Source organism: Paraburkholderia sediminicola (genome assembly GCF_902859805.1).
In the GTDB taxonomy this organism is placed as follows: domain Bacteria; phylum Pseudomonadota; class Gammaproteobacteria; order Burkholderiales; family Burkholderiaceae; genus Paraburkholderia; species Paraburkholderia sediminicola.
This window is the reverse complement of record NZ_CADIKC010000002.1, coordinates 574106-631776: the sequence shown is the minus strand read 5'-3', so window position 1 is coordinate 631776 and position 57671 is coordinate 574106. Positions and strand designations below refer to the sequence as shown.

Annotated in this window: 49 protein-coding genes (2 of these 49 running past the window's edge); 28 read left to right on the top strand and 21 right to left on the bottom strand. The window is 60.4% G+C overall.

Annotated elements, in window-relative coordinates:
- Both R8871_RS11375 and R8871_RS11370 read left to right on the top strand, forming a co-directional pair.
- Positions 1-1402: the 3' portion of a beta-galactosidase gene (locus R8871_RS11375; protein ID WP_175050528.1), read on the top strand. The gene continues 563 nt to the left of window position 1, outside the view; the window shows 1402 of its 1965 coding nt (coding positions 564-1965); the start codon falls outside the window, past its left edge; the stop codon is at positions 1400-1402.
- A gap of 123 nt (positions 1403-1525) precedes the next feature.
- A complete protein-coding gene (locus R8871_RS11370; protein WP_175050527.1) occupies positions 1526-2686 on the top strand; it encodes a glycoside hydrolase family 53 protein in 1161 nt (386 codons plus the stop codon).
- 34 nt (positions 2687-2720) lie between these two features.
- Here R8871_RS11370 and R8871_RS11365 read toward each other — a convergent pair whose 3' ends face one another.
- From R8871_RS11365 to R8871_RS11340, 6 genes are all read right to left on the bottom strand, one after another.
- Positions 2721-3050 (bottom strand): hypothetical protein, encoded by a 330-nt coding sequence (locus tag R8871_RS11365; RefSeq protein ID WP_175050526.1) that lies wholly within the window; start codon positions 3048-3050, stop codon positions 2721-2723.
- Positions 3051-3186: 136 nt separating this feature from the next.
- Complete coding sequence (locus R8871_RS11360) at positions 3187-4545, bottom strand: MFS transporter (RefSeq protein ID WP_175050525.1); 1359 nt, start codon at positions 4543-4545, stop codon at positions 3187-3189.
- 94 nt (positions 4546-4639) lie between these two features.
- Positions 4640-4783: a hypothetical protein gene (locus R8871_RS11355; protein WP_175050524.1), complete on the bottom strand. Its 144-nt coding sequence runs from the start codon at positions 4781-4783 to the stop codon at positions 4640-4642.
- Positions 4784-5072: 289 nt separating this feature from the next.
- Complete coding sequence (locus tag R8871_RS11350; protein ID WP_175050523.1) at positions 5073-5417, bottom strand: cupin domain-containing protein; 345 nt, start codon at positions 5415-5417, stop codon at positions 5073-5075.
- 34 nt (positions 5418-5451) lie between these two features.
- A complete protein-coding gene (locus tag R8871_RS11345; RefSeq protein WP_175050522.1) occupies positions 5452-6435 on the bottom strand; it encodes a M14 family metallopeptidase in 984 nt (327 codons plus the stop codon).
- A 45-nt stretch (positions 6436-6480) separates the two neighbouring features.
- Positions 6481-7563: a tartrate dehydrogenase gene (locus tag R8871_RS11340; protein WP_175050521.1), complete on the bottom strand. Its 1083-nt coding sequence runs from the start codon at positions 7561-7563 to the stop codon at positions 6481-6483.
- Between the two features lie 135 nt (positions 7564-7698).
- Here R8871_RS11340 and R8871_RS11335 point away from each other — a divergent pair, with 135 nt between their 5' ends.
- Positions 7699-8640, top strand: a complete 942-nt coding sequence (locus R8871_RS11335) for a LysR substrate-binding domain-containing protein (RefSeq protein ID WP_175050520.1) — start codon at positions 7699-7701, stop codon at positions 8638-8640.
- A gap of 18 nt (positions 8641-8658) precedes the next feature.
- On the opposite strand, the gene R8871_RS11330 is transcribed toward R8871_RS11335, so the two are convergent.
- Complete coding sequence (locus R8871_RS11330) at positions 8659-9366, bottom strand: response regulator (protein ID WP_175050519.1); 708 nt, start codon at positions 9364-9366, stop codon at positions 8659-8661.
- A complete protein-coding gene (locus R8871_RS11325; RefSeq protein WP_246287529.1) occupies positions 9363-11003 on the bottom strand; it encodes an ATP-binding protein in 1641 nt (546 codons plus the stop codon). The genes R8871_RS11330 and R8871_RS11325 overlap by 4 nt, the downstream gene beginning before the upstream one ends.
- A gap of 278 nt (positions 11004-11281) precedes the next feature.
- Between R8871_RS11325 and R8871_RS38435 the strand changes: the two genes are divergently transcribed.
- Both R8871_RS38435 and R8871_RS11315 read left to right on the top strand, forming a co-directional pair.
- Entirely contained in the window at positions 11282-11644 is a 363-nt protein-coding gene (locus tag R8871_RS38435; protein WP_246287528.1) for a DUF2866 domain-containing protein, read from the top strand.
- Between the two features lie 108 nt (positions 11645-11752).
- Positions 11753-12106, top strand: a complete 354-nt coding sequence (locus tag R8871_RS11315) for a hypothetical protein (RefSeq protein WP_175050517.1) — start codon at positions 11753-11755, stop codon at positions 12104-12106.
- Between the two features lie 107 nt (positions 12107-12213).
- On the opposite strand, the gene R8871_RS11310 is transcribed toward R8871_RS11315, so the two are convergent.
- Both R8871_RS11310 and bamA read right to left on the bottom strand, forming a co-directional pair.
- Positions 12214-12912 carry a winged helix-turn-helix domain-containing protein gene (locus R8871_RS11310; protein ID WP_175050516.1) on the bottom strand — a complete coding sequence of 233 codons (699 nt, stop codon included), beginning with the start codon at positions 12910-12912 and terminating at the stop codon, positions 12214-12216.
- A 359-nt stretch (positions 12913-13271) separates the two neighbouring features.
- Positions 13272-15581, bottom strand: a complete 2310-nt coding sequence (bamA, locus tag R8871_RS11305; RefSeq protein ID WP_175050515.1) for an outer membrane protein assembly factor BamA — start codon at positions 15579-15581, stop codon at positions 13272-13274.
- A gap of 335 nt (positions 15582-15916) precedes the next feature.
- Between bamA and R8871_RS11300 the strand changes: the two genes are divergently transcribed.
- From R8871_RS11300 to R8871_RS11290, 3 genes are all read left to right on the top strand, one after another.
- The gene (locus R8871_RS11300; protein ID WP_175050043.1) at positions 15917-16096 is read left to right on the top strand and encodes a hypothetical protein; all 180 of its coding nucleotides are present in this window, start codon (positions 15917-15919) and stop codon (positions 16094-16096) included.
- Positions 16089-16490: a hypothetical protein gene (locus tag R8871_RS11295; RefSeq protein ID WP_175050514.1), complete on the top strand. Its 402-nt coding sequence runs from the start codon at positions 16089-16091 to the stop codon at positions 16488-16490. The genes R8871_RS11300 and R8871_RS11295 overlap by 8 nt, the downstream gene beginning before the upstream one ends.
- Positions 16491-16636: 146 nt before the next feature.
- A complete protein-coding gene (locus R8871_RS11290) occupies positions 16637-18922 on the top strand; it encodes an LPS-assembly protein LptD (protein WP_175050513.1) in 2286 nt (761 codons plus the stop codon).
- Positions 18923-18934: 12 nt separating this feature from the next.
- On the opposite strand, the gene R8871_RS11285 is transcribed toward R8871_RS11290, so the two are convergent.
- The 4 genes from R8871_RS11285 to R8871_RS11270 form a co-directional block, all read right to left on the bottom strand.
- Positions 18935-19432 carry an Lrp/AsnC family transcriptional regulator gene (locus R8871_RS11285; RefSeq protein ID WP_054039304.1) on the bottom strand — a complete coding sequence of 166 codons (498 nt, stop codon included), beginning with the start codon at positions 19430-19432 and terminating at the stop codon, positions 18935-18937.
- Between the two features lie 53 nt (positions 19433-19485).
- Positions 19486-20883: an aspartate aminotransferase family protein gene (locus tag R8871_RS11280; protein WP_175050512.1), complete on the bottom strand. Its 1398-nt coding sequence runs from the start codon at positions 20881-20883 to the stop codon at positions 19486-19488.
- A 205-nt stretch (positions 20884-21088) separates the two neighbouring features.
- On the bottom strand, positions 21089-22015 hold the full coding sequence (locus R8871_RS11275; protein WP_175050511.1) for a 2-hydroxyacid dehydrogenase: 927 nt from the start codon (positions 22013-22015) through the stop codon (positions 21089-21091).
- Between the two features lie 6 nt (positions 22016-22021).
- Complete coding sequence (locus tag R8871_RS11270; protein WP_175050510.1) at positions 22022-22894, bottom strand: GNAT family N-acetyltransferase; 873 nt, start codon at positions 22892-22894, stop codon at positions 22022-22024.
- Between the two features lie 278 nt (positions 22895-23172).
- Between R8871_RS11270 and R8871_RS11265 the strand changes: the two genes are divergently transcribed.
- From R8871_RS11265 to R8871_RS11215, 11 genes are all read left to right on the top strand, one after another.
- Positions 23173-24675 carry an aldehyde dehydrogenase family protein gene (locus R8871_RS11265; RefSeq protein WP_175050509.1) on the top strand — a complete coding sequence of 501 codons (1503 nt, stop codon included), beginning with the start codon at positions 23173-23175 and terminating at the stop codon, positions 24673-24675.
- Positions 24676-24974: 299 nt separating this feature from the next.
- A complete protein-coding gene (locus R8871_RS11260) occupies positions 24975-25643 on the top strand; it encodes a haloacid dehalogenase type II (RefSeq protein ID WP_175050508.1) in 669 nt (222 codons plus the stop codon).
- A 54-nt stretch (positions 25644-25697) separates the two neighbouring features.
- Positions 25698-26972: an NAD(P)/FAD-dependent oxidoreductase gene (locus tag R8871_RS11255; RefSeq protein ID WP_175050507.1), complete on the top strand. Its 1275-nt coding sequence runs from the start codon at positions 25698-25700 to the stop codon at positions 26970-26972.
- Between the two features lie 67 nt (positions 26973-27039).
- Positions 27040-28656, top strand: coding sequence for an ABC transporter substrate-binding protein (locus R8871_RS11250; RefSeq protein WP_175050506.1), 1617 nt, complete (start codon positions 27040-27042; stop codon positions 28654-28656).
- Positions 28657-28738: 82 nt separating this feature from the next.
- Positions 28739-29692, top strand: a complete 954-nt coding sequence (locus R8871_RS11245) for an ABC transporter permease (RefSeq protein WP_093641177.1) — start codon at positions 28739-28741, stop codon at positions 29690-29692.
- Positions 29689-30645, top strand: coding sequence for an ABC transporter permease (locus tag R8871_RS11240; RefSeq protein ID WP_175050505.1), 957 nt, complete (start codon positions 29689-29691; stop codon positions 30643-30645). Before R8871_RS11245 ends, R8871_RS11240 begins: the two co-directional genes overlap by 4 nt.
- Positions 30645-32489: an ABC transporter ATP-binding protein gene (locus R8871_RS11235; protein ID WP_175050720.1), complete on the top strand. Its 1845-nt coding sequence runs from the start codon at positions 30645-30647 to the stop codon at positions 32487-32489. Before R8871_RS11240 ends, R8871_RS11235 begins: the two co-directional genes overlap by 1 nt.
- Positions 32486-32800 carry a (2Fe-2S)-binding protein gene (locus tag R8871_RS11230; protein WP_175050504.1) on the top strand — a complete coding sequence of 105 codons (315 nt, stop codon included), beginning with the start codon at positions 32486-32488 and terminating at the stop codon, positions 32798-32800. Before R8871_RS11235 ends, R8871_RS11230 begins: the two co-directional genes overlap by 4 nt.
- Positions 32785-34155 (top strand): FAD/NAD(P)-dependent oxidoreductase, encoded by a 1371-nt coding sequence (locus R8871_RS11225; protein WP_175050503.1) that lies wholly within the window; start codon positions 32785-32787, stop codon positions 34153-34155. Before R8871_RS11230 ends, R8871_RS11225 begins: the two co-directional genes overlap by 16 nt.
- Complete coding sequence (locus R8871_RS11220) at positions 34152-35321, top strand: NAD(P)/FAD-dependent oxidoreductase (RefSeq protein ID WP_175050502.1); 1170 nt, start codon at positions 34152-34154, stop codon at positions 35319-35321. The genes R8871_RS11225 and R8871_RS11220 overlap by 4 nt, the downstream gene beginning before the upstream one ends.
- On the top strand, positions 35318-35728 hold the full coding sequence (locus R8871_RS11215) for a helix-turn-helix domain-containing protein (protein ID WP_175050501.1): 411 nt from the start codon (positions 35318-35320) through the stop codon (positions 35726-35728). The genes R8871_RS11220 and R8871_RS11215 overlap by 4 nt, the downstream gene beginning before the upstream one ends.
- Here the strand turns inward: R8871_RS11215 and prpR are convergent.
- On the bottom strand, positions 35685-37661 hold the full coding sequence (gene prpR / locus R8871_RS11210) for a propionate catabolism operon regulatory protein PrpR (protein WP_175050500.1): 1977 nt from the start codon (positions 37659-37661) through the stop codon (positions 35685-35687). The two genes, R8871_RS11215 and prpR, sit on opposite strands and share 44 nt — an antisense overlap.
- A gap of 286 nt (positions 37662-37947) precedes the next feature.
- On the opposite strand from prpR, the gene prpC reads away from it, so the two are divergent.
- The 3 genes from prpC (at position 37948) to prpF (ending at position 43263) form a co-directional block, all read left to right on the top strand.
- Positions 37948-39117 carry a bifunctional 2-methylcitrate synthase/citrate synthase gene (gene prpC, locus R8871_RS11205; RefSeq protein WP_175050499.1) on the top strand — a complete coding sequence of 390 codons (1170 nt, stop codon included), beginning with the start codon at positions 37948-37950 and terminating at the stop codon, positions 39115-39117.
- A gap of 328 nt (positions 39118-39445) precedes the next feature.
- On the top strand, positions 39446-42043 hold the full coding sequence (gene acnD / locus R8871_RS11200; RefSeq protein WP_175050498.1) for a Fe/S-dependent 2-methylisocitrate dehydratase AcnD: 2598 nt from the start codon (positions 39446-39448) through the stop codon (positions 42041-42043).
- A gap of 35 nt (positions 42044-42078) precedes the next feature.
- The gene (prpF, locus tag R8871_RS11195; protein WP_175050497.1) at positions 42079-43263 is read left to right on the top strand and encodes a 2-methylaconitate cis-trans isomerase PrpF; all 1185 of its coding nucleotides are present in this window, start codon (positions 42079-42081) and stop codon (positions 43261-43263) included.
- A gap of 91 nt (positions 43264-43354) precedes the next feature.
- Here the strand turns inward: prpF and R8871_RS11190 are convergent, their stop codons facing one another.
- Positions 43355-43750, bottom strand: a complete 396-nt coding sequence (locus tag R8871_RS11190) for an SDR family oxidoreductase (protein ID WP_175050496.1) — start codon at positions 43748-43750, stop codon at positions 43355-43357.
- On the opposite strand from R8871_RS11190, the gene R8871_RS11185 reads away from it, so the two are divergent.
- From R8871_RS11185 to R8871_RS11165, 5 genes are all read left to right on the top strand, one after another.
- Positions 43703-46204 (top strand): type VI secretion system Vgr family protein, encoded by a 2502-nt coding sequence (locus R8871_RS11185; protein WP_246287527.1) that lies wholly within the window; start codon positions 43703-43705, stop codon positions 46202-46204. The two genes, R8871_RS11190 and R8871_RS11185, sit on opposite strands and share 48 nt — an antisense overlap.
- Before the next feature lie 56 nt (positions 46205-46260).
- A complete protein-coding gene (locus R8871_RS11180; RefSeq protein WP_175050494.1) occupies positions 46261-49056 on the top strand; it encodes a lytic transglycosylase domain-containing protein in 2796 nt (931 codons plus the stop codon).
- Positions 49053-49964 (top strand): hypothetical protein, encoded by a 912-nt coding sequence (locus R8871_RS11175; RefSeq protein WP_175050493.1) that lies wholly within the window; start codon positions 49053-49055, stop codon positions 49962-49964. The genes R8871_RS11180 and R8871_RS11175 overlap by 4 nt, the downstream gene beginning before the upstream one ends.
- Before the next feature lie 83 nt (positions 49965-50047).
- The gene (locus R8871_RS11170; RefSeq protein ID WP_175050492.1) at positions 50048-50626 is read left to right on the top strand and encodes a lysozyme inhibitor LprI family protein; all 579 of its coding nucleotides are present in this window, start codon (positions 50048-50050) and stop codon (positions 50624-50626) included.
- Positions 50627-50803: 177 nt separating this feature from the next.
- Complete coding sequence (locus R8871_RS11165; protein WP_175050491.1) at positions 50804-51094, top strand: PAAR domain-containing protein; 291 nt, start codon at positions 50804-50806, stop codon at positions 51092-51094.
- A gap of 80 nt (positions 51095-51174) precedes the next feature.
- Here R8871_RS11165 and murI read toward each other — a convergent pair whose 3' ends face one another.
- The 3 genes from murI to R8871_RS11150 all read right to left on the bottom strand — a co-directional run bounded on the left by murI (position 51175) and on the right by R8871_RS11150 (position 54195).
- Positions 51175-51993 (bottom strand): glutamate racemase, encoded by an 819-nt coding sequence (gene murI / locus R8871_RS11160; RefSeq protein ID WP_175050490.1) that lies wholly within the window; start codon positions 51991-51993, stop codon positions 51175-51177.
- Between the two features lie 272 nt (positions 51994-52265).
- Positions 52266-53069, bottom strand: coding sequence for a lipid II flippase Amj family protein (locus R8871_RS11155; RefSeq protein WP_175050489.1), 804 nt, complete (start codon positions 53067-53069; stop codon positions 52266-52268).
- 241 nt (positions 53070-53310) lie between these two features.
- Entirely contained in the window at positions 53311-54195 is an 885-nt protein-coding gene (locus tag R8871_RS11150; protein WP_175050488.1) for a LysR family transcriptional regulator, read from the bottom strand.
- Between the two features lie 129 nt (positions 54196-54324).
- Here R8871_RS11150 and argC point away from each other — a divergent pair, with 129 nt between their 5' ends.
- A complete protein-coding gene (argC, locus tag R8871_RS11145) occupies positions 54325-55254 on the top strand; it encodes an N-acetyl-gamma-glutamyl-phosphate reductase (RefSeq protein ID WP_175050487.1) in 930 nt (309 codons plus the stop codon).
- A gap of 77 nt (positions 55255-55331) precedes the next feature.
- Here argC and R8871_RS11140 read toward each other — a convergent pair whose 3' ends face one another.
- Together R8871_RS11140 and R8871_RS11135 are read right to left on the bottom strand one after the other, a co-directional pair.
- Positions 55332-57185: a DUF3857 domain-containing protein gene (locus R8871_RS11140; RefSeq protein ID WP_175050486.1), complete on the bottom strand. Its 1854-nt coding sequence runs from the start codon at positions 57183-57185 to the stop codon at positions 55332-55334.
- Between the two features lie 95 nt (positions 57186-57280).
- On the bottom strand, positions 57281-57671 hold the 3' portion of the coding sequence (locus R8871_RS11135) for a GNAT family N-acetyltransferase (RefSeq protein ID WP_175050485.1). The gene runs 116 nt beyond the window's last position; only the last 391 of its 507 coding nucleotides appear in the window; its start codon lies off the right edge, out of view; the stop codon is at positions 57281-57283.

Sequence of the window (57671 nt, the reverse complement as noted above, 5' to 3'; positions counted from 1 at the left end):
GTCGTTCGATACGATCGGTCTGCCGAACCGCACGCCTACGGACGCCAATCCGATTCATCTGCTCGACTTCCGCCGCTTCATGTCGGATGAGGTGGCGAGCTTTCATCGCGAGCAGATCGACGTGCTGCGTCAGCATGCGCCCAAGGCGGATCTGCTGCACAACTTCATGGGCTTCTTCACGACCTTCGACCATTACCGTTTCGCCGAAGACAATGCGCTCGACGTGGCGGCGTGGGACAGCTATCCGATCGCGCGCACGGAATCGATCGCTCTGCCGGAGGAACAGAAAGCACGTTACGCACGTACCGCGCATCCCGACGTCTCCGCGTTCGATCACGACCGCTACCGCGCGATAGGCGCCGGCCGTTTCTGGGTGATGGAGCAACAGGCCGGGCCGGTGAACTGGGCGCCGTGGAACCCGGTACCCGCGAAGGGCATGGTCCGGCTGTGGGCTTATGAAGCGTTCGCACATGGCGCGGAACTGGTGTCGTATTTTCGCTGGCGTCAGTGTCCGTATGCGCAGGAACAGATGCATTCGGGTCTCAACTTGCCGAACAACGAACTGTCGCCTGGCGGCCTCGAAGTGCAGCAGGCGGCGCGTGAAATTGCTTCGTCCGCAGCGCTAGCCGGACTCGGCGCGCCGGCGCGCGCGGCCACCGCAGTCGTGTTCGACTACGAGACGCAGTGGATGTTCGAGATTCAGCGTCATGGCAAAACCTTCGACTATCAGACGCTGGCGTTCGACTACTACGAGGCGCTGCGTGAACTCGGTCTCGACGTCGATATCGTGTCGAGCAAGGCCGATCTTTCGCCGTACCGGTTAGTGGTGGTGCCGAGCATTGCCGTGATCGACGAGACGCTCGTCGATCAGATCGAGCGGAGTTCGGCGCAATGGGTTTTCGGCCCGAGGAGCGGCTCGAAGACTACGGCCTTTGCCATTCCTTCGAGCTTGCCACCGGGCGCATTGCAGCGCGTTCTGCCGATGCAGGTGCTCGAAGTCGAAACGCTGCGTCCGACGCTTACGCCAGCGCTTTCGATCGGAGACACGCAGGGCGTTGCGCTGCATTGGCGCGAGCACGTTCGCGCCAATGGCGAGACGACCGTCGACGCGCAATTCGACGACACGTGGCCCGCGATTCTCACGCACGGAAGGGTTCGCTATGTGGCGGGTTGGTTGTCGCATGCATTGCATCGCGAGGTCTTGCAGCGGGCTGCGAAAGATGCCGGTGTCGAGACTCAATTGCTGGCTGACGGCTTGCGCATTCGCCGACGCGGCGATCTGACCTTCGCGTTCAACTTCGGCCCGGAACCAGTGCAAGCGCCGGCGCCAGTCAATGCGACGTTCGTGCTGGGACATTCGGAATTGAAAACCGGTGACGTCTGCGTGTGGAGAAACGCGTAGGCCGTCGCGTCAATGAGTTTGGCAAGTCATAAGAAGGCGTGACTGGAGGCAAAAATTTAAGCGCTTCAACCCGGAACAGGCGGCCTCTAAAAGAACCGCCATTCAATCGATGGAGGATGACAGATGAACAGAAGAGAAATGCTCGGATGGCTCGCATCTGCTGGGGCTGCCGCTGGAGTTGGCGCAACGGTCGGCGTGCCTGCCGTTGCGGGCGAGCCTGGCTTGTTCGGTCATGGCCGCGGGTTTGCGAAAGGGGCGGACGTGTCGACGCTGCTGGAACTCGAGGCCAATGGCGCAAAGTTTTACGAGCACGGTGTACCGCTCGACTGTCTCTTCATTCTGAAGAGTCACGGGGTTGACTCGATCCGCATCAAAGTGTGGAACGACCCTGGCAATCCGAACTTTTTCCCGGCCGATCAAAGTCCAGCCGCCGGTTACAACAATGCCGAACATGTACGCGTTCTGGCTCGCCGCGCTGCAGCGCTCGGCATGCGCATACTGATCGATTTCCACTACAGCGACTGGTGGGCCGATCCGGGCAAGCAGTATCCGCCTCACGACTGGGCCGGCAAGGATATCGGGCAAACCTGTGCGTTGCTGTCCGACTATACGTCGAAGGTGCTCACGATGCTCAAGCGCGACGGTGTGCATCCCGAGTGGGTTCAGGTGGGCAACGAAATTACGGGCGGCATGCTCTGGCCGCTCGGCAAATACGACCAGTGGGACAACCTCGCGCAGCTGCTGAAGGCCGGGCACGATGCGGTCAAATCGGTCGATGAACGGATCAAGGTCATGCTGCACCTCGATAGCGGCGGCAATAACGCAACGAGCCGTTGGTGGTTCGACAGCGCGGTACAGCGCGGCGTCACGTTCGATGTGATCGGCTTGTCGTACTACCCGCAGTGGCAAGGCTCGCTAAGCGACTTGCAGAACAATGCGAACGATATGGCGACGCGCTACGGCAAGGACGTGATGGTGGTCGAGACCGCATATCCGTGGACCACCAGCGACGGCGATTCGGAACCCAACTCGATGACCAATACCGGCTCCACGACCTTCCCGCAGACACCGGCCGGCCAGGCGCAATTTATCGGCGCGGTGACGGATATCGTGAAGGCGATACCCGGTGGCCACGGCAAGGGTGTGTTCTGGTGGGAGCCGGAATGGATCCCGACGCCGAATGTCGGATGGAAAGTCGGCGCGGGCGATCAGTGGGACAACAACACGCTGTTCGATTTTCACGGCAACGCGTTGACGTCGCTGGATGCGTTTCGCAAGCGGTAGCCCTGGCGTTAACCGTTATTGCGGATAGCAGGCACTACTGCGCGGGTGCCTGCGATTTCTGCTGGTTTGCGCAGTCCGAGGTGAACGCCATGCTGGCCTGATCGGGTGTCATGTGAGGGGCGTTCGGGCTGTAGATCTTTTCGACGATGGCGGAGACTGCTTGCCGGTCGGATTCACCTCGGTAGTACTTGGCCGCCTGGGCAAGCGCCTGCGCTTTCGTTTTCTTGTGGGCACGCCACGAGGCCACCTGGCCGGCAATATCGCCGATGGCAAAACATTGATCGCTGACTGTTTGTGCAACGGCTTCAACGGCCGGCTGCGCGAGGCACAGTGCCAGCACGGCCGATACAACTACGCGTTTCATTGACTGAATCCTGTCGTTAGATGGGCGACGGTGCAAAGGCAGTGGTATTGACCATTGCCGTGCCCGCCCGAATCAATAACGGCGTAGTTTATCGGGAAGTGACCGACGGTGCTTTTTACTCGCACCTCCGGCCTTTTCAATGCCCAAACGACTCCGCTTTCGCGCCAGTCTCTGCCGCCACATGCGGCCGTGCCGCCTGCTTGATCAGCAACGCCACGCACGAAATCAGACCCGCCACCGCAACCATCGCGAAGATGCCGCCAAAGGTGAAGTGGCGGCGCGTCAGCTCTGCCACGAGGAACGAGCCCGCGATCCCGCCGAAGCGGCCGATCCCCAGCATCCACGCCACGCCCGTGCCGCGACCCTGCGTCGGGTAGAACGCGGCGGCAAGCGCCGGCATCGACGATTGCGCGGTATTCATCAGCACGCCCGCGACGAACACGATAAACACCAGCGCGCCGACATTGCCGACCGCCTGGCCGATGAAATACACGCTCACCGCAGTCAACGCATAGCAGGCCGCAATGATGCGGTTCGCGTTGAAGCGGTCCATCAGCACGCCGCACAGCACGGCGCCCACGCCGCCGAGCGGGAACAGCGCGGAAATCAGCGTCGCGCGTTGCGGCGTGAGTCCGGCGTCCTTCAGCAGAATCGGCATCCAGTTGATCGACGCGTAGAAGATCACGAGGCCCATGAAGTAGGCAATCCAAAGCATCACCGAGCCGACGATGTACGAACGCGACAGCACGACGCCCATGCCCTTGCCGCCGGTTTGCGGCGCGGTTTCGGTCATGACGAAGCTGTCGGCCTGAGCGGCGTCGCTCGAAATGCGCGCCAGCGCTGCGCGAATCCGTTCGACCGGCTTGCTGTTGGCCACCATATAGCGGACCGATTCCGGCATCTTCAGCACCAGCACGATCAGCAGCAACAGCGGCGTGACACCGCCAAGCACCAGCACGCTGCGCCAGCCGAAGTGCGGAATCATCCACGCAGCGAGAAAGCCGCCGAAGGCCGCGCCGAGCGGAAAGCCGCAGAACATCAGATTGATCACGGTCGCGCGGCGGCGATCGGGGCAGTACTCGCCCATCATCGTCACGGCGTTCGGCATGGCCGCGCCAAGGCCGACGCCGGTGACAAAGCGCAATATCGTCAAGTGTTCGATGCTGTTGGAGAAGGCCGAAGCAAAGCAGGTCACGCCGAATAGCAGCACCGAGCCGAGCAGCATCGAGCGTCGCCCGAGCCGGTCGGACAGCGGACCTGAGACGAGCGCGCCGCAGGCGAGACCGAACAGCGCCGCGCTGAGCACGGGTGCGAGCGCGGGCCGGGTGATGCCCCATTCGGAAATCAGCGACGGTGCAATGAAGCCGATCGCGGCCGTGTCAAAACCGTCCAGCAGGACGATGATGAAACACATGAAAAAGATGAGCCACTGGAACGGCGAGAAGGGGTGGTCGTTGATAAACGTTTGAACGTTCACAGCGTTGCTGCGGCTCATGCTGGTCTCCTGACTGCACAATACGTAAAGGCTCGCCGTAACGAGCCTTCCTTTCTTTTACGATCGTACGCCGGTTGGACGCGGCGCACGATGCCTATGCCGGCGACGGCGCACTTTGCAAACCGTTGCCGATAATCGCGCCGGCCGTGATGATGAAGCCCGAACCTGCCGTGCCGGACGCATTGCCGTTGCTGCGCTGGAACGCCTGTAGCGCATACAGATCGATGCGCTTCGACAATGCATAGTACTCGGACAGGTTTAGCTGCCTTACCCTGTCTTGACCTGCGAGAACATACAGGCGATCCGGGCGCCGATAATCCCGGCTGATTTGTTCGTATAAAGAACGCTGATTCTCTATATGAACAGGCCGAACTGTAAGTAGTTTGACAACGAGGGGCAACGCGGGATTACCCGACTATGGCGTCAGGGCAGTGGGAGTGACGAGGGATGCCGCGGCGCAGGGTGCGCGGGGAACAAGGCGTGCAGGTGGGGAGGCGAGCGCCGGGGACGGCGCCCGGGGGGCGTGCTCAGAAGATCACATAGATCTTTCGCATGGTTTCCTCGACTTCCCAAAGACCTTCTGTATTGGCTTCGAAAAAGAGCGTGTCGCCGCTTTCGAAATGGATGGTCTCTTCGTTATCGGGCGTGAAGCGGCCGCGCCCCGCGATGAAGTGCATCACCTCGGCCTGCTTGACCGAGCGGTGGTACGTGCCCGCCGTGCATTCAAAAATACCGGTGTCGATGGCTTCGCTGCCCTTGATCACGCGCTGCACGCCGGACACCTGAATCGGCGTCGTGCCCGGCAGCCCCGCTGTGCCCCAGTCTTCGAGATTCTGCAGATTCACGCTTTGCTTGATGCTTTGAACCTTCATTTTCACGTTACCTTTTGAATGTGCATGGGCCGATTCATCGGCCGTTCGTGTTCGTCACGGTTTGTTCGATCTTGCCCAGCCGCACCACGGTGACGCCGGGACGCAACTGACGCAGCGACGGCATCACGAGCATGCAGTTGTCATAAGGCGTGACCACCGCTTCGCCGTTCGACCAGCCGATGACGGTGCCGGCATCGGGAAAGATCTCCAGGCCGGTGTAAGGCGCCGCGAAACGAAAATCCATACTGGTCGCCACCACCGGCTGCGTGACGCGCACGATGTGCTGGGTGGACGGCAACGGCGCCAGCCAGCCGTCCGGCAAATCGGCTTCATCGATCACGCCTGCCAGCAGCAGGAAGCGCGCGGTCGTGTCGCGGGCCACGGCGACCGCGCTTCGTTCCCAGTGTTGTCCGCATTCGATCAGCAGCGCGTGTTTCGCGCTATCCGCTGTGCCGAAGCCTTCGTAATCGCGCATGCGGCGGCCTTCGGGATGGCCCTCGTCGCAGATCACCGTGGCGGGCGTGCCGAGACGCACGGCAAGGTCGATGCCTTTCTGCAGCGGTCCCGCCACGATCAGCGGCTTGCATTTCTCGTGCATCGAATGCAGATCGAGCAGTGCGTCGACCGTGTCGATCACCGGGCGCATCTCGCGTGCGCGCGTCAATTCGCTTGACGTGCGCGACGTATCGTCGAGCACCGCTGCGGTCCATACGCGGTTGAAGTCCTGATCGACGAAGCGGGCGGCGTCGGGCTTTGCCGGGTCAAAACGCCCATATGCAGCGACGTTCGCAAAGGCAAGCGTGAGGCGTCCACGACGCGGCCTCAACGCGCGCCGCAGCAGTTCGTCGACGACGATAGCCCCGCACACTTCGTTGCCGTGCGTGAGCGCGTTGATCATCACGTGCGGTCCCGGCGCGCCGGAGTCGAACGTATGAACGTAGGCGATGCCGGACGGCGATTGCTCGTGAACCGAAATATCGGGGAATTCGACTTCGATGGGGTAGGCTTCCATGCTCATTCGAACGTGTCCTCGCAGAAGGTTGGGATCGACAGATCGTTAGACTCAGGCGAGTTTAGCCGCGATTGCCTGGCCGACTTCGGTGGTGTTCGCCTTGCCGCCGAGGTCGCCCGTATGCGGACCTTCGATCAGCGTTGCCTCGATCGCCGCGAGAATCGCGTCATGCGCCTCGCGTTCCTTGCCCTCGTGATTGCCGAGGAAGTCGAGCATCATCGCGGCGGACCAGATCATCGCAATCGGATTGGCGATGTTCTTGCCGGCGATGTCAGGCGCCGAGCCATGTACCGGTTCGAACAGCGACGGAAACTTGCGGTCCGGGTTCAGATTGCCCGACGGTGCGAGGCCGATCGTGCCAGTGCAGGCAGGACCGAGATCGGAGAGGATGTCGCCGAACAGATTGGTGGCGACCACCACGTCGAAGCGATCCGGGTTCAACACGAAGCGTGCGCAGAGGATGTCGATGTGTTGCTTGTCCCACGTCACGTCCGGGTACTGCGCGGCGATACCGGCCGCGCATTTGTCCCACCACGGCATGCTGATCGCGATGCCGTTGCTCTTCGTCGCCACGGTGATCTTCTTGCGCTCGCGTCGTTGCGCGAGGTCGAACGCGAACTTCAGCACGCGCTCGCTGCCGTGCCGCGTGAACACGGATTCCTGCAGCACGAACTCACGCTCGGTGCCTTCGAACATCACGCCGCCCACCGACGAATATTCGCCCTCGGTGTTCTCGCGCACGATCCAGAAATCGATGTCGCCGGCCTTGCGGCCCGCGAGCGGCGAAGGCACACCGGCGAAGAGCCGGGCAGGGCGCAGGTTGATGTACTGATCGAATTCGCGCCGGAACTTCAGCAGCGACCCCCACAGCGAGATATGGTCGGGCACCGTGTCGGGCCAGCCGACCGCACCGAACAGAATCGCGTCGGCGGATTGCAGTTGGGCTTTCCAGTCGTCCGGCATCATCTTGCCGTGCCTGGCGTAGTAATCGCAGCTCGCCCATTCGATGTGCTGATACTCCAGTTCGATGCCGAAGCGCTTTTTCACCGTCTCCAGCACGCGAATGGCTTCCGGCATCACTTCGACGCCGATGCCGTCGCCGGGTATGACCGCAATCCGATAGGTCTTCGACATGTTCCTGCTCCTCCGTTGGGAATTTCGATGGTTCGATAGCGCTTATTTTATTCCTGCTGTTTGAGCTTAAAATAGTCGCTTTAGTTAAGCCACTGTGCACGAATCGTGTACAAACAATCTGCCACCGAGCGACCTATGAACGCCGTCCCATCACCCGATCTAGGCGATTTGCGCGTGTTTTGCGAAGTGGCGCGCAAATCGAGTTTCAGCGCGGCGGCGGAGGCGCTGTCGGTGTCCGCGGCGTACGTCAGCAAACGCATCAATGTGCTCGAGACTACGCTCGGTACGCGCTTATTGCACCGTTCCACGCGGCGCGTCGCGATTACGGAAGCCGGTGAACGGGTCTACACCTGGGCCGAAAAGATTCTCGACGACGTCGACCAACTGGTGGAAGACGTCTCCACCACGCGCCGCATCCCCGGCGGCAAGTTGCGCATCTCCAGCAGCTTCGGCTTTGGCCGCCGTTTCGTCGCGCCCGCGCTGGCCCGGTTTTCCGACCGGTATCCGCAACTGAGCGTGCGGCTCGATCTGTTCGACCGCCTCGTCGACGTGGGCGGCGAAGGCTTCGACCTCGATATCCGCATCGGCGACGAAATCGCGCCCCATCTGATTGCCAAACGGCTCGCGTCGAATCATCGGGTACTGTGCGCGTCGCCGGAATACCTCGCGCGGCACGGCGCTCCGCGGCAACTCGCGGACCTGTCGACGCACGCGTGTCTGGCGATCAAGGAGCGCGACCATCCATTCGGTCTGTGGCGTTTGACAGTGCGCGGCGAGGCGGCCTCGATCAAGGTCACGGGGCCGCTGTCGACCAATCACGGTGAGGTGGCCGTGCAATGGGCGTTGGCCGGACGCGGAATCGTGCTGCGCTCGATGTGGGATGTGCGGCCCTTGCTCGACGGCGGCCAGTTGCAGCAGGTGCTGCCGGATGTCACGCAACCCGCGAACCTGTGGGCGGTGTATCCGGCGCGGCTCGCCCAGTCGGCGAAAGTGCGGGTATGCGTCGACTTTCTGAGTGAGGAGTTCGCGCAATGGAGTCCGCCGCCTGACACAACGGCGGTGGAAAAGGCGAGCTGAATTCGAAAACGGCGAGCGTCAGATTTCCAGCCGGTAACCCACGCCGTACACGGAGGCGATAGGCTCGCTGTCCGGCCGTGCGCCCTGCAGCTTGCGGCGCAGGTTCTTGATATGGCTGTCGATGGTGCGGTCGGTGACGACGCGGTGATCGTCGTAGAGATGACTCAGCAGGTAGTCGCGGGAAAAAATGCGTCCCGGCGATTTCATCAGCAGCGCGAGAAGCCGCAATTCAAGCGGGGTGAGCTTGAGTTCCTTACCGTCGAGTAAGGCGTGATGAAACTGCTCGTCGACCTGGAGACCCTGTGAACCCTGCTGCCCCTGCGGCAATCCGTCCGCCGCCGCCGCGGCAGGCGTTGCACGGCGCAGGATCGCCTTGACGCGCGCCACCACTTCGCGCGGACTGAACGGTTTGCAGACGTAGTCGTCGGCACCGATCTCGAGACCCAGCAGACGGTCGATTTCGTCGATGCGCGCGGTCAGGATAATCACGGGCAATGCCGAAAATTGCCGTAGCTCGCGGCAGATGTCCATGCCGCTGCGCCCGGGCAGCATGAGGTCGAGCAGCATCAGCGCCGGTGGCGTTGAACGAATGAAGGGCATCACCTGATGGCCGTCGTCGAGGATCGTGGTAACGAAGCCCTCGAGTTGCAAATACGCTTCGAGCACGGCGGCGAGCTTGGGTTCATCCTCGACGATCAGGATGTGCAAAGGGCGCCCTTCGGTCATGTTGTCACGTCTCCTTCCGATGGAAAGCGGGCAGTGATCCAGACGCCGCCGAGCGGCGAAGCCTTGGCGCCAATCGTGCCGCCATGCGCCGTCACAATAGCGTGGCACAGCGAGAGGCCCAACCCCGCACCGCCGTTCTGACGGCTACGCGATTCGTCCACGCGATAGAAACGGTCGAACAGATGGGCTAGCGCGGCTTCAGGCACACCGGGCAGGGAGTCCTGCACGTCGAGTTGCCAACCGCTGGTACTTTGCGAAAGCGACACGCGCACGTGACCGTCCGGGTCGGTATAGCGCAACGAATTCTGCAACAGGTTTTTCAGCAGTTGTACGAAGCGCGCGGGATCGACCGCGAAAGCTGTGTCGGCCATGTCCGGCATGCAGGTCAGGTCGAGCTCGATCCGTTTCGCCTTGAACGACTCCCGCATGGCCTCGATCGAGGCCCGCGCCAGTTGCCCGACATGGGTCGGCGTCTTGCGATAGCTGAGTGCGCCGACATCGCTCAGAGAAAGCTCGTAGAGATCTTCGATGAGCTTGTTGAGCATGTTCACTTCGGTTTGCAGCGAAGTAAGCGAATCGCGGTTGAACACATGTACACCGTCTTCGATGGCTTCCAGCTCGCCGCGGAGCACGGCGAGCGGCGTGCGCAGCTCGTGCGAAATGTCCGCAATGAAATCGCGCCGGGAGCGCTCGGTTTTTTGCAGCGAATCGGCCAATACGTTGAAGTCGCCCGCAAGCCGGCCGAGCTCGTCGCGTCTGCCGGCCGGCACCCGGGCCGTGTAGTCCCCGCCGGCCAGACGGTGGGTCGCATTCATCAAGCGCTTGACCGGCGCGAGCACGATGCGCGCAAGGACCAGCGCGACCAGCGCCGCCAGCACAATAGCCACGCCCGCGATCTCCCAGGTCGCGCGCTTCTGCTGTGCCTGGAAGGCGATGTCGGCAGCGTCCGAAAGGGTGTCGGGCCCGTTCACGGCAAGCCAGCCCACCACCTTGCCGGCGTAGACGACGGGTCGCATCGTGCTGCCGGGTGGAGGCGGCTGGCCGGTGCTCGCCACGAGTTCATGGCGGGCGTCGTAGAGTGTGACGGGCGGCCCCTCGGGCGGCGTGTCACGGGTCACGCTGTCATGCGACGGGGGCGAGACGGGAGACGCCGCCAAAGGGGCCGAAGGAGGCGGCCGGTCATAGCGACTGTCGCCGCCCACGACGCCGCTTGCCGACACACGGTCACGCTCCATCGCGATGTCCGGACCAGACGGTGGCGCGGGTGGCAGGCGCATGCCCCAGTGCGGCCCTTCAGACGGGCCGGAGAGCGGCCCGAGCAGCTGCTGCACGCTGCCGCTCCCGGGAAAGGTTCTCCAGCCCGGCAGCTTGCCCGTCTGCGCTGTGGCGAGTTCCTCGCGCAGGGCATCGTGCGCGGCGCCGTCCAGCAGCGCGAGCCATGCTTCGGGATGCTCCCGCAAGAAATTCCAGTTGCCGTGAGCGGCGTATTCGCTCGTCACCTTCGCCATGACGGCTTTAATGCGCCCGGCGTTGCGCTCCCGGACATAGTGCAGGAAGCCGTTTTCGAAGCTCACGCGCAAGGCGTAGCCCATCGTCAGGGAAATCGCCAGACAGGCGATTAAAACGGCGAGAAACATTTTCCAGGTAATGCCAAAGCGCATCTTCGTTCGCTGCTGCCGCGCGCGGGAGAGAAAGGTCCCTAAAGGGCGGTCTGGACGAATTCGGATAGTTTCACTTTGCATGGCTGAATTCTAGATGAATGCTACGTCAACACACACTTGGCGACGAATCTCCACAACTTCTCCATCCTTTCTTCGTTGTCTCTGCGTGTTGTCTGGATATGATGGTATGGCACTTTTACGGTGGTCTCAAAGAGGCCATGTCCGGTGATCAGATCCGTCAGTGGAGCCATCTCATGCAAGTCTCCTCACCTGTAAACCGTGGCGAGTCGCGCGGTTTCCGGCCCGGTCGAAAGACAGCAACTGCTGCGGCTACGCGTGGCAAGGCTGCAAACGGCGCTAGCGCACCACTCGCCACCGATGTCATGAAGATACGCGGCTGCCGCGTCTCCGCACCGCTCATGCAGCCGTGGGGCGAGTGCTGCCGGATCGTCGAATGGATCAACCGCAATGGTGAGTACTCTTGCGTTGCCGTGCCAGGCGCGGCAACCGTGGCCGAGATTCGGGAGCGCGTGCGGATGCATCGCAACGGTCAGCGCCACACGCTGGCGGACGACCCCTCTACGCCTGCGGGCCGCGGGCGTCTGCGGCGCGGTTGAGCGCTGCGGAACCTCGTTGCTGCATGTCATTCAAGCCAGCAGAAAGGGATTGTAATTGAGCCAAAAAAACTTCGTTATCCTATGGCTGTCTGACTTTCAAGATCAACTTTGAACACGTCCATTATGCGCATCCTTACTGTCGTCCTGGTCGTGGCATCGATTTGCTGCGCTCCGATTCGCCATGGTTTGCGCGAGGAGAGCATCGATGCTTTCGCACCAGGGGATCACAGCGTTTCTGCCGGCGTTGTCGATGATCTGAATAGCTGCGTGTCGCAGACACACTATGCCTCAGGGTTCAGGCCCATCGTTCCGGCTGATTTCCACTACGGATTCGGTGGCCTGCTGGCAGCGACCAGTGACCTGTATTCCGGCTATGTCGGTTATGTCGACATCATTGATGTGATCGACGCCGCGATGACGGGGCCTATCATGCAGCTAGCCCTGGAAGAGGGCCAAAAGTAACGCAGTATGATGGCAAGCACGCAACGTGTCGTGCGATGCCTTTGGCTTTCACCCGCCTCAGGCGAGGCTCGCTATCCGATCTATCCGAACTATTCAAACTACTCGATCTACTCGAGCGACGGCACGAACATATAGCCTCGTCCGCGCAAGGTTTGAATAAACCTGGGATTGGCCGGGTCGGTCTCAATCACGCCGCGCAAGCGGCAGACTGCAACATCCAGACTGGCCTTCTGGCTCTCCGCTCTTCCTAGCTGGCTGTTGACCATCGAACGCGTCAGGATTCGCATCGGATTGCTTGCGAACAGCTTGAGCAACGCAAACTGGCCGGAGCGCAGCGAGATTTCGCAACCGTCCTTGAGCAGGCGCCGCGTAGCGAAGTCTATCTGGTAACTGCCGAACAACACCTTCTCACGAATTTCCGGCGCGTCGCAAAGCGATCGGTTGCAGCGTTGCACGGCGCGCTTGATTCTGGCGGTCAATTCGTATGGATCGATCGGGTCGACGATATAGTCGTCCGCACCCAATTCGAAGGCGACGATTTTGTCGACGATCTCGTCAGAGGTGCTTTGTACGAAGATGGGCATGTCGTAGCCGGCCAGCCGCAGTTGCCGGAGTGCCTCTCGCGCCTCGCTCATCGGCGACTCGGCGCGCAATAGAATCGCAGACGGACACTCCAGTTCCACACGGCTGACGAGCTGAGCCGCGCTATACAGCACGGAGAGTGCGATCTGGTTCTTGTGAAGATGAAAGCGCAACTGATCCCGAATGGATTGATCGGGTTCGACTACAAGAAGGCTGATCGTCATAAATCTGCGTTACCTCCCAACCGGAATCGACGGTTGCAGCCCGTGCGATATTCACGTTCAGCCAATTCAACCATCTGCTGCTCTGGAGCGACCTATCGAACTCGGAAAGCGGACCGGACACGGTCGCGCTGATGATGAGCGAATGATAGATAGCAACGTTGGAGCAACGATGGTGAAATTAAGGAGACTTTGTGAACTTGGCGCAGGAGGACGCATATGGGGTGCCGTGAGCAGGCCCGAACCGGTTCATACCGGTTGGGCGCGTGGGCGCGGCCGAAAGAAAGCGAGAGGCAATGATGCGGGTAACGCCCGCGGTCTTCAAAGCATGACCGCTGACGTTGCAGAGCAGAACGACGTGATCAGAACGATGTGCCGATCTGAAACTGGAATACCTGGTACTTGTCGGTGGCGTGTCTGATCAGTGGGAAACCCAGCGAGAGCTTGAGTGGGCCGATCGGTGAAATCCACTCGAGACCCGCGCCGTAGCTGTACCGCAGGCCGTTGGCGCCATTGCTGTTGCCTTCGGTGCCCCAGACATTGCCTGCATCCATGAAGGTGAAGACGCGCAGCGTGCGGTCCCAGCCGGTGCCCGGCAGCGGGAAGGTCATCTCGACGTTGGCCACGACCATGCGCGAGCCGCCGATCGGGTCGCCGGTCGTCTTGTCGGTTGGGCCTAGTGAGCCCGATTCGTAGCCGCGTACCGAGCCGATACCACCTGCGTAGTAATTCTTGAAGATCGGATAGGCTTTTCCGGCGAAGCCGTTGCCGTAGCCACCTTGAAAATTCAAGCCGAGAATGAAACCGCGTGAGAACGAGTAGTAATACTGCGCCTGCACGTCGGTCTTGTAGTACTCGGTGTTGCCAAGCGGGGTGCCCACTTCACCATTGGCCTGAAAGAAATAGCCTCTGCTCGGCACCAGCGCACTGTCGCGATTGTCCCGAGCCCAGGCCGCCGTGAGCGGCACGTTGTTCACCACGCTGCCGAATTCGGATACGTAGTCCTTGTAGCTCTGTGGTGTCGACGAATCAATGGACAGCCGGTTCTGTTCGAGGCCGGCGCCGAAGTACACGGTATCGGCTTCCGAGAACGGAATACCGAACTTCAGGTCCGCGCCCACGGTGATAATCCGGAAACTCGTGTCGGTGTAGTAGTAGAGGGGATAGGAGGTTCGGTAGTAGACGTCGGTGATCCGCTTGATGCCGTCCACCGTGAAGTACGGGTCGACCTGCGTCAGGGTCAGCGTGCGGTAGGTCTTTGCAGTGTTCACGTTCAGGGCGAGGCTGGTGCCGGAACCGAATACGTTGTCCTGTGAAATCCCGGCCGACAACACCACTTTGTCGGTGGACGAAAAACCCGCGCCCAGGGTAATCGCGCCGGTCGGTTTTTCGCTTACCTTAACGTCCACGTCGACCTGGTCCGGCGAGCCTTCCACCGGCACCGTGGTGACGTCGACATCGGTGAAGTAGCCGAGTCGATTGACACGGTCTTTCGATAGCGCGAGGCGGTTCGAATCGAACCACGAGCTTTCAAGCTGACGCATTTCGCGGCGCACCACTTCATCACGCGTACGGGTGTTGCCGACTACGTTGATGTGACGCACGTACACGCGGCGGCTCGGATCCACTTGCAGCGTCAGATCGACCTTGTGGTGTTCCTGATCGATCTGCGGCAGCGCGTTGACCGTGGCAAACGCGTAACCGTATTCGCCGAGTTTGTCGACGATCGCCTTGGTGGTGGCCTGCAGCTTTTCAGCAGAGAAACGCTCGCCGGGTTTGATATTGACCAGCTTCTTCACCTCGGCTTCGCGATCGAGCAGATTGCCCGCGAGCTTGATCGACGAAACCGTGTACGGCTCGCCTTCATGCAGTGTGACCGTGAGGTACATCTCCTTCTTGTCCGGCGAAAGCGATACCTGGGTCGACTCGAAGTTGAACTCCAGATAGCCACGATTCAGGTAGTACGTGCGGATGCGCTCCAGGTCTCCGGTCAGCTTGTCTTTCGCATACAGGTCGTTCTTCGTGTACCACGAGAACCAGTTCGGCGTGGACATCTGCATTTCATCGCGTAACGTGTCCGTGCTGAAGACGTTGTTGCCGATGAAGTTGATCTGGCGGATCTTCGCGCTCGGGCCTTCTGCGACGGAGAACAGTATTGCGACCCGGTTGCGGTCGATCGGCGTGATCGTGGTGGTGACTTCGGCGGCATAGTAGCCGCGCGTCAGGTACTGCCGTTTCAGCTCCTGCTCGGCTTTATCGACTAGCGCCTTGTCGTAGTAGCGGCCTTGCGAAAGCCCGACCGCACTGAGTGCCTTGGTCAGGTTTTCCTTGTCGAACTCGTGAATGCCGGCGAAGTCGATCGTACCGACCGCGGGGCGCTCCTGAACGTGAACGATGACGACATTGCCTTCGGTCGAGATCCTGACGTCATTGAAGAAACCCGTGGCGTACAGCGCGCGAATCGATTCCGAAGCCTTATCGTCGTCAAACGTGGCGCCCTGCTTAATGGGCAGATAGGCAAACACAGTACCGGGTTCGACGCGCTTCAATCCCTCGATCCGGATGTCCTGCACCACGAACGGCTGCGCTGCGTGGGCTGCCCCGCTTGTCAGCGCGACGCCGACGAGCGAGAGTGCGCCGGCGATACGGCTCGTTAAAACTTGAAGATTCATCTTGGGTTTTCAGTCCTGATGCAGCGCGCGGAGCGCAGACGGGAGCGCTCGAAGGCAAGCGACGCGTTCGAAACGACGTTCCATGACACTGGAAAGCGCGAAGTATAGGGACGCGTTTTCTGCCGATCGTTACTGAAAACTTTCCGACCATTCCGGCCGCCAAGGTGCATAGCGTGCACCCGCGCAGGCTGACGCCGATTGAGGCGCGCGCTTCGAAATAATGCGTTACAGACGCAAAAGAAGCGTAGTCCGCGCGTAACCTGGCGGCGATTTCGCACTGCTATTGTCAAATTGTCGATTCCGCTACCTGCGTAACGCGATCTGGAGAAGTGGTCATGATTGAATTTTTTTCACCGGCAGTTTTTGCGGCTGTCTTGCGCGTCAGTTCCTCACCGATCTTTTCAGTCCATCTGGCGATGGCGTCGATGCGCACGCTTCGCGCCGTGCCCGGCGATACGGTGAGTGGGGCGGCAGGCCGCTCCGACGTTGTGCAGGAGGGCACACGTCATGTCTGATCCGTCCACTTTCGTGCTGAATTCGATTACCGATATGCAGTTGACGGCAGACGGTCAATATCTGCTGATTCACGGCAATCAACCCACGGCGGCACTGCACCGTTCGGTGCTCAACGATCTGCTGGTGGCGCTGCCGAACGCAATCGAGCACGCCGACCGCGTGATTCATAACAATCAGGAAATGGGCTTCGCGCTGCACTGCCAGGGATGGGAAGTCGGCCGGCTGAACGGGATGGAAATGGTCGTGATCCGGTTCCGTCTATCCGGCAGCGCGGGGCTGTCGTTCTCGTTGCCGTCCGAGCAGATTCCCTATCTGCTTCAGGCGCTGGGCGGCGCTGCGAGCGGGGCAGGCACGCCGGCGGACCCCCGTTCCAGGGACGTCACACTTCAATAGCGCCGTATGCGTTCGCTGCTGTTCATCCTGACGCAAGTCAGGGCTTCCGTTCGCCTTGGTGCGTCTGCCATCCTTTCCGATCCTTATCTGTTTTGATACTACGCGGTGTATTTCGACGCCTACGCTTAAGGCCTCTCATTTCTTTCATGCTGGGTACGGCTGGATGCGTGCCCCTTGCCGGATATGCACAATTAGTCGGTGCGTCTGCAATACCAGAACCGCTCGACGGCGTCTGGGGCCTTCGGCTCGATCCGCAACTGACCGAGCAACCCCTGCGGCCTGGCGACAAGCCCGTTACTTCGGCGATCGCCGATTCGGTGACCACCACCGCCGACACGGACGTTTCGCTAAAAGGTCACGCGCAACTGCGGCGTTACGCATCGATCGTTAAAGGCGATGCGCTGCACTACGACGTCGATACCGACAAGGTCGACGCGTACGGACAAGTGCGCCTGGTCGACAACGGCAATGTGTTCGATGGCCCGGACGCGCATTTCTACGTCGAAGCGAATGAAGGCTATATGAGCGTGCCGAAGTACCGGTTTCATCTGACAGGCGGGTGGGGTAGTGCTCAACGCGTGGATATGGTCGATAGCGAGCGCACGGTCGTTCATCACGGCACGTACAGCACGTGCCAATGCGAGTCGGATCCCGCGTGGTATCTGAAGGCCTCCGAATTCGACATCGACAGCGGCAGCGATGAGGGAATCGCACACAACGGTGTGCTTTTTTTCCAGGGCGTGCCGCTGCTGGCGAGCCCATGGCTATCGTTTCCCTTGTCCGGCGCACGGCGCAGCGGCTTCCTGCCGCCGACGTTCTCGATCAGTTCGACCAACGGTGTCGACGTCGCGTTGCCGTACTACTTCAATCTCGCGCCGAACTACGATTTAACCCTGACGCCTCGCATCATGTCGAAACGAGGTGAGATGTTGACGGCGGACTACCGCTATCTGCAGCCGAACGATTCGGGGACGATCTCGTTGGCGTGGCTGCCGCACGATGCGATCACCAACACCGATCGTTACTCGATCGCGCTGAAGCAGAACTGGGACTTCGGCTCGGGCTTTGGCGCCTACGTCAATTACAACCGGGTGTCGGACTCGACGGTGGTGACCGATCTTGCGTCGGGTGTCGCGTTTCCGACGGGTTCCACCACGCTGTATCAGCAGGAAGCGGGGTTGACCTACTCGAACGGGCCGTGGAGCGTGCTGGCTCGCGAGCAACGGTGGCAGGCTTTTACGAGCGACTCGACCTATAACCGCGAACCGCAGGTCAATGTCAAGTACGCGCGTTACAACGTGGGGGGCTTCGACTTCGGCGCCGAAGCGGATGCGACGCGTTTCACAATTTCATCGGCCGATGCGACGCAAGGCAGCCGCTTCGTTTTCAACCCTTACGTCAGCTATCCGATCGAGCGTCCAGGCTGGTTCATCACGCCGAAGCTCGCATGGCACTTCGCTGCGTATGACCTGACGACGATCGGATCGGATGCGCCTGCCGGGCAGCCCAAAACGTTCGACGTCAACGTGCCGACCTTCACCCTCGATTCGGGCATGCGTTTCGAGCGAAGCGTGCGACTCTTCGGGCAGTCGTATATCCAGACGCTCGAGCCGCGGCTGTTCTATGTGTACACGCCCTACCGAAACCAGGCATTCGCGCCGCTGTTCGATACGGCGACGGCCGATTTCGGGCTGGCTGAACTGTTCATGCCCAACAGCTTCGTTGGCAATGACCGGGTGTCCGATGCCAACCGCGTCACGGCAGCACTGACAACGCGTTTCATCGATGCATCGAACGGCGATGAGCGGTCCCGTTTCGTTCTTGCAGAGCAGTACGACTTTCGCACGCCACGCGTAACGCTCAACACGGACGATGCAATTGGCACCGTGGCGCGCACGAGTGTGATCGCCGGCGCGTCGTACAAGCTGGGGGCGGGTTTTTCAGCGGAACAGGCCGTGGAGTACAGCCAGGCCAACCACTATCTGACAAATGCGGAGGCCGGCTTTGGCTGGTCGCCGGCTTCACGGGAGGTGTTGAATGTCGCGTATCGCTACACGCGCGCCAACACCACGCTCGACTATCAACCGGTTAATCAGTTTATCGTCTCGGAGCAATGGCCGTTAATGCACAACGTTGTGAGCGTGGCACGCGTCAATTACGACATGAGCGCCCATCGGCTGATCGCGGGCCTGCTGGGACTTCAATACGACGCGGATTGCTGGTCGCTCGGCGTGGCGTTCGAGAAATACACCAACGCCACCAGTTCGACCACGTCGCCCAGCACCGGCACGCGTGTGTTGATGCAACTTCAGCTCAAAGGCTTTTCGCAGGTCGATAACGGTTTGCTCAATCAGTTTCGCGCGAATGTGCCGGGTTATACACCGGCGACAACGGAAACCGAACCGGCATCCCGGTTTAGCGACTATCCGTAATGGGCTGCTGGACTAGTTGTGGTTCTGCGAGAACAGCGTTTCGAGCGGATAGTGGCTCTTCACGAACGGCGACTTGATGATCACGTAGCTGAAGTACTTCTCGATGCCGATATCGCGTTCCAGCAGACCCTCGATGATGCTCTGATAGTGGCTCACGCTGCGCGTGACAAACTTCAGCAGGTAATCGTAGCCGCCGCTCGCCAGATGGCACTCCACGATTTCGTCGACGTCTTTGATCGCATTCACGAACTTGATGAAGTCTTCCCGCCGATGATCGGCGAGCGTGACTTCGGTAAATACGATCTGCACGTCGCCGAGCTTTTCCAACTGGATCTGCGCGCCGTACCCGATGATGTAGCCGGCCTTCTCCAGACGCTTGACCCGGATCAGGCAAGGACTGGGGGAAAGGCCGACCGCGTCGGCAAGCTCGACGTTGGTTATGCGGCCTTTCTTCTGCAACTGGGAAAGTATGCGCAGGTCAATCCGGTCCAGCTTGCTGTCGCTGCTCATCGTAACGTTATCGCTCCGGCGATGGGTGAAAGGGTCTCGAAGGGCCCTCTACTCTAGCACGCAGTGGCATGAATTTTGACCTTCAGCGCGGCCCGGACATCGGCCTGCGCGAGAACGTCGTCGAGGGTTTTTTCAAGGCGCTCGAACAGCAGATCGAACTCGGCCTCGATGTACGACAACGCCGGCGCAAAACCGAGAATATTGTCGCCGAACGCGCGGAAAATCAGGCGATTTTCATACGCCGCCGCGGCGATCCGATCGGACAGTTTCAGCGCCGGATCGAAGCCTGCCTTGCTGTCCTTGTCCGATACCAGTTCGAGTGCACCGAGCAGGCCACGATGGCGCGAGTCGCCCACCAGCGGATGCGCGAGCAGCGCGTCGAGGCCGCGGGCGAAACGCGGACCACGTGCCACGCCATTCGCGAGCAGGCCGCCTTCGTGATAGAGGCGCAGCACTTCGAGGCCAATCGCCGCGCTGACCGGGTGCGCCGAATACGTATGGCCGTGGCCGACAATCGCTTCGGCGTCGCCATCGGCGATACCTTGATAGATTTCGTCAGACATCAGCACGGCGCCCATCGGCGCATAGCCGGAGGTCAAACCCTTGGCCACCGTCATCAGATCCGGTTCGACGTTTTCGCCCTGGCACGCGAACAGCGGACCCGTGCGGCCAAAACCGGTGATGACTTCGTCGGCGACGAACAGAATGCCGAGCTTACGGCAGCTTTCGCGCATCGCTTTCAACCAGCCGACCGGCGGCACGATCACGCCGCCCGAACCCTGAATCGGTTCGCAGAAGAAGGCGGCGACGTTGTCCGCGCCGAGTTCGGCCACCTTGGCTTCGAGCGAGGCTACCGAGGCGGCGATCAACGCGGCGTCGTCGGCGAAATCGTTGCGGTACGCGTACGGCGACGGCAAATGATGCTGGTTCGGCAGCGGCAGATCGAAATTCCGGTGAAACGCGGGCAACGCGGTCAGCCCCGCGCCCATCGTCGACGAGCCGTGGTAGCCGCGTTGCAGCGCGATGATGTGCTTCTTCGACGGCCGGCCGGTTGCGTTGAAGTAGTGCGTGATGAACCGGATAGCCGAATCGACTGCGTCGGACCCGCCGAGCGTGAAGTACACGTGCTGCAGCGAAGCGGGCGACACCTCCACCAGCTTTTGCGCCAGTTCGATCGCCGGGGCCGAGCCGAAATGGAAATAGCTGGTCGCGTAGGGCAGTTTCTTCATCTGCTCCGTGGCGACGTCGACAATGCTTTGCTGGCCGTAGCCGACGTTGACGCACCACAGGCCGGAGAAGGCGTCGAGTAGTTCGTTGCCGGCCGCGTCGCGCAGGAACGCGCCGCTGGCTGACTCGAGGACGGTGACGCCGCGGGCTTCGTGCGCGCGGTAGCTGATAACCGGGTGAATCAGATGCTTGCGGTCGGCTTCAATGAGCGAATGAATCGGCATGATGGGTTCTCGTCGCGGGAAAGGGCTGTTGACCGTTCCATACTACTGACCCAGGGCGATTGCCTGCTCACCTAAACAATTGCCTGAAAAGCGTGTCCGACGCGTTTTGACATGCGGCCTCAGCATTTTCTGCTGCGGACGCTGAAAAGCCGCGGCCGCAGGGCGTTTCATTCGACGCCGCGGCACAGCGCTTAGTGTCCCGGATTCAGTATCCCTGAGTCCGGTCAACCTGGCCGAGCATCGGCAGGCCGTCGCGATGGCGGCGCAGATTCTCGAGCACCACGTCGACGGCGGTCTCGGGTCGCGTCGCGCTGGCGATATGGGGCGTGATACGCACACGTGGATGCGTCCACAACGGATGACCGGCGGACAGCGGCTCGGGATCGGTGACGTCGAGAATGGCGTTGTGCAACTGGCCGCTATCCAGCGCTGCCAGCAGATCGGGCTGATTCAGATGCGGGCCGCGCCCCGTTTGAATCAGCGACGCGCCGCGCGGCAGCTTCGCGAACAATTCGGCATTGAGCAGGCCGCGTGTGGCGGGTGTGAGCGGCAACAGGCAGATCAGAATGTCGGTGCGGGCGAGAAACGCATCTAGCGCGTCTTCGCCTGCATAGCAATCGACGCCTTCGATCTCGCGAGGCGAACGGCTCCAACCCGCGCAGGCAAAGCCGAACAGCCGCAGCTTTTCCAGCACCGCCGTGCCCAGCACACCGAGCCCCAGCACGCCAATGCGGCGAGCACTGGCCGGCTTGGCGGGCAGTTCACGCCAGATCTGCTGTTGTTGCTGATGGCCATAGTCGATCAGATCGCGATGAATCGTCAGCACGGCTTGCGTGACGTACTCGACCATCCCTTCAATAATGCCCGGCTCGATCATCCGCACCACCGGTATATGTGCAGGTACGCCTGACAGGTCAAACTGGTCGATGCCCGCGCCGACCGAGAACACGATCTCGAGGTTCGGGAAGGTGCGAGTGGGATCCTCCGGCGGTTGCCAGGCGGCGAGATAGCGGATCGCGGCCGGGTCGCCGAGATCGGGCCAGACGTGGAACGGCAGATTCGGTGCTTTCTGCGCGAAGAGTTTGGCCCATTGCGCGCCACGCGCCGGGTCGGCTTTATAAAGGAAGGCCATGGTGGGTCAGCAGATTGCCTGGTTGATGATGCCGTATTGCAGATAGGGCGCGTCTTTGCCTGCGCCGGCAAGATCAGCCGGCGTGGCGTGTCGAACCATTTTGACGACCGTATCCACCCGCGGCAGCCCCAACTGCTCCAGCCATTCGGTCAGCCCGCTCTCGCCCGGCGTATCGATGCGCACGAATACGCCTTCGTTCAGCGCGAGCCAGTGGCTGATCAATGCCTTCGCGCGGCTCGAATCTTCCGACTCGGGTGCGACCACCGGTCCGATCGCAAAGCCCCGTCCGAAGCGGCGAAACAGAGCAAAGCCGACCAGTTCACCGTCGCGATCGAGGGCGATGCCGTCGGCGGCGCTCAATAGTGCGGGCAAGACTTCTCCGCGATCCAGGCCGCTTGCACGCGACGCCAGTTCGACCAGCCGTGCCGTATCGCTTGAACCGAGCGGGCGCAGGCGCTCCCCTTGCGGTAATGAAACGAGGGGCGGCTGAAATGCGGCGCCCTGATGCTGGTCGAGCGTGCCGATCGCGCGAAAGCCGAGCTTTTCATACAAAGGCTGACCTGCAGGGGTGGCGTGCAGCAGCGTGACCCGCCCGCCGAGTTCTTCCAGTACGAGATTCATCAGCTTTCTGCCGATGCCGCGCCCTTGCTGCTCGGGGGACACGATCACCATCCCGAGCGAAGCCCGGTCGGCGCCATATTTCCAGCACAAGGCCGTGCCGATCACGCCGCTCGCATCTTCCGCGACGAAACCCACGCCGAGTTGCACCACGAATCTCCAGTCGTCCGGGCGATGCGGCCATTTGAGCTCGACCGTTAGCGCATGCGCGGCGGGGATGTCCTCGTGGGTAAAGGGTCTGTAGGTAATCGGATCGGACACGCCGTACTCCCTGGATGGCTGAAGGCTTACGCCGTCACTTTGTCATTCGGTGCGCGGTGTGACTAGGACGATCTTTTTATCCGGGCCGCTCGAGAGGGCCGCATCGCAAATCGATGCAAAACCCCCCGTTTGATCGCTCATTACAGGCGCGTTCTGCTGCGCGGGGATTTTTGTCGGCGATATATGCCGCGCCTGCGGCTCTACGATTTTGCCATGGCGGCGGCGCGCTCGAGACGCACCGCGTGGAACACACAGCAGTCACACAGGAAACCATTCTCATGGACAGCTTCAATCCGGACGACGTCGCGATTCGCAGCGGACATTTTATCGGCGGTGAGTATGTCGACGAGGACGAGCGCGGGGATGAGCGCCGCATCGAGGTGGCGCGCCCCTCGGACGGCGTGATCTATGCCTCAGTGCCGGTTGCCGGCGCCGGGATGGTGGACCGTGCGGTGGAGAACGCGTGGCAAGCCTTCAGAACAAGCGGCTGGGCGCGCATGGCGCCGCGCGAGCGCGCGAAGATCCTGCGCCGCTTCGCCGGGCTGGTCGAAGCCGACGCGCCGTTTCTGGGCCGTCTGGAGTCGCTCGGTTCGACGCGTCCAATTGCCCAGGCAGTGGGCTGGGACGTGCCGTTCACCGCCGAGGGCATCCGCTTCTACGCCGAGTTCGCCGACAAGGTGGGTGGCGACGTGGCCGCGACCGATCATGACCACCTCGGCATGACCATCGCCGAACCGTACGGCGTGATCGGGGCGATTGCGCCATGGAATTTCCCGCTGGTGATGGCGTCCTGGAAGATCGCACCTGCTCTCGCGGCGGGTAACGCCGTCGTGCTGAAGCCCTCGGAGATGACACCGTTCTCGGTGTTGCGGCTCGCCGAGCTGGCTGTGCAGGCGGGTGTGCCGGCCGGCATTTTCAACGTGATTCAGGGCGATGGCCGTGTCACTGGCGATGAACTGGTGCGTCATCCGAAGATTAGCAAGGTTACTTTCACCGGCTCCACGCGTACTGGCGCTGCGATCATGGCGGCCTGTGCTAATAGCGGCACGAAGCCGGTCACGCTCGAACTGGGCGGCAAGAGTCCGCAAATCGTATTCGCCGACGCCCCGCGTCTCGACGACGTGGCGCGGCGGATTGCCGGCGCTATTACCGGCAATGCCGGCCAGGTGTGCGTGGCCGGCTCGCGCCTGCTGGTCGAGCGAAGCCTGGCGGAGCCGCTCGCCGAGCGCATCGGCAAGGTCTTCGCTGAGTTGAAACCCGGCGCGACATGGGCTGCGGGCACGACGTTGTCGCCGATCATCTCCGCGCCGCAGGCAGCGCGCATCGAAGGGATCGTCGGGCGCACGCTGGAGGCGGGCGCGACGCTGCGCTTTGGCGGTGTGCGCGCTGACGGTGGGGCGGCGGGTGGCGCGAATGGCGCGTTCTATACACCGACCTTGCTTACGGACGTCACGGCCCACTCCGAGGCCGTGCGCGAAGAAGTGTTCGGCCCTGTGCTGACACTGCAAACCTTCGACACCGAAGAAGAAGCGCTCGCACTCGCCCAGCATCCCGAGTACGGCCTCGCTGCCGGGGTGCACACCGCCGACCTCGGCCGGGCGCTGCGCTTCGTGCGCGGCCTCGAAGCGGGGACGGTCTGGGTCAACCGTTACGGCCGCACCTCCGATTTCATGATCCCCACCGGCGGCTACAAGCGTTCAGGCATCGGCAAGGACCTCGGCCGCCAGGCTTACGAGGCAAACCTGCGCTTCAAGAGTGTGTTGATCGACCTGCGGCCCTGATGTCAGCAAGGACTCGTAAGCGGAAACCCGTACGCGGTTCCACGGGTTCGGCTTTCATCGGCCCGCACCACGAACCGGCCGGCGCCGAATCCCGCAAAACCAATACGGACGGGGCTTCCAGCCCGTCCACCGCAGACTGTGCTGCGCAACGGCCTCAAAACGCATGGTTTGTGTCATCAGCAACGCCCTAATCAGGAACATCTATGTTTTTGCGCTGATTAAATCTTTAACAGGAATGAGCTTTCCCTGTTCTCGCCACTGAGCTCACAGCGAGTTCACCACAACGATAGGACTGCACCATGATCGAATTTGAACCGAAATACATCACCTTCGACTGCTACGGCACGCTCACGAAATTTCGTATGGCCGACATGACCCGCGAAATGTTCGGTCACGTACTGAACGCCGAAGACCTGGAGAAGCTCGTCACGCTTTACTCGGGCTATCGTCGTGACGAAGTGCTCGGTGCATGGAAGCCGTATCGCGACGTGGTTGTGAACGCGTTGCGCCGCGCCTGCAAGCGCATGAATGTCGAGTTCAATGAAGTGGAAGCCGAGAAGATCTACACGGCGGTGCCGACCTGGGGTCCGCATCCGGATGTGCCGGAAGGCCTCTCGCGTCTGGCGAAGAAGTACAAGCTGGTGATTCTCTCGAACGCGTCGAACGACCAGATCCAGAGCAACGTCGACAAGCTCGGCGCACCGTTCCACGCAGTCTTCACCGCCGAGCAGGCGCAGTCGTACAAGCCGCGCATGCAAGGCTTCGAATACATGTTCGACCAGCTGAACTGCAATCCGGAAGACGTGCTGCACGTGTCGTCGAGCCTGCGCTACGACCTGATGACCGTGCACGACATGGGTGTCAAGCACAAGGCCTTCGTCAAGCGCGGCCACGAACCGTCGACGCCGTACTACCAGTACTACGAAGTCGACGACATTCCGCATCTGGCTGCGGAACTCGGCCTGTAAGCGTCGTTTGCACATTCACCGCCTCGCTCATTGCCCATCTCAAGGACAGACCGGATGAAGCTCGATTCCTATTGGCTCGACACCGCACCGCCGCTCGTTTCGGCGTGTGAAGGTCCGGTTGAGGGCCAGGCCGATGTTGTCGTGATCGGCGGTGGCTTCACCGGGCTCTCGGCGGCGCAGGCGTTGGGCAAGCGCGGCGCCTCGGTGACGGTGCTCGACGCCGGGAGAATCGGCGGCGGCGCGTCCGGGCGCAACGGCGGGCAGGTCAATACCGGCGTCGCGCAGGACTTCGTCGCGCTGGTCGCGCAACTCGGTGTGGAGCGGGCCAGTGCCTGCTACCGCGCGTTTTCGGATGCGGTCGATACGGTCGAGCGTCTGATTCGCGAGGAAAACATCGATTGCAATTACAGCGCGACCGGCAAGCTGAAGCTGGCGTCCAAACCGCATCACCTCGCGCATCTGGAGAAGACGGCGGAATTGATCCGGCGCGAAGTCGATACGGATATCGAATTAATCGGCCGTGAGCGGATTCGCAGCGAAATCCAGTCGGACAGTTTTTACGGCGGGTTGCTGCAACGGCACGGCGGCCAGATGCATATGGGCAAGTTCACGGTCGGACTCGCGGATGCCGCGGTTCGTCGCGGCGCGAAGCTGTATGAAAACGCGGCGGTCACCGCGATCGCGAAGGACGGCGCCGGCTTCAAGGTCACCACCGCACGCGGCGAAGTACGCGCGAAACAGGTGCTGATCGCTACTGGCCCGTCGCGGCATGGTCCGTTCGGCTGGTACCGGCGTCGGCTTGCGCCGGTCGGTTCGTTCATCGTCGTGACGGAACCGCTTGCGCCGGAACTGTTGGCTCAGGTGTTTCCGAACCGGCGCGCGTACACCACCACGCGGCTGATGCATAACTACTTCCGCGTGACGCCTGATTCACGTTTGCTGTTCGGTGGCCGCGCGCGTTTTACGGCGTCCGAGCGGCCGTCGGATGCGAAGAGCGGCAGGATTCTGCAGCAAGGCCTCGCGGCGATGTTCCCGATGCTGGCCAACGCGCGCATCGACTACTGCTGGGGCGGCCTCGTGGACATGACCGCTGATCGCCTGCCGCATGCCGGGCAGCACGACGGGATTTACTTCTCGCTGGGTTACAGCGGCCACGGCACGCAGATGTCGACGCACATGGGCCAGGTGATGGCCGACGTGATGGACGGCCACGAAGAGCGTAATCCGTGGCGCGAGTCGGAGTGGCCCGCGATTCCAGGCCACACCGGCAAACCCTGGTTCCTGCCGCTGGTGGGGACTTACTACCGCATCAAAGACATTTTCTATTGATTCTTCACTGTTGCATTTGCCATTAAAAACCACGCTGCTATCCCTGTCACCCTCGCGGAGAAGTTCGATGAATAAGGAAACCTCACAATATGACGCTCTTCAACTCGGCACCGAGTTGGAACGCTTGACGTCAAAAGGCGCGTCGCGGCGCGGCGTCCTGCGCGCGATGGCCGCGGCCGGGATGATGTCGGTGACGGGCGCGGGTCTTCTGACCGCGAGCGGCGAGGCATTTGCGCAAGCGAAGCCGAAGCAGGGCGGCAAGATCCGGGTGGCGACGCAGTCCGCATCGGCCGCCGACACGCTCGATCCGGCAAAGGGCGCGCTCGGCACGGACTATGTCCGCGGCTTCATGTTCTACAACTGCCTGACCGAACTCGATTCGCATCTCGGCGCGAAGATGGCGCTCGCCACCTCGCTGGAAACGACGGATGCAACGGTGTGGGTCGCGAAGCTGCGCCCCGGCGTGCAGTTCCACGACGGCAAGGCGCTCGCGCCGGCAGACGTCGTGTACTCGATCATGCGCCATAAGGATCCGGCGACAGCGTCGAAAGCGAAGACTCTGGCTGATCAGATCAAGGACGTGAAGGCGACCGGTCCGAACGAAGTGACGATCACGCTCGAAGGCCCGAACGCCGATCTGCCGGTGATTCTCGCCACCTCGCATTTCCAGATCATCAAGGACGGCACCAAGGACTTCAAAACGGCGGTCGGCACGGGCCCGTTCAAGGTCAAGGAATTCTCGCCCGGCGTGCGTACAGTCGGGGTGAAGAACACGAATTACTGGAAGCCGGGCCTGCCGCATCTGGACGAAGTCGAACTGATCGGTATCGGCGACGAATCGGCGCGCGTGAACGCCCTGCTCTCGGGCGACGTGCAACTGATCAACGCGGTGAGCCCGCGTTCGACCACGCAGATCAAGGGTGCAGGCGGTTTCTCCGTGCTGGAGACGAAGACGGGTCTGTACACCGATCTGGTGGTTCGCGACGAAGGCGGCATTACCGGCAACGACGATTTTCGGCGAGGCATGATGTACCTGCAGGACCGCGAGCAGATGCGTCGCGCGATCTTCCAGGGTTACGGCGCGATCGGCAACGACCAGCCTATCGATCCGACCAACAAGTACTACCTGGCCGGTTTGCCGCAGCGCGCCTTCGATCCGGACAAGGCGAAGTTCCATTTCCAGAAGGCGAAGGTCGGCAGCGCGCCGATCCAGATTTTCGCGTCGCCGGCAGCGGAAGGCTCGGTTGAAATGGCGATGTTCCTGCAGCAGGTCGCGCCGCAAGCCGGTCTGAATCTGCAGGTGTCGCGCGTGCCGTCCGACGGCTACTGGTCGAACCACTGGATGAAGCATCCGCTGGGTTTCGGCAACGTCAACGCGCGTCCGAGCGCCGACGTGATCTTCACCCAGTTCTTCAAGTCGGACGCACCGTGGAACGAAGCGAACTGGAAGAGCCCGAAGTTCGACCAGATGCTGCTTGCAGCACGCGGCGAACCGGACGATGTGAAGCGCAAGAAGATTTACGGCGACATGCAGGTGCTGGTGCATGAAACCGGCGGCGTCGGCATTCCGCTGTTCCAGAGTTCGCTCGATGCCTACACGACGAAACTCAAGGGCCTCGGCTCGATTCCGCTGGCTGGTCTGATGGGTTTCATGTTCGCGGAAAACGTCTGGCTCGAAACCTGAGCCGGACTCAGGGCACGCTTTGCAATACACGCGCCGCCTCATCAGCGGCGCGCAGCTTCAACCGCAACGGAGGCGATTCTCGATGAAAGCACACGCGCAACGACTCATCGCCGCGCGCCTTGGCCTCGCGCTGCTTACGCTGCTGCTGGTCTCGGCGGTCGTGTTTGCCATCACCGGGTTGCTTCCCGGCGATGCCGCTCAACAGGCGCTCGGGCAGGCGGCAACGCCGGAAGCCGTCGCGGCATTGCGGCATCAGTTCGGGCTCGACCAGCCGGCGCTGCAACGCTACTTCGAGTGGCTTTTTCATATTGTCAGCGGCAACTTTGGCACGTCGCTGTCGAACAATCTGCCAGTCAGCGAGTTGATCGCCACGCGCCTGCCGAATTCGCTGGTATTGGCCGGTCTGACGGCGCTGGTCTCGGTGCCTGTGGCCTTGCTGATCGGTATTTCGTCGGCGATGTTCCGTGGTTCGCTGCTCGATCGCACGCTCAACGTGCTGACGTTGTCGACGGTGGCCGTGCCGGAGTTTCTGATCGCCACCATCGCCGTGCTGATTTTCGCCGTCAAGCTGCGCTGGTTGCCCGCGCTCTCGTATCTCTCGGAGGTCCATTCGTTCGGCGCGCTGCTGCGCATCTACGCGATGCCGGTGATGACGCTGTGCTGCGTGATCGTCGCGCAGATGGCGCGCATGACGCGGGCCGCGGTGCTCGATCAGCTCAATTCGTCGTACGTCGAAATGGCGGTGCTCAAGGGCGCGTCGCCTGCGCGCGTGGTGTTGCGGCATGTGTTGCCCAACACCATCGGCCCGATTGCGAACGCGGTGGCGTTGAGCCTGTCGTATCTGTTCGGCGGCGTGGTGATCGTGGAATCGATCTTCAACTATCCCGGTCTCGCAAGCCTGATGGTGGATGCCGTCACCAACCGTGACATGCCGCTCGTGCAAGGCTGCGTGATGGTGTTCTGCGCGGCGTATCTCGCGTTGGTGCTGATCGCCGACCTGTGTCAAATCGTATCCAATCCGAGGCTGCGTCGATGATGAGCCAACCTACCAATCCCCACGTTCCTCATGTTCCCCATGCCGGCACCGAGCTCTACGACCTGGGCCTCGATGAGCCCGCTATCGAGACGCCGGTTGTCGACACGGCAACGCCTAAGCAGGGCGTGTTGAAACGGCTGGTGCACCGCTTCTCCGTGCTCGGCCTGATCGGCCTCATGCTGGTGACCTTCTGGCTGATCGTCGCGTTCATCGGTCCGCTGGTTGCACCGTATAAAGGCGGAACGCTGACGTCGACGGAGATTTTCGGCCGCTATAGCGCGGCGTATCCGCTCGGCACCGACTATCTCGGCCGCGATATGTTGAGCCGGATTCTCTACGGCGCGCGCTATACGATGGGCCTCGCGCTGGCTGCTGCCGTGCTCGCCAGTTTGATCGGCACGTTCTTCGGTTTGCTCGCCGCGGTGTCCGGGCGCTGGGTCGATGAAATACTGAGCCGTCTGTTCGACGCGTTGATTTCGATTCCGAGCAAGGTGCTCGCGCTTGTTGTGATCGCTGCGTTCGGTTCGTCGATCCCGATGTTGACGACGGTTGCCGCTTTGGCCTATATCCCCGGCGCATTCCGTATTTCGCGCTCGCTCGCGGTGAACCTGATGGGGCTGGAGTACGTGCAAGTGGCGAGAGCGCGCGGCGAGGGCATCTTCTATATCGCACGCGTCGAAGTACTGCCGAACATGATTCATCCGATGCTCGCCGATTTTGGTTTGCGCTTCGTGTTTATCGTGCTGCTGCTAAGCGGGCTGAGTTTCCTCGGCCTTGGCGTACAGCCACCGAATGCGGATTGGGGTTCGCTCGTGCGCGAGAACATCGGCGGTTTGTCCGAGGGCGCGCCTGCCGTTCTGATGCCTGCCGTTGCGATTGCGACACTGACCATCGGCATGAATCTGCTGATCGACAACTTGCGGCGTCGTGGCCGTAGCCATGGAGGTGCATGATGGCTGATCGGGACATGATTGAAGTGAAGGGCCTGCGGGTTGTCGCCGGTGCGGCGCCGGGGCCGGTGACGGAGATCGTCAAGGGCGTCGATTTTTCGGTGAAGAAGGGCGAGGTGCTGGCGCTGATCGGCGAGTCCGGATCGGGCAAGACGACGATCGCGTTGTCCTTGCTCGGTTATGCGCGGGCAGGGTGTTCGATCAGCAGCGGCTCGGTGCGCGTCGGCGAAGTGGATGTGCTGTCGCTCGATGCAAAGGGCCGCCGCGCATTGCGGGCACGGACCGTGGCGTATGTCGCGCAGAGTGCGTCGGCAGGGTTCAACCCGGCGCGCACGATCATGGATCAGGTAACCGAGCCGGCATTGCTGCATCACTTGATGACGAAAGACGCGGCGCGCGCGAAAGCAATCGACCTGTTCCGTGCGTTGGCGCTGCCCGCGCCGGAGACGATCGGCGAGCGCTATCCGCACCAGGTGTCCGGCGGCCAGTTGCAGCGCTTGATGGCCGCGATGGCGTTGATCACCGATCCGGCAGTAGTGGTGTTCGACGAACCGACCACCGCGCTCGATGTCACCACGCAAATCGAAGTGCTCGCGGCCTTCAAGAAAGTGATTCGCGAACTCGGCACAACGGCGGTGTACGTGTCGCACGATCTGGCTGTGGTCGCTCAGATGGCGGACCGCATCGTCGTGCTGAATGGCGGCGCGGTGAAAGAAAACGGCGTGGTCGCGCAAGTGCTCGATGCGCCGGTGGATGCTTATACGCGTCAACTGCTTGCCGCTACGCGGCGTCCGGAAGCGGAGCTGGAGACGCCGCAGAATCTCGGCAAGCACATCCCTCCGCTGCTCGAAATTCGCGGACTGTCAGCGGGTTACGGGCGTGTCGATCGCTTCGGCAATCCCGCGGTGCGCGTGCTCGACGATGTCAGTTTGTCGATTCCGCGCGGCAGCACGCTCGGCGTGATCGGCGAATCCGGTTCTGGCAAGACGACGCTCGCGCGTGTGGTGGCCGGTCTTGTCGACCGCGCGGGCGGCGAAGTGTTGTTCGACGGCAAGCCGTTGCCCGCACAACTGTCGCGCCGCACGCCGGAGCAGTATCGCCAGATCCAGATCGTGTTTCAGAACGCCGATACGGCACTGAACCCGAGTCATTCGATCGCCGATATTCTGGGCCGTCCGCTCGCGTTCTATCACCATCTAAGTGGCTCGGCTGCGAAGAAACGCATGCTCGAACTGCTCGATCTGGTGAAGCTGCCGGCTTCGATTGCTACGCGCACGCCAGCCGGACTGTCAGGTGGCCAGAAGCAGCGTGTGAATCTGGCGCGCGCGCTTGCGGCCGATCCTGCGTTGATCCTTTGCGACGAAGTGACTTCCGCCCTCGATACGGTCGTCGGCGCGGCGATCCTCGACCTGCTGGCCGAATTGCGCCGTGAACTCGGCGTGTCGTACATGTTTATCAGCCACGACATCTCGACCGTGCGGGCGATCTGCGACGAAGTGATCGTGCTGTATGCGGGGCATCGCGTGGAAGCCGGGCAACGTGACGTGCTTGCGGCGCCGCCGTATCACCCGTACACAGAATTGCTGGTGGATTCGGTGCCCGCCTTGAAACCGGGCTGGCTCGATGCGCGCCGCGAGATCGGTTGTGCCACGTTGCCGGCGATGGGGGAGAGCGCGAATATTCCCGAGTTGTGCGCGTTTCGCGCGCGCTGCCCGGTGCGCATCGACGGGACCTGCAATATGACGCCGCCGTCCCTGAAGAAACTGCCTTCAGGCGCGGAGATTCTTTGCCATCATCCGGCGGCCGAGTTGAATCGCTTGCAGACTGAGGAGGCGAGCCCGGTATGAACGGACGATTTGTGCGGCTCGCGGAAACAGGCCGCAAGACATTTCCGATTACTGTGGACGGCGTCGTGCGCGAAGCCGCGGAGGGCGACACGCTGATGGTCGCCTTGCTGACCGGCGTGAGCACGTTGCGCGATTCTGAATTCGGCGATGGCCGCCGCGCCGGTTTCTGTTTGATGGGCGCGTGCCAGGATTGCTGGGTCTGGACGGCGCAAGGCGAACGCATGCGGGCGTGCAGTACGCCTGCGGCGCCGGGCATGTCGATCGTGACCAGGCTGGCCGAATCTGCGGAGGGTGTATGGCCCCGCGTGTAGTGATCATCGGTACCGGACCGGCGGGCGTGCGCGCCGCGCAGGCGCTGGTCGAGGCGGGGCTGCGGCCAACGGTCGTCGATGAAGGACGGCGTGACGGTGGGCAGATCTATCGGCGGCAACCGGAAGGGTTTTCGCGCAGCTACGAGACGTTGTACGGCACCGAAGCTGAACGCGCTGCTTCGTTGCATGAAAGCTTCGATGCGCTGAAGGGCAAGATCGACTATCTGCCGGAGACGCTGGTCTGGAATATCTTGCCGAACACCGTGCATCTGGCAAGCGGCACGCGCTACCAGGCGCTAAGCTTCGATTCCCTGATTGTTTGCAGCGGCGCGACGGACCGGCTGATGCCGGTCAAGGGCTGGCACCAGGCGGGCACGTATAGCCTCGGCGGCGCGCAGGTCGCGCTGAAATCGCAGGGCTGCGTGATCGGTTCGCGCATCGTGATGATGGGCAGCGGGCCGCTGCTGTATCTCGTCGCCGCGCAATACGTGAAGGCGGGCGCACAGGTGGCCGCCGTGCTCGATACGTCGACGTTCTGGCAACGTGTGGCTGCGCTGCCGCGTTTGCTGGCGATTCCCGCCGCGCTCAAAAAGGGGATTGCATTGACGCGTGTGCTGGCAAAGGCGCGCGTGCTGGTACATCGCGGCGTGCAGCCATTGGAGATTCAAGGCTCGCCGCAAGAGGGTGTGAGCGGCGTTGTGGTTGCGTTGCCGGGCGGCGAACGCCTGGCGCTGGCATGCGATGCCGTCGCGCTCGGCTATCACCTGCGTTCCGAGACGCAGCTTGCGGACCTCGCAGGGTGCCGTTTCCTGTTCGACGACAACACGCAGCAGTGGCTTCCGCAAATCGACGAGGACGGCCGCAGCAGCATCAAGGGCGTCTACCTGGCGGGCGATGGCGCAAGAGTGCGCGGTGCGGACGCAGCCGAGCGTTCGGGGCGTCTCGCGGCTTTGGCGGCGTTGCGCGATCTCGGCATGCAAGCTGGCGGCATCGAGCAGTTGCGCGCCGAACTCGCGCGTTTCACGCGCTTCGCCGCGGGATTACGCGAAGCCTTTCCGTGGCCGGCGAAATTTGCTGCGTCCTTGCCGGACGAAACGATCGTCTGCCGCTGTGAAGCGATCACAGCGGGCGAACTTCGCCGCGTGGTGCAGGCAACCGGCGCGCAGGAAGCCAATCGTGCGAAGGCGTTTTCACGCGTCGGCATGGGGCGCTGCCAGGGACGCTATTGCGGACACGCAGGCGCCGAGATTATCGCGGCAGCGGCTTGTGTGCCGCTGTCTTCAGTGGGACGGTTGCGAGGTCAGGCGCCAGTTAAACCGCTGCCTGTAGCGCTTGCCGAAGAGGTGAGCGAATGAGCGCAACGACGACAAACGAAGCCGATGTGATCGTGATCGGCGGCGGCATCATGGGGACGACAACCGCCTTCTTCCTGCGTCAACGCAAGCGTTCGGTGATCCTGCTCGAACGAGGACTCACGGGGCAACAGGCAAGCGGCGTGAATTTCGGCGGCATCCGGAGGCAAGGTCGCGCGCTGCCGCAACTGGCGATGGCGAACCGCGCGCTGCGCACGTGGCAACGCTCAACGGCACTGCTCGGCGAAGACATCGAGTTTCTGGCGTCGGGCCACACGCGCGTGTGCTACCACCAGAAAGACGTGGAAAATTTCGATCAGTATGCGATCGACGCTCGCGCTTATGGTCTCGACCTCAACGTGCTGCACGGCGACGCCGTGTTCGAACGCTTTCCGTTTCTCGGGCGCGAGGTGCTGGCGGTATCGATTTCGCCACTCGATGGCCACGCCAATCCGCGCCTCGCTGCACCTGCGTTTGGTCGCGCGGCCGCGCGGCTCGGTGCTCAGGTGATCGAGAACACCGAGATCGTGCGTGTCGAAAAAGAAGGTGAGCGGTTTCGCGTGGAGAGCGCAGGCGGCGAAGTGTATTGGGCCGCGCAACTCGTGATCTGCGCGGGAGCCTGGGCGAGCCGTCTTACCGAACAGTTCGGCGAACCCGTTCCGCTGGTCGCGAGCGGACCGCAGATGGCCGTGACCGAGCCGGTGCCGTATGTGTTCAAGTCGTCGATGGGGGTGTTCACATCGATCAAGGAAGAGAGCATCTATTTCCGCCAGATTCCGCGCGGCAATATCATTGTCGGCGGCGGTCCCGCTGGGCCGGCGGATGCCGTGACGTGCCGCGCATCGGTCCTGCCGCGCAATACCGTGGGGCAAGTTGCGCAATTGCGGCGGCTCGTGCCCGCGATGGCGCCGCTCCATGTGATTCGCGTGTGGAGCGGCGTGGAAAGTTATCTGCCCGACGGTGAACCTGTGATCGGTCCGAGCAGCAAAGTGGATGGTCTTTACTACGCGTTTGGCTTCTGCGGCTCGGGTTTCCAGATCGGTCCGGGTGTCGGCGAGACGCTGGCCGAGCTCGTCGATACAGGTCGTACGGACATTCCCCTCGACGTGTTTTCCGTCACCCGGTTCGCGAAGCAAGCCGCGCCCCGCTCGACTATCGCGACGTCATGAAACAGTCCATCAGCCTCAACGCCGCCCGGGCATTTATCGAAGCTCATTTCGACGAGCCGGTGACGCTCGCGCAACTCGCCGCGCTGTCCGCGCTCAGTGTGTCGCGCTTCGCAACGGTGTTCCGTCAGCAGTATGGTTCGTCGCCCTATCGCTATCTGTGCGGGCTGCGGATTCAGCGGGCGCAGACTCTGTTGCTCGAAGGTGTGCCGGGATCGGTTGTGGCCACGGAAGTGGGATTCTTCGATCAAAGCCACTTTGGCCGGCATTTCAAACGATGCTGCGGGATGACGCCCAGCATGTTCATCGCTCGCGCCGGTGCGAACGCGGCGAAGAATGCGGTGAAGCATGGCGCCGTGGCTCAGGCTACTGCGCCGCGTTCAGCTTCCGCCATAACGTCGTCTTGCTGATGCCGAGCGCCTCGCAAACCGCATCGCGATCGCCGTCGCAGGCGGCGAGGGCGGCGCGGATCTCGTCCGCTTCCACGTGACGGCTGCGCTCGCGTAACGTTAGCGCGGCTTTCTTCGTGCGCGCGTGGGGTTGATCGAAGATTTCAGGCGCGACCGTGCGCAGAACCTCGCGCGTGAAGACGGTTTCTGTTGCGCTGTTTGAATCCGTACCCGTGCCCATATCCGCGTCTGCCAGTTCAACCGCAATCCGCTCGATTACGTTCTGTAGTTCACGCACGTTGCCCGGCCACGTGTAACGCTTAAACGGCTCGCTGAGACTGGCGAGGACGCGCTTCGCCGCATCCGCATCGGGCAAGCGGGCCGCCAGTCTCGGCTCACGCAATGTCGCCTGCAGCAGCAGTTCGACCGCGAGCGGCAGCAGATCGGTTGGCCGCTCGCGTAGCGGCGGCAGTGCGATGCTCAGAATGTTGAGCCGGTAGTAAAGATCGGCGCGAAAACTGCCGGACTCGATACCCTCAGTCAACGCACGATGTGTCGCCGCCACGACCCGTATGTCCACGCGCGTCGGCTCAGTCGAGCCGAGCCGCACGACTTCACGTTCCTGCAGCACGCGCAATAGCCGGCTCTGCAACGAGAGCGGCATTTCGGCGATTTCATCGAGAAACAAGGTACCTCGGTGCGCGACTTCGATCAGCCCCGCCTTGCCGCCTTTGCGTGCACCGGTGAACGCCCCTTCCTCATAACCGAACAACTCGCTCTCGAGTAACGCTTCCGGAAACGCGCCGCAATTGATAGCGACGAAGGCGAAGTCGCGCCGCGCGCTCAACTGATGCATGCTCTGCGCGACCATCTCCTTGCCGGTGCCGCTTTCGCCGAGAATCAGCACGGTGGCGTCCGATTTCGCGTAACGCTGCACGAGTGTGCGGACCCGTTCGATCGAATCGGATACACCGACGATATCGCCAAGCTGATAACGCGCGCTGAACTGCTGCACGCGCTGCCGCGAGCGCAAGGTGCGGTCGAGCCGTTCGACCGCGCGCGATTCCTGAAACGTCAGCACGGTGCCGGCCGCCGAGCTGCTGCTCGCCAGTGGCCCTCGATGCACGACGTAGCTCGCGCCACGGACCGTGCAGAACGTGTCGCCGTCCGCGTCCGGCAAGCTGCCGGCGAGATCCGGTGCGAGATCGAGTAGCGCGCGGCCCACGGCCTGTGCCGCGTCGATGCCGAGCACGCTGGCGAGGCGCTGGTTCATCGCTTCGACACGCCCTTGCGCATCGAGGGCGACGACGCCGTCGCGCAGATGCTGCAGCAGATTGTCGAGCCGTTGACGCCGAACTGTTTCGCGGCGAGTGGCCTGTGCGACTTCGAGTGCGGTATCGAACGCGGCGCGTACCGATGCGCGTGAGTACAGAAACACTGCACCCATGCCGGCGTTCGCCGCGAGATCAGCAATGAGCCCGGGGCCGACCACAGCCTGGATGCCGCGATCGCGCAGATCGAGAACGACACTCTCCGCATCCTGCGCCGATTGATACGACGCAAATGTCACGTCGATGCCGTACGCGGCGATGAAGCGCCGCACTTCGTCCGGCGTGTCGCCGTGCGTGACGAGCGCGACCCTGGCGCCGTCGCGCCGCGCTCGCGCGAGCGCGTGCATCACGTCGAAGCCGGTTGGGCCGATCAGCACGACCGGTACGCTGACACGCGTTTTCAGATACGCGCCGTTGGAGCCGCCGGCAATCACGACATCCGGACGCCCGGCACCGACCGCGTCGATCTCGTGCACGGCGTCTTCGAAGCCATGCGAGACGATGCGCAGATCGGCGCGTTCGACGTACTCGCCGGCAATGTCGAAGAACAGATCACGCAGACGGCTGATGCTGACGGCCCAGATGCGAGGGCGCTGCGCGGGGTCGAAGGGAGGCGTGCTCACGGCGGGGGCTCGTTGTCTGGAGGGAAGCGGGAAGTCTGGAAAGTTCGCCTATTATGCACCTGTCGTTTTCGAATTTGAAATTTATGATTTCATTTGTGAAATAGGCTGGTGATGTGGTCAACGCATGATTTTTTGTTAAATCAGGCACTTAGCGGTGTGCGTCCCGCATGGCCCATTCTTTGCGTTATAGCCTTCGTTTTCACCGGTTCCCGCATCGAAACCCCGCAAGACAAGCTCGGCGCGCTGATTGCCGCACGAACGCAACCCCGCAGTTGGAGACGAAATTATGAGTGAAGCCGATAACAGCACGCCGAACGCAGGCGCCTTCAAACCGAAGAAATCCGTCGCCCTGTCCGGCGTGACGGCTGGCAATACGGCGCTTTGCACGGTCGGCAAGACCGGCAATGACTTGCACTACCGCGGCTACGACATTCTCGACATCGCCGGTGCATGCGAATTCGAAGAGATCGCTTATCTGCTGGTCCACGAAAAGCTGCCGACGCAGGCCGAACTGACTGCCTACAAGGTGAAGCTCAAGGCGCTGCGCGGTTTGCCCGCGAACGTCAAAGCCGCGCTGGAATGGATTCCGGCCGCCGCGCACCCGATGGATGTGATGCGCACCGGCGTGTCGGTGCTCGGCACCGTGCTGCCCGAGAAAGACGATCACAACCTGCCGGGCGCACGCGACATCGCCGACAAGCTGATGGCCTCGCTCGGCTCGATGCTGCTGTACTGGTACCACTACTCGCACAACGGCAAGCGCATCGAAGTCGAAACCGATGATGATTCGATCGGCGGCCACTTCCTGCATCTGCTGCACGGTGTGGAACCGTCGAAGGCGTGGGTCGACGCAATGCATGTGTCGCTGAACCTGTATGCCGAGCATGAATTCAACGCGTCGACCTTCACCGGCCGCGTGATCGCGGGCACGGGCTCGGATATCTACTCGGCGATTACCGGTGCAATCGGCGCGCTGCGCGGCCCGAAACACGGCGGCGCGAACGAAGTCGCGTTCGAGATCCAGTCGCGCTATCAGACACCGGACGAGGCCGAAGCCGATATCCGCAAGCGCGTCGAGAACAAGGAAGTGGTGATCGGTTTCGGTCACCCGGTGTACACGATCTCCGACCCGCGTAACAAGGTCATCAAGGAAATCGCGAAGAAACTCTCGAAAGAAGCCGGCAACAACAAGCTCTTCAACATCGCCGAGCGCCTGGAGTCGGTGATGTGGGAAGCGAAGAAGATGTTCCCGAATCTCGACTGGTTCAGCGCGGTTTCGTACCACATGATGGGCGTGCCGACGGCGATGTTCACGCCGTTGTTCGTGATCGCCCGTACGGCAGGCTGGAGCGCGCATATCATCGAGCAGCGGATCGACAACAAGATCATTCGTCCGAGTGCGAATTACACCGGTCCCGACGATCTGCCGTTCGTGCCGCTGGCCAAACGCGTCTAAGGGCGTAAGCGCAAAGCCGCAAGCGTTTCTCCTCCATTGCGTCTCGTGAGAGCGGCGTGATGAAGTTTGGCCTTGGCTCGCTGGAACCCCCGAGCCAAGGCTGTTTTTTTGCGGAGCGTCGTGCGGTGCTTGTTGTAGTGCCTGGTGCCTTACGTTGTGCGGCGCATCAACGAAACACACTGCAAGCCGGCGCGCCATCGCAAGCTATAAACTACACAGACTGTCGGATTGATGCGCCAGCGTTGCGCCGTCTGAAAGAGGGGCAGCGGATTGTGAAGCACGGCTGCCGCCATCGTCCCCGGATCATTATTGTTTTGTCCCCTACGCCATGAATACTGCCAACCGCAAACGCCTTCCCGGTACCCAACTGGATTTCTTCGACACGCGTGCCGCCGTCGATGCAATCCAGCCCGGCGCCTATGACAAGCTGCCGTACACCTCGCGCGTGCTGGCCGAAAACCTCGTGCGCCGCTGCGATCCGGTGACGCTGACGGCGTCGCTCAAGCAGATTATCGAACGCAAGCGCGAGCTGGATTTTCCGTGGTTCCCGGCGCGCGTGGTGTGTCATGACATTCTCGGCCAGACCGCTTTGGTCGACCTCGCCGGTTTACGCGACGCGATCGCGGCGCAAGGCGGCGATCCCGCGATGGTCAACCCGGTTGTGCCGACACAGCTCGTAGTGGACCACTCGCTTGCCGTCGAGTGCGGCGGTTTCGATCCGGATGCGTTCGCGAAGAACCGCGCGATTGAAGATCGTCGCAATGAAGACCGCTTTGATTTCATCAACTGGACCAAGCGCGCGTTCAAGAATGTCGACGTGATTCCGCCGGGCAACGGCATCCTGCATCAGATCAACCTCGAGCGGATGAGCCCGGTGGTGCAGGTGAAAGACGGCGTGGCCTTCCCCGATACGCTGGTCGGCACTGACTCGCATACGCCGATGGTGGATGCGCTCGGCGTGATCGCGATCGGAGTGGGCGGTCTCGAAGCGGAAAGCGTGATGCTGGGCCGCGCGTCTTATATGCGGCTGCCGGATATCGTCGGTGTTGAACTGACGGGCAAACCTGCTGAGGGCATCACGGCGACCGACATCGTGCTCTCGCTGACCGAATTCCTGCGCAAAGAGAAAGTGGTCGGCGCGTACCTCGAGTTCTACGGTGCAGGCACGGCCAACCTGACGCTCGGCGATCGCGCGACCATCGCCAACATGGCGCCTGAATTCGGCGCCACGGCGGCGATGTTCTACATCGACGAGCAGACCATCAAGTACCTCAAGCTCACTGGTCGCGACGATGAACTCGTCAGGCTGGTCGAGACCCATGCGAAGGAAACCGGTCTGTGGGGCGATACGCTGAAGCACGCTGAGTATGAGCGCGTGTTGACGTTCGATCTGTCTAGCGTGGTGCGCACGCTGGCGGGGCCGTCGAACCCGCATCGTCGTTTGCCGGTTTCCGAGCTGGCCGCGCGTGGTATCAGCGGCAAGGTGGAGAACGAGCCGGGCCTGATGCCGGACGGCGCGGTGATCATCGCTGCGATCACGAGCTGCACGAACACCAACAATCCGCGCAACATGATCGCCGCCGGTCTGCTGGCGCGTAATGCCAATCAACGCGGATTGACGCGCAAGCCGTGGGCGAAGACCTCGCTCGCGCCGGGATCGAAGGCGGTCACGCTGTATCTGGAAGAGGCGGGTCTGTTGCCGGAACTGGAGCAACTGGGCTTCGGCGTGGTCGCCTATGCGTGCACGTCGTGCAACGGCATGTCGGGTGCGTTGGATCCGGTGATCCAGAAGGAAATCGTCGATCGCGATCTGTATGCGACGGCGGTGTTGTCCGGTAACCGTAACTTCGACGGCCGTATCCATCCGTATGCGAAGCAGGCTTTCCTCGCTTCGCCGCCGCTGGTGGTGGCCTACGCGATTGCGGGCACGATCCGTTTCGACATCGAGAAGGATATGCTTGGCGTCGACGCAAACGGCAACGAGATCAAGCTGAAGGACATCTGGCCGTCGGATGAAGAAGTCGACGCGATCGTTGCTTCGAGCGTGAAGCCGGAGCAGTTCCGCAAAGTGTATGAGCCGATGTTCGCGGTCTCTGTCGATACCGGTGAGAAGGCTGATCCGCTGTACGACTGGCGTCCGATGAGCACGTATATCCGCCGTCCGCCGTATTGGGAAGGTGCGCTTGCCGGTGAGCGCACGCTGACGGGCATGCGTCCGCTGGCTGTGCTGGGCGACAACATCACGACCGATCACCTGTCGCCGTCGAATGCGATTCTGGCGGACAGCGCGTCCGGCGAGTACCTCGCCAAGATGGGCTTGCCGGAAGAGGACTTCAATTCGTACGCAACCCACCGTGGCGATCACCTGACCGCGCAGCGTGCCACTTTCGCGAATCCGACGTTGAAGAACGAGATGGTGCTGGAAGACGGCAAGGTGAAGGCGGGTTCGTTGGCGCGTATCGAGCCGGAGGGCAAGGTGACGCGCATGTGGGAAGCGATCGAAACCTACATGGAGCGCAAGCAGCCGCTGATCGTGATTGCCGGGGCCGATTACGGCCAGGGTTCGTCGCGTGACTGGGCGGCGAAGGGCGTGCGTCTTGCGGGCGCGGAAGCGATTGTTGCGGAAGGATTCGAGCGGATCCACCGTACGAATCTGGTGGGCATGGGCGTGTTGCCGCTGGAATTCAAGCCTGGTGTGAACCGCCTCACGCTCGCAATCGACGGCACCGAAACCTTCGACGTGATCGGCGAACGCAAACCGCGTGCCGACCTCACGCTCGTGATTAATCGTAAGAGCGGTGAGCGCGTCGAAGTGCCGGTGACGTGCCGCCTGGACACGGCGGAAGAGGTGTCGATCTACGAAGCCGGCGGCGTGTTGCAACGCTTCGCGCAGGACTTTCTTGAATCGACGAAGGCTGCTGCTTAAGGCTTTTGAGCTTCTCTCATCAGGACACTACTTTCATGGCTCACAAACCTCAGATCAAGATTCCGGCGACGTACATGCGCGGCGGCACCAGCAAAGGCGTGTTCTTTCGGCTGCAGGATTTGCCGGGGGCGGCTCAAGTGCCAGGTGCCGCGCGCGATGCACTGCTGATGCGTGTGATCGGCAGCCCGGACCCGTATGGCAAGCAGATCGACGGTATGGGCGGCGCGACTTCCAGCACGAGCAAGACGGTCATCATCGCGAAGAGCAGCAAGCCGGATCATGACGTGGACTATCTGTTCGGGCAGGTTTCCATCGACAAGGCGTTTGTCGATTGGAGCGGCAATTGCGGGAATCTTTCTGCTGCGGTGGGACCATTTGCGATTAGCGCGGGTCTCGTCGATGCGAGCCGGATTCCGCGGAACGGTGTGGCCATTGTGCGCATCTGGCAGGCGAATATCGGTAAGACGATCATCGGACATGTGCCTATTACCGATGGCGCCGTGCAGGAAACCGGCGACTTTGAACTCGATGGCGTGACCTTTCCGGCGGCTGAAGTTCAGCTCGAGTTTATGGACCCGGCTGCTGAAGAAGACGGCGCGGGCGGCGCGATGTTCCCGACGGGGAATCTTGTCGATGACCTCGAAGTGCCGGGTGTCGGTACGCTGAAGGCCACGATGATCAATGCCGGTATCCCGACCATTTTCGTGGATGCCGAAGCGATCGGTTATAAGGGTACCGAACTACAGGACGCTATCAATAGCGACGAGAAGGCGCTCGCGATGTTCGAAACCATTCGTGCGCACGGTGCAGTGCGTATGGGCCTGATCAAGAACATTGATGAGATCGCGACGCGACAGCATACGCCGAAGGTTGCGTTTGTCGCCAAGCCTGCGGAATACGTGGCTTCCAGCGGCAAGCGTGTTACCGCGAGTGACGTCGATCTGCTGGTGCGAGCGATGTCGATGGGCAAGCTGCATCACGCGATGATGGGGACGGCCGCGGTTGCGATTGGTACGGCTGCTGCGATTTCAGGGACCTTGGTGAATCTCGCCGCTGGTGGTGGGGCGCGCGAGGCGGTGCGATTCGGCCATCCGTCGGGGACGCTGCGGGTGGGCGCCGAGGCTCGCGAGGAAGGCGGGGAGTGGACGGTCACCAAAGCGATTATGAGCCGGAGTGCGCGGGTGTTGATGGAGGGGTGGGTGAGGGTGCCGGGGGAGTGAGGTAACGGTTGCCAGCCTGGTATTACTGCAACCAAGTACTTGTATCGCTGATAGACCTGGTCGGATGGTGCGCACCAGGCTATCTAAATTTTCAGACCAGCACGCCACCGCTGTCTACGACGGTTTGTCTCGTGGCATATCGATTGGTCATCAAATAGAGGTAGGTTTGCGCGAGGTCCTCCGGCTCGACGACGTACTCCACAGGCAGAGCCACTCCACTTGCCGCGTAGGGAGCCTCGGCGGCCCACAACGACGTTCCTGCTAAACCCGGACTCACCAGGTTGACGCGAATGGGCACCAACTCCACCACGAGTGCCCGAATCAAGCCTTCCATCGCGCTGCAGATACCGGCAAGCACGCCGGTTCGCAACAAATCTCTCGCGCTATAGATCAGATGATCGACATGTCCGGGTTGCTCGAACAACTCGCGCACAACGGATTGATTACTCAGATCGGCCGTGTACCCGTTGACCCGTTTGCCAAGCATGCTTTCCGGCTATCAGATCGACATCGAATTTATCTCAAAAAATATTTGGTTAACCTGATTAGATTTAAACGTTTAGTTTACTGCTCAGGCGACCAGATCAGTAACAGCGGAGTATTTGTGAGTTCGACAGTTGAGTATGGGGACGAGCTTAAACGGGATGCAAAGAAGCTCGCAGTGGCGAGTGGCCAGGCGAAGTATTTCATCGAGGTGTTCGGTCCGGAAAGGATCAGCGATATTTCGGTGGCGTCATACCGTGCTGTCGAAAAAATGGGGCAGTCCTATCGCATTGATATCGTCGCGGCTTGCTCGCGGAAGCTCACGCGTGATGTGATCCTGGGACATGAGGCAAAGTTCAGGCTCGTGCCCGACGATGGCGGCGAGCCCGTCGTGTACTGGGGGCGCATTACGGGCTTCTCACATACGAAGACCACAAATGACCTCAGCAGCTACGAGATTGTTCTCAAGGCACACATCGGCTGCCTGAATCCCCATACGACGCAGACCTACCAGAACAGCAGCGCGCCCGAGATCATCGATGCGGTTCTACGCCGCAACGAGCTGAAAGGACATCAGTTCATTTTCAAACTGCGCCGACAGTACCCGAGGCACTCGTTCAGGTTTCAGTACCGGCAGGGAGACTGGGATTTTGTCAGCATGCTCATGCAGCAGGAGGGCATGTACAGTTACATCATCCAGGGCGAACACGGTGATGTTGTTATCTTTGGCGACGATATCGATCACTATGTGTATCAGCCCAAGCTCACGGCCCTGTATCGGTCCACCTCGGGGCTGATGACGGGAGAGGAATCCGTATCGGCGCTGCGCATGGACGCTGAGATGGTACCCAGGGCGTATGTCGTCGCGGACTACAACCCTGACCAGGCTTGGGAGCGTATCAAGGCAGAAGCCAACGTCGCCCGAAGCGACAAAACGACTTACGGCCAGCCGTATATCTATGGCACGGGCCATCTTGACCAGTCCGGCGCACAGTGGGAAGCGCAGTTACGCCATGAGGCCGCGCTCGCCTGGCAAGTCGTCTATACCGGCGAGAGTAACCTGCGCGAACTGCGTCCTGGCCGTATCCTGACTACCGACGAAAATTTGCCGGACGCACCGCACGGTCAGGTCATCATCGAAGTCACGCACTCGGGCGGGCGTGCCCAGCCCTATCGCAATACCTACAAGGCCATTCCTTCGGACCGGCGCTTCCGGTTAAAAATCGAAGATCACAAGTGGCCAAAAATCACGGGGACGCTGAGTGCCCGTGTCACGTCGCCGGGCAAGTACAAATATGCCTATCTGACACAGCAGGGCTACTACGTCGTTCGCTTCGACTGCGACTATGGCGAGTGGCCTGCCGGCGGTGAGAGCGTGCCGCTGCGGCTTGCGAAGCCATTTGCAGGCGGTTTGCAGACCGGCTTCCATTTTCCCGCCGTGGAAGGTACGGAAGCCGTCATCGAGTTCCGCGATGGCGATCCGAACAAGCCGTATATCAGCGCTTTCCATCACACGAACCACCAGGTCGATCTGATTACCAATCAGGACCGGCTGATGTCGCGCAATCGCATTTATACGCAGAGCGGCAACGAGTTCGATCTTGAAGACTGGGAAGGTGAGGAGCACGTCAGGCTTTCGACCGAGCACTCAGGCAAGAGCCAGTTGACCCTGGGTCACATCGTCAACGGAAACCGTCAGCACCGAGGCAGTGGTTTTGAACTGCGCACTGGTGAGCAAGGCGTGGTGCGCGCCGGCGGCGGGCTGATGCTGTCCAGCGATATGCAGCCACAGGCGGACGGCAAACAGACTGACATGGCGGAAGCCATGAAGCAGTTCCAGACACTACAGGTCCAGGCGCAGGGCCTTGCTGATCGGGCGAACACGGCAAAAGCCGAGATTGCCGACCTGAAAGCCGAAAACGAATGGCTGAAGAACAGCGTGAACGAGTTGAAGGAGGCTGTCGTGCTGCTGTCCTCGCCGAAGGGCATCGCTGTTTCCACGCCTGATCGCGTGTCGGTTAGTGCGGGCAAGGACGTGAATGTGACGACGGGATCCGGTTTCAACGTCAGCGCCGTGAAGAGCATTGTCATGGCGGCCGAAAGCGCACTGTCGCTGTTCGCACATACGCTCGGAATAAAAATGTTTGCTGCGCGCGGAAAGATCCAGATCCAGGCGCAAAGCGATGAGCTTGCCATGTCAGCGCTTAGGGATCTCACGATTACCAGCACGAACGGCAGGCTTGTGCTCTCGGCGAAGGACGAGGTCTGGATTGGTGCGGGCGGCTCCTACCTGCGTATTACGCCGTGCAACATCACGAATGCCACCCCGGGTGACTACATCGAAAAAGCGGTGTCCTGGCAGAGAGATGCGCCGGACTCGCAGTTGAGGAAGGAATCCCTGCCTTACACGACCGATCTGCCGGATACGGGCGCTCACGGTTCACGGTTCTCCGGCTGACAGCGTTGCGTTGTACTCCGGATTACTAACCACAGCCAATACGACACGTTACAAGCATGATCGCACAAACTCAGCTGCATCCAACACCGGCTCCCACGCCCGCATCAGCGCCGCCCGCGCCGACTTCGGCGACTACGCCGCTAACGTGGCGCTACCCGTTTCCGGACAAGGACTACAAGGAAGTGACCAGCCCGCAGACCTTTTATCAGGCGCTGGCTGGAATGGATGACGGTTTTTTCCCCCTTGGAGTCAACGGCTTTCCGCACGGCGGTATCCACCTGAACAACAGCATCGGCATGTTCGGAACCAGGGACGGCGTTCGGTGCATTGCGGACGGGTACATCGTCGCCTATAAGATCGATGACGCGTATCCGCATCTGCAATTCAAGGACGGCAAGTGGGCCATGTACTCGACCGGCTTCGTGCTGGTGCGCCATACGCTGACGCTGCCACCTGCGCCCAACAGCACCGGCGTGCAGCCCGCCGACGAATCACACGATATCTACAGTCTCTACATGCACACAGCGGATTGGGCAACCTATCTGGCCGATGAGAAACTGAAACGTCCGTGGTGGTGGCTGAATGTTGACGCGTTTCGGATTCAGGGCAAGGATCACCAGATGGCCCCGCCCGAGAATGGCACGACCGGGGCCGCAGGCGCATTTGTCTGGACGGAGCCGAAGGCCGGCAAGAAGCCCGGAAGCTTCACAGCGGGTGAGCGGGTTGGTTTTCTGCCTGAAGGCAGCGAGGTCATCACTAGTGAGACGCGTGGCCAGTGGGCGCACATCAAGCGCCTCACCGCGGGTCATATGGTCAGCCCGATCAATGGCGGTTATTTCGGGGGCGAGGACGAGAATGTGCCGTGGAAGACCGAAACCAAAAACGCAAAGGTCACGCCTGAAAATGACTGGGGCTGGCTCTACAAGCCGAATCTGAAAGGGATCAAGGAACCGGACCCGGTGGGTCAGGTGGTGATTCCGCCGACACCGGTATTCGTCAAGGCCGGAACGCCGCTCGGACAGATCGGTGAGTATCACGATTACGAGCGCGCGACGCCGCTGCCACCTGTACCGAAACGCCAGCTTTTGCACCTTGAAGTATTTGCCGACGATGGCTTTAGTGCGTTTCTCGACAAAAGCCGTGCGCGGGCGGCACAGTTTGTCCGCCCCGAGCAGCTACCACTGCTCGTGATAAATGCGGGCGCGAAACTGGTGAAGGACCTCGTTCCGCCGGATCGCAAGCTGTGTGAGTGGCGTCCCCTGTACCGGGCCGACGTGACGCCGGATAGTCCGGCAAGCGGTCCATGGGTCAAGGTGCAGCCGCGATATCAGGATTCAACCACGGCTCTGCTTATGCCAGAGGGGGCGCCTGTCTGGATTGAGCGGGAGAAACTCGCGACTGCAACGGCGACAACGTCTGCCTGGAGTCAATTTCCGCTAAACCTGCAAAAGGTGGGCGACCCGGCGAACGCGTTTACGCTCGTGTATTCACGCAGTCAACTCGACGGATTGAGTGCGCGCGACAAGGCTGTGGACGATGCCAGGACGCAATGGTGGCGTGTGAAATTTGGCGACGCGGACGGGAATCCGGCTTCGGGTTGGGTTTGCGAAAAGAAGCATCCCGACACGCAGTGGCAGAGTCCGTGGGCGTGGCCTGGCTTTGAGAAGGTGGACGCAACCGGTATCAATCTCGCGGATGCCTTCAGGCGAAATCTGGTTCTCACCGGTTCCGCGGACTGGAAGGAGCAGACGGAATTCGAGCCGTCGGTCACGGCAGTCAACGGCAGTCCGCTGTTGCTGAAGCTGGAACAGACGATTGCAAGGCTGGCGCCCCCGTCGAGCTCCGGTGCCGGTAGCAAGCCCACAGAGAATCCGGCTGGCAAGGTCACAGCGAGAGCCATGCAGGCTGCCATGCGTACGCCGTGGCTCGCACAGGCATTGTCACGTGTGATTCTTCGCTACGAGAGCGAATGGGGCGGCGACATGTCGCGATGGAACGCAATTACGCCGCTGATGCGAAACGCTAGAGATAACTGGCTGGTTGAGTTGCAGCGCATTCACGAGCTTCAATGGTGGAACGATGTGAAGGGCAAGGTCGCGGGGTTTCCTGTTAGTGCGACGGTGCTGCATATTCATCCGATTGCGTTGGTTGCGAATTTCGACAAGCGTAGCCGAATTGATATTCCGAAGTTCGTGACTCTATATAGGGAAGCGCACTCGGCGACATTCGGGTGGTATGAAACAGCCTCAAGTCCTAAAAGCAATCTTCCTCCGCTGTCTGCACGGTCGGAGGAGAATCTAACGAGTCTGATGAACTGGATTGATACCTTGTACGTATCAAAAAATGCTGACTTTAGCGTTCCATACGTAGCCTACATGCTCGCGACTTCGCGCATTGAATCATATGATTTCCATACGCAAACATTTTTTGGCCCGTTTTCAGAGGCAATTTCTTACGAGAGGGCCGAACGTGACTATGGTTCCGGCCCAACTGCCTCCAATCCCACGCGCGCCAGGGCACACCACAACACTGCGATAGGGGATGGGTACAAATACCGCGGGCGAGGTTTGGTGCAAATTACATGGAAAGAGAATTATGAGAAGTTCACGCCAATAGTTGGAGTGAACCTTGTAGAGCGCCCAGACGAAGCACTGCCGTGGAAGAGCGCGGCGGTAATAATGGTGGAGGGAATGATCGGTGGCATCTTCACCGGCAAAAAACTCTCAGATTACATTAATGCATCTCAGGTAGATTATGTGGGTGCGCGCCGAATAATAAATGGAACTGATAAAAATATAATATTTTCTGAATATGCAAATAAATTTGAATTTTTGCTGAAAAAATGTCTATGAGAAAAAATCTGCCGTTCATTCTTTCAGTGTTTTGCGTGACGCAGGCGAGTGCTGCCGTGATTTGCTACAAAGACATTGCCGCATGCGATTTGTATCTTGATAAGAGCGGGTCTCTCCTGGATCGCAGTACTGGAGATGTAGTTGCAAACAACGTCGGCAACGTTGGTATGTTTTCTGACGTTGCCGTTTATAAATATAGTAATCAGTATGTTCTTGTCCAGGAAAACCATTCAAGCGATAGACTTGTTACGGCGATTCCATTGGCTAAATTAAATGAGGGGTGGGCCGCGAATTCCGTCTATTATTTCTCGATTTCACTTATGGACTCTTCGGCGAAGTCCGGTCCACTCTGGTCAGGTCGAAAAGTTGTCACGCAGAACTTAAGGGTCACTGACGACATTCTGGACCGTGCGGGAGAGCTGGCGTCCAAACAACAATTTGGTTCGCTTCTGTCTTCCGGTTGGCCCAGCACAAAGCTATACGTGGCAACGAGTACGCTCGAAACCAGGAGTGAGCAATGCTTTATTCCATTCGGTTCTGAGGACAGCGCTTTACCCTTGGATTTGATGGCATGTCGTCCTTTGAAAGTTCCGATGAACAACGGTCAGTATGATCTGACTGGGTTGCTAGATAAAAAATATCTTATAGAACTTACTCTAAATAGAAATGGGAATTCTATTTCTGGTCGGTATAGATATCTGCATCGTTCAGATAAATTCATAAAGGTGGAAGGAAGTTTGGCGCAGGACGGCACACTCTCAATGACGGAGTTTGGTGGAAAATCAGGGGGAATTTCTGGTTACTTTTATGGCGTTGTTGTTGATGGTGCATTTTCCGGAGAATGGATGTCGCCTGATAAAACGAGGCGATTACCGTTTTTCATGTATATGCAAGGTTTCCCACAATAAGAGGAGTATCGGATAATTGTCCGTCGCAAAGATGAGGCGCTCGTAAACGGAGGGTCAGAATTGAAAGTGCTGAAGATAAATTAATGAAGATAACTAGTGTGATATTCGTTGGCATATTAATTCTGTCCAATTCTGCTCACTCCGGATCGGTATGTGACAGTCAGATAACGCGCGAGATCGAGGCTTGTGCTGAATCGAATTTCAAAGGGGCTGACACTGAATTAAATCGTGTTTATCAGATGCTGGATAGAAAATTGGCGCCGGCCGATCGCCAAAACTTACGGCAGACGCAACGCTACTGGATTCAGTGCAAGACTAAGTACTGTCAAGCAGCATTTGATGCAACTAGCCCAGGCCAGGAAGCGGGCATCGATAAATTGGCTTGTTTGGAATCGGTAACGTCCGAGAGAACCCATGAACTCCTTTTCCTTGATAAATCGTACAGCATGAAGGATTTTAATCGGGCTCTAAATTTCATGGCAAATGAATATGAAAATGGACGGGAAGGGCAAGTGCTCCGTAAGTTGGCTCGCGATACGATGGATGGAGAAGATCAGGACTGGTTGCGATACGCCGAAGCTAATTGCCAAATGACTCACGCCAAGCTTCTCGAAGAGCGCGACGTTTGTGTAGCGAGGATGAGTTTTTACAGAAACTGGTAGCCTCACGAGGTCTAATAAAAAGTACTGCTATAACGTGAGGCGGAAATAATGGGGGATGACCTTGTCGATTCCCCGTTCGCGGCTTGACTGCAGTGGCATTTCGTCCCCTTCACAGAAACACCGTAGCGCTGACTTTTTAGGGCTTTACTCAACGCCTTTTCCAGGAATCCATCATCAATGAATCAACGTTTTGATATCTGCGACGGCGATACAACCACGGCGGGCGGGCGAGTCTTCGCCGGTTCGCGCGCGGACCTCCTCAACGGTCGCGCAGTCGCATACGAAGGCGATCAGGTTTCATGTCCCAAATGCGACACGATAGGCTGGATTCTATGCGTCGGCGAGCGCCTTCCGAGCAGAGGGGCCAATGGCCGCGAGCAGGCACTGAGCCATGACTGGTGCGTGTGCAAGTGCGATCCGAAACCGTTATTGATTCCCTCGCAGAACCGGTCTGGGATGCGCGCATGACGGCGACACGCATGGATGGAAAACACGAACGACTAAAAAAATAGACCGATTAGGGTGTAGGGACCAACTGCCTCCGTTCGTTACATGCCGATCTGGACGCAATCCACTCGGTTCCTGATAAGTGACAAAGCGTCCGCCAACCGTTCGAGCGGGACTCGCTTCTCGCTCTCGACAGCAGTCGAATAGAGATGCAACGCGCACGGACCGCAATTTTCGTCTGCGCGCAGTGCGTATGCTTCGAGCTGGTGATCGACGCGCCGAGCGATTGCCGTAGCTGTCTCAATCAGGCGAAACTGACTTCCGAACAGACGCTCCATGCTCGGTATCAGAAGCGCATAGTGAGTCGAACCAAGCACGAGGGTGTCCGCGCCTTCATTCGCCATCGGCGTCAAATACGTCGCAAGCAACGCATCAATCGATGATCCCGAGGTTATGCCTTGCTCGATTAGCTCCACAAGACCATGCCCAGCCTGGCGCACAAATTGGCACTCGTGCTCATGCGTGGACAACAAATCTCGAAGACGTTGACTGCGCAGTGTCGCGGCGGTTGCCAATACGCCAACGACTTTTGAAACCGAGGTCTGGACGGCCGGTTTGATGCCGGGTTCCACACCAATGACGGGAACGTCGAACCGGCTTCGGAGATGCGAGATCGCATGGGTCGTCGCCGTGTTACAGGCAACCACCAGAATTTTCGCCCCTTGCTGAAGCAACCATTCGGACAGCGCCACACTGCGTGTCCTGATGAACTCGTCTGGCTTCTCGCCGTATGGAGCAAATTGCGAGTCTGCAACGTAGACGATTGACTCGCCTGGTAGGCGTCTACGAATCGCGTCGACTACGGACATGCCTCCCAAACCTGAATCGAAAACACCAATTGAAGTCGAGCCGTTTAGCATCAGTCAGTCAGCTAGAAACGAGTTGCAAGTGGGAAAGTGGAACAAGCAGCAGCAAAAAGCGTCGAGCACACCGTCATTGCCACGGTGTGGTTGTCCGAAATGCGCCGGCTCAGCAATGGATTGTCATCAATTTTGACAAGCCCGTCGAGTGTCGCTTGTTGGCCGGTCAGGGGCCGTCTGTGTCTGACGGATTCCGGCGCTTGCCTGCCATGTGCGGCCTTACCATCCCCGTGTGAGATCGATCACAGCATTCCAGATTGGCACATTCCGCTCTAAATCAGCTCCGCGACGCGCACGATGATGAGCGCGGCCGGTACAAGCATGATTTGGGCGCACAAGGTTCCGACAACTCGTGCCCCGGCGAGGGTGGTGATAGCTCGTCGAAAGCTGTTCTCGGAGAGTCGGCCGTCGATCACGTCGTCTGTCATGACGGAAACTTGCGGGTCGATGACCACCGCCAATACAACGGTCGCAAAGCCATTAATGACTGACGATAGATTGGCGCACGTCACGCGTAAATCTGGCTTGAGGTATCCCGCGTAGAGCGACGCGAAAACACCGACAGTCCAGATGGCCATCGCAAAGATGTTGAGCGCTATCACCACTCCGGATACACCGGCGCCGCTCGCTAGCTGGGAAATGTTTTGGCGCGACGGAACCCGCGCACCGTCCCGCATATAGTTGATGCCACCACGGCTGAAAATGTGAAGTAGAAGGCGCGGCAATGAACGATTGGCCTGAAAATGCTCGACAGCGCGACTGAAATAACGCTGGAACGTTGGGATCAGCAACGCGCCGACTATGCTTGCCGCTGTGGCCGTAACAAGGAAGAGCCGAAAATCACCGAGCAGGCCACCCTCAAGATGCCGGGAGATATCAAGCTCCACGCGCTTGGCTATGAACGGCCCTTGAAAGGAGTTCGCCGTTCGGGACACAAGGGCAATGATTCCGAACAGCGAGAACGACACAGCGATGCGTCGGGTGCGAACACCGGCGATCCGCACAGCGTAAGCCAGCGTCGCGATCACGTGGATCACGAATGTGAGTCCGCAGATAATCAAAAGCTGGGTATCCATGCGATCTCGGCGAGGTTTGGCGAGAGTTGCAGTCTACCCGAGCGCCGTCGTCGGTTCGACTGTCACCAAACTGACGGTCGATACCGAATGTCTGGAGCTGACCGACCGCTGCCTGACGCGGCCGGCTCAGTCCGGCCCAATCCGGCCAGTCGAATTTCTACAACACGGCCATTCGTTCGTCGTGGCGTTCAATAAGGCTTCTGTCCCAACAAGAACGAACCGAAGCGGCAAACGGCAACGCCTACGCTAATCGCAGATCCCACAACACATCAAGTACGTGTTGCGTGGGACGTTCAACGTACCCCGCACGATGTGCAATGCCAAGTCGACGCCACAACGCCGGTCGCAGCGGACGCATGACAATGCGCGTGTCGGGCAATGGCGTTGTGGCCTCATGAGGCAACAGCGCTGCGCCGTAACCTGCCGCTACGAGACTCTTGATCGCGTCGTTGTAGTTGAGCTGAATGCGCGGCGCAGGATGGTGCCCCGCAGTCGCAAACCACTCCGCAGTCAGACGCGAGAGACGCGTGGTCGCGTCATTGAGAATGAGAGGCTGGGCGGCGAGCCATTCAGGCGTGACGCGAGCCGGACACCGCCAATGCGCCGGCACAAAGGCCATCACGGGGTCGCGGCGCCAGGGCTTTATCACGAGTCCCGCCACCGGGGGCTGAGGCAGTGCGACCAGCCCGACATCCAGTGTTCCATCCGCCAGCCGGGAGAGCGTTTCATGCGAAGTGAGTACTGCAACCTGAATGTCGATAGAGGGATGGTGCTGGCGCAGCACCTCAAGCGCTTGCGGCAACAGGTGCGCGATCGCGCCAGTCGACGCGCCGAGCCGTGCGCGCCCTTCGAGTCCCTGCACCTGGCGTTGAATATCGTCTAACGCCTGCTCAGCATCGGCCAGCAGTCGACGCGCGCGTTCCACCAGCACCTCTCCTATTGCCGACGGCCTGACATGTCCGCGTTTGCGTGACAGGAGTGGGGCGCCAATGCGCTCTTCAAGTTCAGCGATGTGGAGGCTGACCGTTGGCGGCGCCAGGTGTAATGCACGCGCCGCATCGGCAAATGAGCCCCGGTCGGTAATGGCGACCAGAGTGCGCAAGCGGTCCAGGCTGATCTCTCTCATGTCGGCGTCCAGATTCAGAAAAACTGAATATTCACGTTATGAAATTCAACTTTCTCTATTCTAGCCGTGCGTGGAACATAAGGGCTCGTTCTGCCTGTTACAACCAATAGTCACCGGAGTATTCCACGTATGAGCTCTCCCGTTGTTTTCATCGACGGCGACCAAGGCACCACCGGGTTGCAAATCCACGAACGGCTGCGAGACCGGACCGACATCAGACTGTCCACGCTTGCCGCTGCGGAACGCAAGGATCCGCGGCGCCGCGCAGAAGCCATCAACGCCTGCGATATCGCCATCCTCTGTTTGCCTGATGCCGCCGCGCGCGAGGCTGTGGACGCCATTGTTAATCCCGCCGTCAGAGTAATCGACGCAAGTTCCGCTCACCGCACACAGCCGGGCTGGACATACGGCTTTCCGGAAATGGCGCTGGGACAGGCTGAGCGCATTGCGAACGCACGTCGGGTCACCAATCCCGGTTGCTATCCGACCGGTGCAATTGGCTTGCTGCGCCCCTTGTTGCAGGCTGGGCTCATACCAGGCAACTATCCCATCAGCATTCATGCGGTGTCCGGCTACTCCGGACGCGGGCGTGCCGGTGTGGAGGAGCATGAGGGGCAGGGTGCGGTCAACGCGCCTTCATACCAGGTATATGGTCTGGAACTCGCGCACAAGCACACCCCGGAGATCCAGCAGCACGCCGGGCTCGCGCAGCGTCCCATCTTCGTCCCTGCGTATGGTGCGTTCCGCCAGGGCATCGTGCTGACGGTGCCCCTGCAGTTGCGGCTGCTGGCACCTGACGTGGATGGCGCCATGTTACACGCGTGTCTCGCACGCCACTATGCCGAGGCGGCCCACGTACGTGTCCTGCCGCTGCACGAATCGTGCGTCTTGAAGCACCTGGATCCGCAGGTGCTGAACGGTACGAACGACATGCGCTTAAGCGTATTTCCTAACATGGAACACGGGCACGTCCTGTTGTCCGCAGTTTTCGACAATCTTGGCAAAGGCGCATCCGGTGCTGCGGTTCAGAATCTGAACCTGATGCTTACGCAGCATTAGTTGCCGATGGCTTGAGCTAACAAACCGCCATGACAATCAGGCTGTTAGCCGACAGGGCGAAGATCGTCATGTCGAGGTCAGTAGAGGATCTGGGCAGCCAGATCCCGCTTGACCGCTGCTGCCATCTTTCTCAACTCCAGATACTGCGCTGCATCCACAACTGGAGCGTTAGTGGTGATATCGAGGCTTCGCGTTACCGTGATGCTCCGGCCCGACTGCGAATAGGTCGACGCATAAGCTCCGATTGGAGATGCAATCTTGACGGGCTTAGGTAGCGATGCCACCTTTAGTCCGTCTGGCAGATCGAGCTCGATCGATTCACTGATATGACGTCCTGGAAACACAAGAGGCAGCTCGCGTGTTACCGGCCCGAATACATCGAACGCACTGGCGACATCGGTAAAGTCGGAAGTGCCTCGTGGTATGCGTAGCGCACCCGGCCCAGGTAGTTGCGCGTAGCCTGGAAGATCGAATTGCGTCGAATAGTCGAAGGGCTGCGTCAAGTCACGAGCGCTGCCATGCGTGAAATTCCCCTCACCGCTTTGGCCGGTGAAGGTCAACAACCTGGCTGCAAACTGTGGCTCCGTCCCGGGCGGAAGAGATGCAAATAGCGATCTGGACAGCCAGTCGAAGACGCCCGAGTTTTTCACTGCCGCGTCACCTTTTACATTTCCATCGCTATCCAGCGTGATTCGGGTGTGGATCGTCACGCGATCAGTCTCTGGACTGCTCAACGGTAGCGAAACAAGTACTGCATGGCCGGTGCCATCATCAGTGACTAACGCCGGCTTGCCTCGCTCCGCCAAGGGAAGCGTGCCGAATGGCGCTACGCCTGCGGTTGAGTCCACGTATAACCTGAATTCAGGCAGGTAGGTAATGACGTGGTCAAACACGGCGAGCGGATCCGCCGCAGCAGGCAGCCAGTAGCGGGATCCGGCATTCACCAGAACCGGGCTGCTCGTGATGCCTTTCGCGGCGAGCAAGGCCTGCAATAACGTTACGTGATCTTTGCAGTCACCATAACGCGCGTCCATGATGGCTTGTGCGCTGTGTGGCACGACCCCGCCAAACCCCAGATAAATAGCAACGTAACGAATGTTAGCGCTGACCCACCGATACAGCGCCTCGGCCTGCGTTCGCCTGTCAGTCATGCCAGCGGTGAGTTGATCGGCAAGTGCCTGGAGCTTGGGTGTGACCGCTGCCTGGGGAGCAGCACGTTCAAGGTACGCGCTCCCGACCGCCTCAAAACCGGGAAACGTAGAGATCACGACACGCGGACTGTGGTCCGCAAGGGCAGGTGCTCCAAATTCCGGCGCGCGCGCCGACGTGTCCTTGATCGACCATTGCCATGTCTGCTGGTTGCCGTTGCCGGAGGACACCTGGCCGCCTTGCATGCCGATCGCGTCGACATGGAGTTGTAGCGTGGATGGGGCATGCACCGTAACGCTTGCAGATTTGAACGCTTTGTCATCCAGGAAATTGTCGCTGCTCGAGAACTGCCCCGGGAATAATGCTTTCTTCTGGGTCCGGCGCATATGCATGGTCAGCGTTGAGCCGATTTCCACTGCGGGAAATACGATGATCTTTACCTTGCCATCGTCGAAGGTGGGCGCTCCAGGGTTTTCGGCACTTTGTTGCACCAGGATTTTGTCCGGCGCTACATCAACACGCTTCCCATCTGGCGTAGTTGTGTAGGCATCCAGAACGTCGAGACTCTGTAGCGAGGTGCTGTAGTGCAAGGGAAACTGACTTCGCTGCTGGACACCCTGATCGGTTTCGATGCGGTAAGAGACGATCTCATCTAGCGTAAATGTGCCGTCCGCGTTGACGTTATACGTGCTGTCATCTCTAAGAACCGTTGTATTTGGTTGAAAGTCAGCTGCAGCGGTAACTGTGCAGTGGCCAGCAACTATCAGTACGGTGCACGTCATTAAGTTCCGTCGGGATACGGCATTCGAAAATCGACCACGCATAAGCCACCTCACTGAGATATTTTCTGGAATTATTATGGTTGCCTGATCAAAAACTAGCGAGCCGATTTCTCGTACAGCGACCAGACATAGCCGCCGGGTTCCGGCTCCCTGTACAGTCCTACACGCATAAAACCAAGCAATTCGTAGTAGGTGCATAGTTTCGCATTGTGGGCGGCGCAGTCGAGTCGAACAAAACGCCTATTCAAGGCGCTCACCCTGTTAGCGCACCAATCAAGCATGAAGTTGCCGAGTCCTCGCCCGTTAAAGCCTTTCCGCACACAAAGTCCATGCACGTAACCAGCGATCGGCTCCTGAACTCCCCAGTGTCTTTCATCGTCCAGATCTAGCGAAAACATTCCGACCGAAGTGCTATCCAACTCAACGATATACACTTCTTTTTGCGAGACATTGTTTCGTACCCAACTCTCGGAAAATCCGCCTCCT

Excerpts from the sequence above, each read along its gene's own strand:
- R8871_RS11140 (WP_175050486.1), bottom strand. The coding sequence starts at position 57,185 with ATGACGTGCACCGTACTGATAGTTGCTGGCCACTGCACAGTTACCGCT.
- R8871_RS11340 (WP_175050521.1), bottom strand. The coding sequence starts at position 7,563 with ATGTCGAAGACCTATCGGATTGCGGTCATACCCGGCGACGGCATCGGC.
- R8871_RS11335 (WP_175050520.1), top strand. The coding sequence starts at position 7,699 with ATGAACGCCGTCCCATCACCCGATCTAGGCGATTTGCGCGTGTTTTGC.
- R8871_RS11215 (WP_175050501.1), top strand. The coding sequence starts at position 35,318 with ATGAAACAGTCCATCAGCCTCAACGCCGCCCGGGCATTTATCGAAGCT.
- R8871_RS11245 (WP_093641177.1), top strand. The coding sequence starts at position 28,739 with ATGAAAGCACACGCGCAACGACTCATCGCCGCGCGCCTTGGCCTCGCG.
- R8871_RS11290 (WP_175050513.1), top strand. The coding sequence starts at position 16,637 with ATGCTGGGTACGGCTGGATGCGTGCCCCTTGCCGGATATGCACAATTA.
- bamA (WP_175050515.1), bottom strand. The coding sequence starts at position 15,581 with ATGAATCTTCAAGTTTTAACGAGCCGTATCGCCGGCGCACTCTCGCTC.
- R8871_RS11330 (WP_175050519.1), bottom strand. The coding sequence starts at position 9,366 with ATGACCGAAGGGCGCCCTTTGCACATCCTGATCGTCGAGGATGAACCC.
- R8871_RS11310 (WP_175050516.1), bottom strand. The coding sequence starts at position 12,912 with ATGACGATCAGCCTTCTTGTAGTCGAACCCGATCAATCCATTCGGGAT.
- murI (WP_175050490.1), bottom strand. The coding sequence starts at position 51,993 with ATGCTAAACGGCTCGACTTCAATTGGTGTTTTCGATTCAGGTTTGGGA.
- R8871_RS11275 (WP_175050511.1), bottom strand. The coding sequence starts at position 22,015 with ATGGCCTTCCTTTATAAAGCCGACCCGGCGCGTGGCGCGCAATGGGCC.
- R8871_RS11250 (WP_175050506.1), top strand. The coding sequence starts at position 27,040 with ATGAATAAGGAAACCTCACAATATGACGCTCTTCAACTCGGCACCGAG.
- R8871_RS11235 (WP_175050720.1), top strand. The coding sequence starts at position 30,645 with ATGGCTGATCGGGACATGATTGAAGTGAAGGGCCTGCGGGTTGTCGCC.
- R8871_RS11300 (WP_175050043.1), top strand. The coding sequence starts at position 15,917 with ATGATTGAATTTTTTTCACCGGCAGTTTTTGCGGCTGTCTTGCGCGTC.
- R8871_RS11285 (WP_054039304.1), bottom strand. The coding sequence starts at position 19,432 with ATGAGCAGCGACAGCAAGCTGGACCGGATTGACCTGCGCATACTTTCC.
- R8871_RS11260 (WP_175050508.1), top strand. The coding sequence starts at position 24,975 with ATGATCGAATTTGAACCGAAATACATCACCTTCGACTGCTACGGCACG.
- R8871_RS11295 (WP_175050514.1), top strand. The coding sequence starts at position 16,089 with ATGTCTGATCCGTCCACTTTCGTGCTGAATTCGATTACCGATATGCAG.
- R8871_RS11180 (WP_175050494.1), top strand. The coding sequence starts at position 46,261 with ATGATCGCACAAACTCAGCTGCATCCAACACCGGCTCCCACGCCCGCA.
- R8871_RS11240 (WP_175050505.1), top strand. The coding sequence starts at position 29,689 with ATGATGAGCCAACCTACCAATCCCCACGTTCCTCATGTTCCCCATGCC.
- R8871_RS11225 (WP_175050503.1), top strand. The coding sequence starts at position 32,785 with ATGGCCCCGCGTGTAGTGATCATCGGTACCGGACCGGCGGGCGTGCGC.
- R8871_RS11165 (WP_175050491.1), top strand. The coding sequence starts at position 50,804 with ATGAATCAACGTTTTGATATCTGCGACGGCGATACAACCACGGCGGGC.
- prpC (WP_175050499.1), top strand. The coding sequence starts at position 37,948 with ATGAGTGAAGCCGATAACAGCACGCCGAACGCAGGCGCCTTCAAACCG.
- R8871_RS11325 (WP_246287529.1), bottom strand. The coding sequence starts at position 11,003 with ATGTTTCTCGCCGTTTTAATCGCCTGTCTGGCGATTTCCCTGACGATG.
- R8871_RS11350 (WP_175050523.1), bottom strand. The coding sequence starts at position 5,417 with ATGAAGGTTCAAAGCATCAAGCAAAGCGTGAATCTGCAGAATCTCGAA.
- R8871_RS11360 (WP_175050525.1), bottom strand. The coding sequence starts at position 4,545 with ATGAGCCGCAGCAACGCTGTGAACGTTCAAACGTTTATCAACGACCAC.
- R8871_RS11370 (WP_175050527.1), top strand. The coding sequence starts at position 1,526 with ATGAACAGAAGAGAAATGCTCGGATGGCTCGCATCTGCTGGGGCTGCC.
- prpF (WP_175050497.1), top strand. The coding sequence starts at position 42,079 with ATGGCTCACAAACCTCAGATCAAGATTCCGGCGACGTACATGCGCGGC.
- R8871_RS11190 (WP_175050496.1), bottom strand. The coding sequence starts at position 43,750 with ATGCTTGGCAAACGGGTCAACGGGTACACGGCCGATCTGAGTAATCAA.
- R8871_RS11170 (WP_175050492.1), top strand. The coding sequence starts at position 50,048 with ATGAAGATAACTAGTGTGATATTCGTTGGCATATTAATTCTGTCCAAT.
- R8871_RS11175 (WP_175050493.1), top strand. The coding sequence starts at position 49,053 with ATGAGAAAAAATCTGCCGTTCATTCTTTCAGTGTTTTGCGTGACGCAG.
- argC (WP_175050487.1), top strand. The coding sequence starts at position 54,325 with ATGAGCTCTCCCGTTGTTTTCATCGACGGCGACCAAGGCACCACCGGG.
- R8871_RS11345 (WP_175050522.1), bottom strand. The coding sequence starts at position 6,435 with ATGAGCATGGAAGCCTACCCCATCGAAGTCGAATTCCCCGATATTTCG.
- R8871_RS11265 (WP_175050509.1), top strand. The coding sequence starts at position 23,173 with ATGGACAGCTTCAATCCGGACGACGTCGCGATTCGCAGCGGACATTTT.
- R8871_RS11155 (WP_175050489.1), bottom strand. The coding sequence starts at position 53,069 with ATGGATACCCAGCTTTTGATTATCTGCGGACTCACATTCGTGATCCAC.
- R8871_RS11150 (WP_175050488.1), bottom strand. The coding sequence starts at position 54,195 with ATGAGAGAGATCAGCCTGGACCGCTTGCGCACTCTGGTCGCCATTACC.
- R8871_RS11365 (WP_175050526.1), bottom strand. The coding sequence starts at position 3,050 with ATGAAACGCGTAGTTGTATCGGCCGTGCTGGCACTGTGCCTCGCGCAG.
- R8871_RS11230 (WP_175050504.1), top strand. The coding sequence starts at position 32,486 with ATGAACGGACGATTTGTGCGGCTCGCGGAAACAGGCCGCAAGACATTT.
- R8871_RS11255 (WP_175050507.1), top strand. The coding sequence starts at position 25,698 with ATGAAGCTCGATTCCTATTGGCTCGACACCGCACCGCCGCTCGTTTCG.
- acnD (WP_175050498.1), top strand. The coding sequence starts at position 39,446 with ATGAATACTGCCAACCGCAAACGCCTTCCCGGTACCCAACTGGATTTC.
- R8871_RS38435 (WP_246287528.1), top strand. The coding sequence starts at position 11,282 with ATGCAAGTCTCCTCACCTGTAAACCGTGGCGAGTCGCGCGGTTTCCGG.
- R8871_RS11280 (WP_175050512.1), bottom strand. The coding sequence starts at position 20,883 with ATGCCGATTCATTCGCTCATTGAAGCCGACCGCAAGCATCTGATTCAC.
- R8871_RS11220 (WP_175050502.1), top strand. The coding sequence starts at position 34,152 with ATGAGCGCAACGACGACAAACGAAGCCGATGTGATCGTGATCGGCGGC.